Annotated in this window: 46 protein-coding genes and 2 tRNA genes (1 of these 48 running past the window's edge); 30 read left to right on the plus strand and 18 right to left on the minus strand. The window is 66.7% G+C overall.

Annotation, left to right across the window (positions count from 1 at the left end):
• Positions 1 to 15 precede the first annotated feature (15 nt).
• A tRNA-Met gene (locus tag SOM26_RS00005) sits at positions 16 to 92 on the plus strand.
• Between the two features lie 327 nt (positions 93 to 419).
• Here SOM26_RS00005 and SOM26_RS00010 read toward each other — a convergent pair.
• From SOM26_RS00010 to SOM26_RS00020, 3 genes are all read right to left on the minus strand, one after another.
• On the minus strand, positions 420 to 1,436 hold the full coding sequence (locus SOM26_RS00010) for a FecR family protein (RefSeq protein WP_320450689.1): 1,017 nt from the start codon (positions 1,434 to 1,436) through the stop codon (positions 420 to 422).
• Positions 1,429 to 1,935, minus strand: a complete 507-nt coding sequence (locus tag SOM26_RS00015) for a sigma-70 family RNA polymerase sigma factor (protein ID WP_320450690.1) — start codon at positions 1,933 to 1,935, stop codon at positions 1,429 to 1,431. Before SOM26_RS00015 ends, SOM26_RS00010 begins: the two co-directional genes overlap by 8 nt.
• A 145-nt stretch (positions 1,936 to 2,080) precedes the next feature.
• Positions 2,081 to 4,804 carry a TonB-dependent receptor gene (locus tag SOM26_RS00020; protein ID WP_320451248.1) on the minus strand — a complete coding sequence of 908 codons (2,724 nt, stop codon included), beginning with the start codon at positions 4,802 to 4,804 and terminating at the stop codon, positions 2,081 to 2,083.
• 255 nt (positions 4,805 to 5,059) lie between these two features.
• Here SOM26_RS00020 and SOM26_RS00025 point away from each other — a divergent pair, with 255 nt between their 5' ends.
• Positions 5,060 to 5,788 carry an acid phosphatase gene (locus SOM26_RS00025; protein ID WP_320450691.1) on the plus strand — a complete coding sequence of 243 codons (729 nt, stop codon included), beginning with the start codon at positions 5,060 to 5,062 and terminating at the stop codon, positions 5,786 to 5,788.
• Here the strand turns inward: SOM26_RS00025 and SOM26_RS00030 are convergent.
• From SOM26_RS00030 to SOM26_RS00040, 3 genes are all read right to left on the minus strand, one after another.
• The gene (locus tag SOM26_RS00030; RefSeq protein ID WP_320450692.1) at positions 5,766 to 8,462 is read right to left on the minus strand and encodes a TonB-dependent receptor; all 2,697 of its coding nucleotides are present in this window, start codon (positions 8,460 to 8,462) and stop codon (positions 5,766 to 5,768) included. The genes SOM26_RS00025 and SOM26_RS00030 overlap by 23 nt on opposite strands.
• A 185-nt stretch (positions 8,463 to 8,647) precedes the next feature.
• Complete coding sequence (locus SOM26_RS00035) at positions 8,648 to 9,400, minus strand: FadR/GntR family transcriptional regulator (protein ID WP_320451249.1); 753 nt, start codon at positions 9,398 to 9,400, stop codon at positions 8,648 to 8,650.
• 121 nt (positions 9,401 to 9,521) lie between these two features.
• Positions 9,522 to 11,030, minus strand: coding sequence for a glycerol-3-phosphate dehydrogenase (locus SOM26_RS00040; RefSeq protein WP_320450693.1), 1,509 nt, complete (start codon positions 11,028 to 11,030; stop codon positions 9,522 to 9,524).
• A gap of 121 nt (positions 11,031 to 11,151) precedes the next feature.
• On the opposite strand from SOM26_RS00040, the gene glpK reads away from it, so the two are divergent.
• A complete protein-coding gene (glpK, locus tag SOM26_RS00045) occupies positions 11,152 to 12,648 on the plus strand; it encodes a glycerol kinase GlpK (protein WP_320450694.1) in 1,497 nt (498 codons plus the stop codon).
• 81 nt (positions 12,649 to 12,729) lie between these two features.
• Here glpK and SOM26_RS00050 read toward each other — a convergent pair whose 3' ends face one another.
• Complete coding sequence (locus SOM26_RS00050) at positions 12,730 to 13,884, minus strand: sensor histidine kinase (protein WP_320450695.1); 1,155 nt, start codon at positions 13,882 to 13,884, stop codon at positions 12,730 to 12,732.
• Positions 13,874 to 15,208, minus strand: a complete 1,335-nt coding sequence (locus tag SOM26_RS00055; protein ID WP_320450696.1) for a sigma-54-dependent transcriptional regulator — start codon at positions 15,206 to 15,208, stop codon at positions 13,874 to 13,876. Before SOM26_RS00055 ends, SOM26_RS00050 begins: the two co-directional genes overlap by 11 nt.
• A 102-nt stretch (positions 15,209 to 15,310) precedes the next feature.
• Here SOM26_RS00055 and SOM26_RS00060 point away from each other — a divergent pair, with 102 nt between their 5' ends.
• Genes SOM26_RS00060 through SOM26_RS00080 form a run of 5 tightly spaced genes read left to right on the plus strand, consistent with a single transcriptional unit; the run spans position 15,311 to position 21,753 of the window.
• Entirely contained in the window at positions 15,311 to 16,543 is a 1,233-nt protein-coding gene (locus SOM26_RS00060) for an efflux RND transporter periplasmic adaptor subunit (RefSeq protein WP_320450697.1), read from the plus strand.
• A 12-nt stretch (positions 16,544 to 16,555) separates the two neighbouring features.
• Complete coding sequence (locus SOM26_RS00065; RefSeq protein ID WP_320450698.1) at positions 16,556 to 17,245, plus strand: ABC transporter ATP-binding protein; 690 nt, start codon at positions 16,556 to 16,558, stop codon at positions 17,243 to 17,245.
• Between the two features lie 13 nt (positions 17,246 to 17,258).
• On the plus strand, positions 17,259 to 18,026 hold the full coding sequence (locus SOM26_RS00070; protein ID WP_320450699.1) for a GIN domain-containing protein: 768 nt from the start codon (positions 17,259 to 17,261) through the stop codon (positions 18,024 to 18,026).
• Between the two features lie 24 nt (positions 18,027 to 18,050).
• Complete coding sequence (locus SOM26_RS00075) at positions 18,051 to 20,480, plus strand: ABC transporter permease (protein WP_320450700.1); 2,430 nt, start codon at positions 18,051 to 18,053, stop codon at positions 20,478 to 20,480.
• On the plus strand, positions 20,473 to 21,753 hold the full coding sequence (locus SOM26_RS00080) for a TolC family outer membrane protein (protein WP_320450701.1): 1,281 nt from the start codon (positions 20,473 to 20,475) through the stop codon (positions 21,751 to 21,753). The genes SOM26_RS00075 and SOM26_RS00080 overlap by 8 nt, the downstream gene beginning before the upstream one ends.
• 173 nt (positions 21,754 to 21,926) lie before the next feature.
• Here SOM26_RS00080 and SOM26_RS00085 read toward each other — a convergent pair whose 3' ends face one another.
• From SOM26_RS00085 to SOM26_RS00105, 5 genes are all read right to left on the minus strand, one after another.
• A complete protein-coding gene (locus SOM26_RS00085) occupies positions 21,927 to 22,313 on the minus strand; it encodes a response regulator (RefSeq protein WP_320450702.1) in 387 nt (128 codons plus the stop codon).
• On the minus strand, positions 22,306 to 25,641 hold the full coding sequence (locus SOM26_RS00090; RefSeq protein WP_414712003.1) for a CheR family methyltransferase: 3,336 nt from the start codon (positions 25,639 to 25,641) through the stop codon (positions 22,306 to 22,308). The genes SOM26_RS00085 and SOM26_RS00090 overlap by 8 nt, the downstream gene beginning before the upstream one ends.
• A 110-nt stretch (positions 25,642 to 25,751) precedes the next feature.
• A complete protein-coding gene (locus SOM26_RS00095; RefSeq protein WP_320450704.1) occupies positions 25,752 to 26,312 on the minus strand; it encodes a PAS domain-containing protein in 561 nt (186 codons plus the stop codon).
• A gap of 144 nt (positions 26,313 to 26,456) precedes the next feature.
• The gene (locus tag SOM26_RS00100; protein ID WP_320450705.1) at positions 26,457 to 28,385 is read right to left on the minus strand and encodes a M61 family metallopeptidase; all 1,929 of its coding nucleotides are present in this window, start codon (positions 28,383 to 28,385) and stop codon (positions 26,457 to 26,459) included.
• Positions 28,386 to 28,551: 166 nt separating this feature from the next.
• A tRNA-Cys gene (locus tag SOM26_RS00105) sits at positions 28,552 to 28,625 on the minus strand.
• A 424-nt stretch (positions 28,626 to 29,049) separates the two neighbouring features.
• On the opposite strand from SOM26_RS00105, the gene SOM26_RS00110 reads away from it, so the two are divergent.
• The 5 genes from SOM26_RS00110 to SOM26_RS00130 all read left to right on the plus strand — a co-directional run bounded on the left by SOM26_RS00110 (position 29,050) and on the right by SOM26_RS00130 (position 36,295).
• On the plus strand, positions 29,050 to 29,718 hold the full coding sequence (locus tag SOM26_RS00110) for a protein-L-isoaspartate O-methyltransferase family protein (protein ID WP_320450706.1): 669 nt from the start codon (positions 29,050 to 29,052) through the stop codon (positions 29,716 to 29,718).
• A 6-nt stretch (positions 29,719 to 29,724) separates the two neighbouring features.
• On the plus strand, positions 29,725 to 31,245 hold the full coding sequence (locus SOM26_RS00115; protein WP_320450707.1) for a TolC family outer membrane protein: 1,521 nt from the start codon (positions 29,725 to 29,727) through the stop codon (positions 31,243 to 31,245).
• 42 nt (positions 31,246 to 31,287) lie between these two features.
• Positions 31,288 to 31,884 carry a DUF2497 domain-containing protein gene (locus tag SOM26_RS00120; RefSeq protein ID WP_320450708.1) on the plus strand — a complete coding sequence of 199 codons (597 nt, stop codon included), beginning with the start codon at positions 31,288 to 31,290 and terminating at the stop codon, positions 31,882 to 31,884.
• Between the two features lie 73 nt (positions 31,885 to 31,957).
• Entirely contained in the window at positions 31,958 to 33,580 is a 1,623-nt protein-coding gene (locus SOM26_RS00125) for a histidine kinase famiy protein (protein WP_320450709.1), read from the plus strand.
• Positions 33,581 to 33,622: 42 nt separating this feature from the next.
• Positions 33,623 to 36,295, plus strand: a complete 2,673-nt coding sequence (locus tag SOM26_RS00130) for a valine--tRNA ligase (protein WP_320450710.1) — start codon at positions 33,623 to 33,625, stop codon at positions 36,293 to 36,295.
• A 145-nt stretch (positions 36,296 to 36,440) separates the two neighbouring features.
• On the opposite strand, the gene SOM26_RS00135 is transcribed toward SOM26_RS00130, so the two are convergent.
• Positions 36,441 to 38,213 carry a cation:proton antiporter domain-containing protein gene (locus tag SOM26_RS00135; protein WP_320450711.1) on the minus strand — a complete coding sequence of 591 codons (1,773 nt, stop codon included), beginning with the start codon at positions 38,211 to 38,213 and terminating at the stop codon, positions 36,441 to 36,443.
• A 113-nt stretch (positions 38,214 to 38,326) separates the two neighbouring features.
• Between SOM26_RS00135 and SOM26_RS00140 the strand changes: the two genes are divergently transcribed.
• Entirely contained in the window at positions 38,327 to 38,776 is a 450-nt protein-coding gene (locus tag SOM26_RS00140; RefSeq protein WP_320450712.1) for a c-type cytochrome, read from the plus strand.
• Between the two features lie 107 nt (positions 38,777 to 38,883).
• Here SOM26_RS00140 and SOM26_RS00145 read toward each other — a convergent pair whose 3' ends face one another.
• Positions 38,884 to 40,104, minus strand: coding sequence for an NADP-dependent isocitrate dehydrogenase (locus tag SOM26_RS00145; protein WP_320450713.1), 1,221 nt, complete (start codon positions 40,102 to 40,104; stop codon positions 38,884 to 38,886).
• A 153-nt stretch (positions 40,105 to 40,257) separates the two neighbouring features.
• On the opposite strand from SOM26_RS00145, the gene SOM26_RS00150 reads away from it, so the two are divergent.
• Together SOM26_RS00150 and pssA are read left to right on the plus strand one after the other, a co-directional pair.
• On the plus strand, positions 40,258 to 40,980 hold the full coding sequence (locus SOM26_RS00150) for a phosphatidylserine decarboxylase (protein ID WP_320450714.1): 723 nt from the start codon (positions 40,258 to 40,260) through the stop codon (positions 40,978 to 40,980).
• A gap of 11 nt (positions 40,981 to 40,991) precedes the next feature.
• Entirely contained in the window at positions 40,992 to 41,816 is an 825-nt protein-coding gene (gene pssA, locus SOM26_RS00155; protein ID WP_320450715.1) for a CDP-diacylglycerol--serine O-phosphatidyltransferase, read from the plus strand.
• Here pssA and SOM26_RS00160 read toward each other — a convergent pair.
• A complete protein-coding gene (locus tag SOM26_RS00160; protein WP_320450716.1) occupies positions 41,752 to 42,192 on the minus strand; it encodes a hypothetical protein in 441 nt (146 codons plus the stop codon). The genes pssA and SOM26_RS00160 overlap by 65 nt on opposite strands.
• A gap of 167 nt (positions 42,193 to 42,359) precedes the next feature.
• On the opposite strand from SOM26_RS00160, the gene rpsB reads away from it, so the two are divergent.
• From rpsB to SOM26_RS00230, 14 genes are all read left to right on the plus strand, one after another.
• Positions 42,360 to 43,169 carry a 30S ribosomal protein S2 gene (gene rpsB, locus SOM26_RS00165; RefSeq protein WP_320450717.1) on the plus strand — a complete coding sequence of 270 codons (810 nt, stop codon included), beginning with the start codon at positions 42,360 to 42,362 and terminating at the stop codon, positions 43,167 to 43,169.
• A 160-nt stretch (positions 43,170 to 43,329) separates the two neighbouring features.
• Positions 43,330 to 44,265, plus strand: coding sequence for a translation elongation factor Ts (tsf, locus tag SOM26_RS00170; protein WP_320450718.1), 936 nt, complete (start codon positions 43,330 to 43,332; stop codon positions 44,263 to 44,265).
• 454 nt (positions 44,266 to 44,719) lie between these two features.
• Positions 44,720 to 45,445, plus strand: coding sequence for a UMP kinase (gene pyrH, locus SOM26_RS00175; RefSeq protein ID WP_320450719.1), 726 nt, complete (start codon positions 44,720 to 44,722; stop codon positions 45,443 to 45,445).
• 3 nt (positions 45,446 to 45,448) lie between these two features.
• Positions 45,449 to 46,006 carry a ribosome recycling factor gene (gene frr / locus SOM26_RS00180; RefSeq protein ID WP_307097991.1) on the plus strand — a complete coding sequence of 186 codons (558 nt, stop codon included), beginning with the start codon at positions 45,449 to 45,451 and terminating at the stop codon, positions 46,004 to 46,006.
• A gap of 41 nt (positions 46,007 to 46,047) precedes the next feature.
• Positions 46,048 to 46,764, plus strand: a complete 717-nt coding sequence (locus SOM26_RS00185) for an isoprenyl transferase (RefSeq protein WP_320451250.1) — start codon at positions 46,048 to 46,050, stop codon at positions 46,762 to 46,764.
• A gap of 53 nt (positions 46,765 to 46,817) precedes the next feature.
• A complete protein-coding gene (locus SOM26_RS00190; protein ID WP_320451251.1) occupies positions 46,818 to 47,585 on the plus strand; it encodes a phosphatidate cytidylyltransferase in 768 nt (255 codons plus the stop codon).
• Complete coding sequence (gene dxr / locus SOM26_RS00195) at positions 47,585 to 48,742, plus strand: 1-deoxy-D-xylulose-5-phosphate reductoisomerase (protein WP_320450720.1); 1,158 nt, start codon at positions 47,585 to 47,587, stop codon at positions 48,740 to 48,742. Before SOM26_RS00190 ends, dxr begins: the two co-directional genes overlap by 1 nt.
• Complete coding sequence (gene rseP, locus SOM26_RS00200) at positions 48,739 to 49,875, plus strand: RIP metalloprotease RseP (RefSeq protein ID WP_320450721.1); 1,137 nt, start codon at positions 48,739 to 48,741, stop codon at positions 49,873 to 49,875. Before dxr ends, rseP begins: the two co-directional genes overlap by 4 nt.
• 70 nt (positions 49,876 to 49,945) lie before the next feature.
• Positions 49,946 to 52,681 carry an outer membrane protein assembly factor BamA gene (gene bamA, locus SOM26_RS00205; protein ID WP_414711990.1) on the plus strand — a complete coding sequence of 912 codons (2,736 nt, stop codon included), beginning with the start codon at positions 49,946 to 49,948 and terminating at the stop codon, positions 52,679 to 52,681.
• Positions 52,681 to 53,352 carry an OmpH family outer membrane protein gene (locus SOM26_RS00210; RefSeq protein WP_320450722.1) on the plus strand — a complete coding sequence of 224 codons (672 nt, stop codon included), beginning with the start codon at positions 52,681 to 52,683 and terminating at the stop codon, positions 53,350 to 53,352. The genes bamA and SOM26_RS00210 overlap by 1 nt, the downstream gene beginning before the upstream one ends.
• A gap of 31 nt (positions 53,353 to 53,383) precedes the next feature.
• Entirely contained in the window at positions 53,384 to 53,836 is a 453-nt protein-coding gene (gene fabZ / locus SOM26_RS00215; protein ID WP_320451253.1) for a 3-hydroxyacyl-ACP dehydratase FabZ, read from the plus strand.
• Positions 53,837 to 53,937: 101 nt separating this feature from the next.
• Positions 53,938 to 54,168, plus strand: coding sequence for a 50S ribosomal protein L31 (rpmE, locus tag SOM26_RS00220; protein WP_058717894.1), 231 nt, complete (start codon positions 53,938 to 53,940; stop codon positions 54,166 to 54,168).
• A 137-nt stretch (positions 54,169 to 54,305) separates the two neighbouring features.
• Positions 54,306 to 54,617, plus strand: coding sequence for a PilZ domain-containing protein (locus tag SOM26_RS00225; RefSeq protein WP_320450723.1), 312 nt, complete (start codon positions 54,306 to 54,308; stop codon positions 54,615 to 54,617).
• An 85-nt stretch (positions 54,618 to 54,702) separates the two neighbouring features.
• Positions 54,703 to 56,106 (plus strand): L-serine ammonia-lyase, encoded by a 1,404-nt coding sequence (locus tag SOM26_RS00230; RefSeq protein ID WP_414711991.1) that lies wholly within the window; start codon positions 54,703 to 54,705, stop codon positions 56,104 to 56,106.
• On the opposite strand, the gene SOM26_RS00235 is transcribed toward SOM26_RS00230, so the two are convergent.
• Both SOM26_RS00235 and SOM26_RS00240 read right to left on the minus strand, forming a co-directional pair.
• The gene (locus tag SOM26_RS00235) at positions 56,107 to 56,904 is read right to left on the minus strand and encodes a ThuA domain-containing protein (protein ID WP_320450724.1); all 798 of its coding nucleotides are present in this window, start codon (positions 56,902 to 56,904) and stop codon (positions 56,107 to 56,109) included.
• A 163-nt stretch (positions 56,905 to 57,067) separates the two neighbouring features.
• Positions 57,068 to 57,671, minus strand: partial view of a DHA2 family efflux MFS transporter permease subunit gene (locus tag SOM26_RS00240; protein WP_320450725.1) — the 3' end only. The gene runs 956 nt beyond the window's last position; only the last 604 of its 1,560 coding nucleotides appear in the window; its start codon lies beyond the right edge, outside the window; its stop codon occupies positions 57,068 to 57,070.

Genomic DNA, 57,671 nt, shown 5'->3' on the forward strand with positions numbered 1-57,671 from the left:
CAATTTCCCCCTTCTCGCGGGGTGGAGCAGCCCGGTAGCTCGTCAGGCTCATAACCTGAAGGCCGCAGGTTCAAATCCTGCCCCCGCAACCATTACGCCACATATACCATACGCCGCCCCCAGGGGCGGCGTCGGCGTTTGTGGCATATGCCACTAGCGATGCCTCGCTCGCCACCACCTCCGCCACAACCGCCGCCTCTGGGCCACCCGCCGTGCCCTGGCGGCTTGATCCCGTTACCGCAGGGTCTTTCGGCATAGTGTGCAGGCACCGATCAGCTGGTGAGCAGAGGTCGAGGATGCCCCCGACAGCGTTCCAGAGGCCATGGCCCGCGCTCTCGGTGGGATTCATAATGTCAGATCATAAGCGGCTCGACCGTAGCGCGCTGGTGCCCCAGCGCCTTAAATATGTATCGGCTGCACTATTCCGGCGATCGGGATCGCGTTCGGTTGGATGAGGCGCTTGGTCGTCCGAATTCGATGACGGGACCGTCGGTTGAAACCGGCTGATCGAACAGTGCTCCGATCAGCGTCAGGCTTTCAACCGGATGGTCCAGGCGGAAACGGCCGTTGAAGCGTTCGTCGGCTAGACCCGGGTTCAGCAGCTCGATCGGCCGCGTGCTGTATCGCCTGAGCCGCGTGATGGCATCGCCGAGACGGATGCTATCGCCGCTGAGCCAGCGGTCCTGCCACCCCTGATAGCGCTCGACGTCAAAGTCGTGGAGCGTGATCCGCCCTGCGCCGGCTTCCGCCCAGTGCCCGGCAGTGACGACCATGGCGGGCTGACCCGGCACGGTCAGGCGCACGCGGCCGCGATAGACGCGCAGCTCGCTGGTTCCTGCTCCCCGATCGACGCTGAAATTGGTGCCGAGCGCGACCATCTGCCCCTCGGGTGTCGAGACGGCGAAGGGGCGGGCGGCGTCATGGCGTACTTCGAACCGGGCGGCGCCCTGTTGCAGGGTCAGGTTGCGGGCACGGTCGGAAAAGGCGATGGCGATGTGGGAGGCCGCGTCGAGCGTCATGTCCGAGCCATCGGGCAGCGCAACCTCGCGCTGCTCGGCGGTTGCCGTGGCGTAGACGTGCGTGACGGACGACGCGCCCGGCCCGGCCAATCGCCAGACCAATGGCGTCGCGACCGTTACCGCAAGCGCCGCCGCCATGCCGACCATCACGCGGCGCGGCATCCGGGAGGGAGCCACTCGGCTCCAGGCGCGGATACGCGGGCGGGGTGGAGGAGATATCGTGGGTTTTTCGATCTGCTCGATGGCGGCGAACAAGGCCGGATCGCCGAGCAGTCGAACCATGCGCGACAGCGCCTCGCGGTGCGCGCCCGACCGATCGAGCCAGGCCCGGAGTTCGACGCGCGCGTCGGGCGATAGTGCATCCAGTCGATCGGCCCAGTCGGCAGCCTCCTCCAGGAGCAGCATGGCGTCAGTCATGACGACCCCCTCCACGGACCGGCAGGTCGTCGATGCAGCCGTCGAGGTCGACCATGGCGCGGACGAGATGCTTCTTCACCGCCTCGACGCTAAGGCCCATCTCGTCGGCGATCTGCTGGCGGGACTTGCCCTCCAGATGCCGTTCGATGAAGACCGTGCGGCGCTGGGTCGGTAGGCGGGCGAGCGCGGCCTGAAACCGGTCGAAGCGCTGGCGATAATCGAGGATCTCGTCCGACAGCGGCATGGCGCAGGCGATGTCGGGATCGACCGGGCCGCCATCCTCGGCATTCCGGCGGCCGCGGTTGTGGATGACCGAGTCCGCGACGCGAAAGGCATAGGCGAGCGGCTGTTCGATCACCTGTTTGCGCTCCTGCTCGATCACCCGCATGATCGCCTCCTGCACGATATCCTCCGCCTGTTCGGATTCCCGGATACGCCTGCGGACATAGGTCAGCAGCCGTTCGCGCCCCTCGACCGCCCAGGCGATCGGATCGCTCATTCGGTGTCGTTCAGGAAGAGCCGGTGGCATGGCATCCGGGGACAGGCCTCATCGAAAAAGATCCGCGCCGCACCCATAAGGGTACGGCGCGGTGCCACGGATACCCCGATAGCGCGGGGTATCAAGAGCGTTCATGGAAGCCGGATCAGAAGGTGACCCGGATACCGCCCAGCAAGGTCGTGCCCGAGCGGGTCACGACATAAAGCCGCCTGGTGCTGTTCGAATATTGCCGCTCGCGCTGGTTGGTCAGGTTGATGCCGTTCAGCGTCAGCTGGACGTTCTTCGTGACCGCATAATGTGCCGACATGTCCATATAGACGGTGCCCTCGAACCCGGTCACGTCCTGGTCCGGCCCAAGCGCCGTCAGCACCGGCGAGGCGCTGAAGATATAGCCGCTGCGGTAATTGGCCGAGACGCGGGCGTCGAACGCCTTGTCCTGATAGTAGAGGGTGGCGTTGGCGTTATACTTGCTCAGCCCCTCCAACGTGGTCGGAATGCTGCCCGCATAGATTTTCGAATAGTCGAGCCGCGAGTCGACATAGGTGAAGTTCACTGCCGTCCCCAGCCGGTCGAAGGGAGCAGGCAGGAACTTGAAGTCGGTCTGGCCGGACAGTTCGATGCCGAACAGGTTGGTCTTCGCCAGATTGACCGGCCGCGAATAGCTGTCGACGATCGTCGATCCGGTCACGCCCGGATAGAGATTGTCGGGCAGGCCGGTCTGCGAATAGGGCACATTGTTGACCGTCTGGTTCGAGATATAGCCGTCGAGCGTCTTGTAGAACAGCGCCCCCGCGACATAGCCGACCGAGCCGAAATAATATTCGGTCGAGATGTCGAAATCGGTCGACTTGTAGGGGCGCAGGTTCGGATTGCCGATCGACACGGTTACATTGCCATTGTCGTTCGTCACCGACCCGTTGACTGCCAGCGCGCCGAGTGCCGGGCGGTTGATGTTCTTCGACGCGGCGAAGCGGACCATCAGGCCGGGGTCCAGTTCGAAGATGAAGTTGGCGGCGGGAAGCACGCCCTCATATTCGCCGCGCACGGTGATCGGGCCGACATTGGCGGTGCCGTCCGAGGTCACGGTCGTGCGGTAATAGCGCGCACCGATATTGCCGCGGAACGGCACGCCGCCCAGGATGTGGTTCCAGTCATATTGCACGAAGGCGGCACCGGTCCGTTCCTCGACCGCGAACACGCCCAGCGGCTTGGTCAGATATTGCGACCGGTCGATGCCCAGCGTCTGGAGCATCTTGGGGAAGTTCACGATCGTCCAGTCCTGGCCGCTATAGCCGGTATAGGTCTGGGCATAGGCGCTGGGATTGGCGTTGACCTTGCCCGACACGAAACCGCTGGTCAGGATATTGTCCTGCTCGGCATAATAGCCGCTGTTCGAGAAGCGCCGCCATTCGCCGCCGACGCTGATCTTGTCGTCGGGCGATGCCTTGTACTCGAAGCTGCCCTTGACGTTGTCGAAGCCCGAATCCTGGAACGTCTGGTTCGCATACAGACGCTTGGCATGCCAGAAATTGGGGTCGGTCGTGTTGAACTTGTAGGTGTTCACCAACGAATAGGTGCCGCCGCGATAGTCGGAGATGACGTCGCCAAAGCCCTCCAGCGTGAACTTGTCGTTGACCGGCATGTCGTAGCGCGAACGCTCGACACCGCCAAGCCAGCGGAAGGTCAGGCCGTCGACCAGCTCGGCATCGCCACTGAGGACAAGCTGCTTGAAGACGTTCTTGGTGTTCTGGACGCGGGTTTCGGTCGACGCCTTGCCGCCCGACACGTCGAGATAGGTCACCTCGTTACGGTCGTTCCACTGGATCGCGTTGACCCGCGAGTTCGGATAGACCGTGCCCGCGAACGTCTCGCCGCCGCCGAGCCAGGTCGAGCTGCCGCCGCCGCGCGAGGCGAGGTGGGTTTCGAACCGGTCACCCTTGAACTGGCCGTACAGGCCGTCGAGCGTGACATGGACTTTGTCGGTAGGTGCCCACTGGACCGAGCTCGTCAGGCCGATCCGCTCCTGCTTGCTGTCCCACACCGACAGGCGGTTGCCGCGCGCGAACAGCAGGTCGCCCGAGTTGATCTTGGCCTGCTCGGCGGCGGTCAGGCCGCTGATGTTGCTGCCGTTCGCCTTGTTGCGGCGCCAGCGATAGGTGTCGAAACCCTCTTCGCGGGTGTTGCGGCGGCTATAGGCACCCGACACCAGTATGCCGAAATTGCCCCAATTCTTGGAAACGAGACCGGTCAGGCGCGGCTGGAAATCGCGGGTCAGCGAATTGGTGCCGCCCTGCGCCGACAGTGCGACCTTGGTGCCCTTGTAATCGAAGGGGCGCGCGGTGAAGAGGCCGACCGTCCCCGCCAGACCGCCTTCGGTCTGCTGCGCTTGGTACGACTTCTCGACGTCGACATGGTTGAACAGTTCGGCGGCGAACAGGTTGAAGTCGAAGGCGCGGTCGCGCGTTGTCTGGCCACGGCTGTCCTGCGGCGAGTCGACATTGCCCAGCACTTCCATGCCGTTCAGCTGGACGCGGGTGAAGTCGGGGCCCAGGCCGCGCAGGGAGATCCGGCGACCTTCGCCCGCCTCGCGGTTGATCGCGACGCCGGGCAGGCGCTGGAGCGCCTCGGCCAGGTTCAGGTCGGGAAAGGCCGCGATATCGCTGGCCGAGATCGAGTCCTTGATGATCGTCGCATCACGCTTCGAATTGCGCGCCTGGGCCAGGCTGGTGCGATAGCCTGTGACGACGACTTCGCCGCCGGTGCTGTTGGTTGCGGCGTCGTTTGCGCCTGCCGCCTGATCCTGTGCCCAAACCGGTTGCGCGACACACAGCGCGCTCGACGCCAGCAACAGCGTCCGCTTGATACCCATCACGAAAAATTCCCCCACGAAATCACATTCGCTCGCCCGAGCCATACGGGCGAATGCGGGGAAGACGGCGGCGAGCGACAAACGGGGACAAGGAAATTTGTAAAAGTTTTAAGACATTTATGGCGTTTTTATTACATCGTAACCAATGTGATGATAGCGCAGCCAATTATCGCAAGACATTGTCCCCGAAATTGGGCAGGCGGTGTCTTCAAGGGTTTCGATCGTTTCTTGGGCGGGGTCTGAATGATGGGCGGGATGATGCGGGGATGGGGGCTGGCGGCCGTCGCCGGACTGGCGATGCTGTCGCCCGGCGAGGCCAGTGCGAAGGATGTCGCGGGCTATCTGGCAGCGGGTGAGGGGGTCAATCTGGCGATCATCCTGCCAGGGCCACCCACGCCCGGATCGCCGCGCGCCCTGGCCGATGCACGCGCCTTTCGCGACAGCCGGGCGCTGCGCGGCATGGCGCGGTGGCAGCAGGCGACGGCGGACGTGTCGAGCGACCTGGGCGCGCGCTTCGCCGACGCACTGGGCTTTCGTCCGGACTGGAGCAAATTGCCGCTGACCCGCGCGATGCTGGCCCGGTTCGACGCGGACCGCTCGACGGCGATCCGCGCGGCCAAGGCGCATTGGCAATCGCCGCGACCCTTTATCGGCAGCGACCTGACCATTTGCGAGCCGCGTACGGCGGGCCTGATCGCCAATGGCGACTATCCTTCCGGCCATACCGCCAATGGCTGGAGCTTTGCGCTGATCATGGCCGAACTATTGCCCGACCGGGCGAGCGCGCTTCTGGCGCGTGGGCACGATTATGGCGACAGCCGCTGGATCTGCGGTTCGCACAGCCAGAGCGCGGTCGAGGGCGGGTATATGGCGGCCAGCGCGATCGTCGCGCGCGAACATGGCAATGCGGCCTTTCGCCGCGACATGGCGGCGGCGGCAGACGAGCTGGCACGCTACCGGACTAGCGCCGCCACTCCGCACTGAGGCTGACGACGCGACCCTGCTGCGCACGGACGGTGACGATGCCGTCCGTGCCACCCGCCCGAATCTCACCGCCCAGCGCATCGCCCTGCATCACCGCGATCCGGTCGAGCAGGTTGGTGGCGCGAAGCTGTACCGTGAGCGCGGGGCTTGCCGTCCAGCGTGCGCCGAGGCCCAGGATCGCGAAACCGGGCAGCGCCAGGCTGTTGGCGTCATCGGCGAACCGCCGCCCCATGGCCGAGACATCACCGTCGAGCGTGATGCCGGTGCCGGGCAGGGCCGCGCTGGCCGACAGGCTGGCCATCATGCGCGGTACGCGGCGGGGAATGCGTCCGCTCAGATCGGTGACGACGGGTATCCCGTCGGCCAGGCTGGTCAGCCGATAGGATTGCAGCCGGGGATCCTGGATCGTCACCGTACCGCGTAGCGTCACGCCCTGCACCGGGGCGGCGCGGGTACCGAGTTCCAGCCCGATCGTCCGGGCCGCCGCGGCATTCGTCCCGACCCGAACCGCCCCCGTCACGGGATCGAGCGACAGATCGGGCAGGGCGATATTCGGAAAACGGCTGGCGAACAGCGTCGCGTCGAAGCCGAGCCTGTCCTGCCTCCAGATCAGTCCGAGTTCCCCCTGTTCGATGGTCATCGCCCGAGCCGGATCGCCGCCGCCGACGCGGAACACGCCCGGATCGGGCAATCGCATCGCGCGCGTCATGCGGGCGAACACCCCGGTTGCCGAATTTGCCCGCCAATGGAGCGCGACCGTGGCGGCGGTGCGCGCGATGCGTTCGCGGCGGTCGTCCCATTGGCCCGATCCGATGGCGATGCGATCGTCGGCCAGCGTGGCGGGATCGCCGCCATCGCGTGTCGTCGCGCGCTCGACGACAGCCGACAGCCGGGCCCGCTCGTGGCGAAGGCCCCAGTCGATCCGCCAACGCTCGGCAATCTGCCATTCGTCGGCGGCATAGAGTGCGATCATGTGCTGGCGGCCAGTCATCGCTTCATAGGTCGATCCGGTGTTCAGCAAGCCATCGTCGGTCAGCCGCCCGAGCGCTCGGCCATCACCATCCAGCGCGGTCAGGTCCAGCCGCCGCCCCTGTTCGCGCGCTTCGAGCAGGGCCCGCGCCACCGCCCGCCGAAAGTCCCAGCGATAGCCCACGGCATAGAGCCCCAGGGTCAGGTCATGACGGCCCGCCGCCTCCAGCCGCCGGGCATAGGAAATATCGGCCAGCCCTTCGGCCAGTCGGGTATCCGCCGCGACCGGGTTGAGCGCGACGACCAGGTCGTTGTCGGGCAGCGGAGTAAAGGCCGTCCCGTCGCTCGCATGGGTCAGGGTGACGCTGGCCGTGCCGGGAAAGGCGGCGGCGAGACGCGGGGCGGCCTCGGCCAAGGCCTGCGCGGCGGGGATCGCATTGCCGGAGGAGGACAGCGCATAACGCTCGGTCCGCGATGCCCGGATATGGGCGCGCACGCTGAGGATGCCGTCCGCGACCGGCTGGGTCAGCGACAGCGACGGCACGACCATCCGGTTGCGATTATTGCGCCCGAACGGACGGTCACCCAGGGTCGCGAAACGCAGATCGGACAGCTCGGGCCCGAAAAAGCTGCCGCGTCGGGGATCGAAGCCGGGCAGGGGACGGATCTGTCCCTGCACGATCCGCATCGGAAAGGACGAGATATTGAGCGTATCGTCGGCGAGGGTATGGATCGCCAGACTCAGCGTGCCGCCACCGCCCAGGTCGTGGTCGAGCCGGGCCCGCATCTGCCCGCCGCCCAGCGTCGCGGCGATCCGCCGCACCGTCGGATCGCTGGCGATCATGCCGCCCGCGATCATGCGCCAGCCCGGCGCGATGGGTGCGGTGGCATAGCCCTCCCACCGCGCCAGTCCGTAGTCGCTGGCCGTCACCCGCACTGCGCCGCCCGGCCGGTCAACCGGTGCCCGCGTACGCAGGTTGAGGACCCCGCCCGGCGCATTGCTGGCAAAGATCGCCGACGGGCCGCCGCGGACATAATCGGCGCTCTCGATCATCAGGTCGGGGCGGACGAACTGGTCGATATCGGTCCAGGGCAAGGTGTCGTGCTGGACCGGCAGGCCGTCCACCTGAACCGCGATCCCCTGATATCCGTCGAGTGGAATGCCGCGCACCCGGATCGTGTTGGCGGCGGCACCAGCGGATGTGTCGACCCACAGGCCGGGCAACCCCGACAACAGCTCGGCCAGGCTCTGCGGCGGGCGCCGGGCCAGCGTGATCGCGTCGAGGTGCGAGGCGGAATAGCTGCGCTCCAGCTCGCCCTGGATGGTGGTGCCGCGACGGCCGGTAACGATGACGTCGGGCCCGATCACCGGGGCTGGTGGGGGAGGGGCAGCAGGGCGCGCCCTGACCGCCGGGATGGGGCGGTGCTGCGGTGTTTCGGCACGCACCACGATACCGCCCGCGATCTGGCGGCAGGACAATCCGGCGGGTCGACACCAGCGGGCAAGCGCCTGCGACAAACGCATCTGTCCGCGCAGCGCCGCCGCATCGCGACCCGCCAGATCGCCCGGCCGCGCGACCACGGCCTGGCCCGCCTGTCGCGCCAGGCGGTCGAGCCCCGACGCCACGGGACCGGCGGCAAGATCGACGGAGAGCAGGGGATCGGCTTGCGCGCCCGCCAGCACCAGCGCGAGCAGCGCCGTCATGACCACCCCCCTGGTGGACCCGAAATCATTCGCCCCCTGCCATCCCCGTCGCAACCACCGCGACCGCCTGTAGGCGGGCCGATACGCGGCAATTATGTAGGGCGCATGTCAGTGGCGCAGGGGGTCGCAGGGCAGGCTATTCCTCCCCTGTAAGCGGCAGGAAGAAAATCAATGTGGCCCGACCGTCAGATCTTCAGATGCGCGGTCCGGTCGCGCTTGGCGGCAAGGGCCTGGCGGACCTCGGCGACCGCGCGGGCTTCGCTCGCGATCAGCAGCCCTTCCAGTGCGGCGGTCAGGTGGCGCTGCATCGCGACCCGCGAGGCGACGGCGTCGCGCGTGCGCAACGCTTCCAGGATCGCGGCGTGATGCTCGACGATCGGCCGTACGTCGATTTCGAACACCTTGGCGTCGAGCAGCGCGCTCTCGGCCGAGCGTAGTCGCTGTTCCCACAGTCGGTCGATCGTCTCCAGGATCGCGCTGTTGCGCGTCGACCGGGCGATCAGCGTGTGAAAGGCCCGGTCCGCACGAAAGGCACCGCCGACGGTGTTGTTCTCTTCCTCGATCGCGTCGACCAGCGTCGCCAGTTCGTCCAGTTCCGCGTCGGTGATCTGGGTCGCGGCCAGCGCCGCCGCTTCGGGTTCGAACAGCAGCCGCGCCTCGGCCACTTCCATCGCCGACACGCCGAAATCGGGGGTTTCGCCCTGGCCCGGCAGCGCGACGACATGCGCGCCCGATCCGATGCGAACCTCGATAAACCCCTGGACCTCCAACGCGATCAGCGCTTCGCGAATGACGGGACGGCTGACCTCGAACCGGGTCGCCAGTTCGCGCTCGGCGGGCATGCGCGTGCCGACTGGATAGCGGCCGTCCTGAAGCTCGGCGATCAGCGTACGGGCGAGTTCCCGGTAGAGCCGGTCCTGGGTCGTATTGTTGTCCATCACCGCCCTTATAGGGGGCGCAACCGCGCGCTGGTCAAGCACTTGCATCGGATTGGTCGGGCGGGTTTTCGATCGGCTTTATCAGGGCGTGTTTTCGTCACGCGCCTCGACGACGTTCAGATCACGCGACGCCTTGCTCCGCCAGATAGCGGGCCAGCCGCTCGGGCGTTTGCGGGGGCACATGCAGGCCCAGCTTGCTGCGGCGATAGAGAATGTCCTCCGCCGTCCGCGCCCATTCGGCTCTTACCAGATAATCCACTTCGGCGGTGTGCAGGCCGCCGCCCAGATCCTCGCCCAGATCACCCGACGCCAGGATCCTGTCGACGCGCGTGCCATAGGCGCGGGCCAGACGCCGCAGGAGCGCGGGCGGCACCTGCCCATGGCGTACGGTCAGGTCGGCCAGGAAGCGGTCGAAGTTGGCGTCGGCAAAGTCCCCGCCGGGCAGCGTCGCACCCGCCGTCCAGGCCGGTCCCGCCGCAGGGAAGAAAGCGGCCAGTTCGCGCATCGCGTGTTCGGCCAGCTTGCGATACGTCGTGATCTTGCCGCCGAAGATGTTGAGCATCGGCGCCTGCGCCTCACCCTCCGCCCCGGTGTCGAGGTCGAGGACATAGTCGCGCGTCACTGCCGAGGCATTGGCGGCATGATCGTCGTAGAGTGGCCGGATACCGGCATAGCTCCAGACGACGTCCGACGGATCGACCTTGCGCATGAAATACCGGTTCGCGGTGTCTAGCAGATAGGTGGTTTCGGCCTGGCTGATCGACGCCTTGGCCGGGGCCTCGGTCCAGGGCTCGTCGGTGGTGCCGACCAGGGTGAAGCGGCCCTCATAGGGGATGGCGAAGACGATGCGCCGGTCGTCATTCTGGAGCATGAAGGCATGGTCGCCCTCGTAAAGCCGGGGCAGGACGATATGGCTGCCCTTGACCAGCCGCACGCCGCGATCGCGCCGGGTGCCGTGCGTCCGGCCGATGACGTCGGCGACCCAGGGTCCGGCGGCGTTGACCAGCGCGCGGGCCTGGACCTTGCGCGGCGTGCCACCCTCCGCAGCCACCGTCGCGGTCCAGCCCGCTCCCTCGCGGCGGGCGTCGATCAGCCGCGTTCGCGTCTCGATCCGCGCGCCCCGCTCCTGCGCGTCGAGCGCGTTCAGCGCGACCAGGCGGCTATCCTCGACCCAGCAATCCGAATAGACGAAAGCCTTGCCCTCTCGCGGCGAAAGCCCCGCGCCCAGCGGCGAACGCTCCAGCGCGACGGTGCGGGTGCCGGGCAATTTGTCTCGCCCACCCAGATGATCGTACAGGAACAGGCCCAGCCGAACCATCCAGGCGGGACGCGGCGACCGGGTCTGCGGCAGGACGAAGGACAGCGGCCAGATGATGTGCGGCGCCATGTTCAACAGCCGCTCACGCTCGATCAACGCCTCTCGCACCAGCCGGAACTCGCCATATTCCAGATAGCGCAGGCCGCCATGGATCAGCTTGGTCGACGCCGACGAAGTATGGCTGGCCAGATCGTCCTGCTCGACCAGCAGCACGGACAGGCCGCGCCCGGCGGCATCGCGCGCGATCCCTGCGCCGTTGATGCCGCCGCCGACGATCAGCAGGTCGACCCTATCCGTGCCATGGTCCGTCATGCGGCCTCGCCCTGGTTTCGAACACGGTCCCTGATATACCGATTACCGACAAAGCGACATGACCGACGTTCATCGGAAACCGTGTGACGTCGCAGAACGAAGGCTGAGAGAGGCGAGAAGGATGGCGTCGCACATTCTGGTGATCGATCAGGGGACCACCTCGACACGCAGCATCGTCTTCGATGGGCACGCCCGCCGGGTCGCCATCGCCCAGGCCGAATGCGCGCAGCACTATCCCGCGCTCGGCTGGGTCGAACATGACCCGGAGGATATCTGGCGCGACGCGCTGGCCACCGCGCGCAAGGCGATCGGCGAAAGCCGCGTCGTCCCGGCCGAGATCGCCGCGATCGGCATCACCAACCAGCGTGAGACGGTCGTCGTCTGGGACCGCGCCACCGGCGAGCCGATCCACCGCGCGATCGTGTGGCAGGACCGACGCGGCACCAGGCTGTGCCAGACGCTAAAGGCCGATGGTGCCAAGGATCTGGTGCGGGAGCGGACCGGCCTGTTGATCGACCCCTATTTCTCCGCGACCAAGCTCGCCTGGCTGCTCGACCATGTCGAGGGTGCGCGGGGGCGCGCCGAGCGGGGTGAACTGGCGTTCGGGACGATCGACAGCTTCCTGCTCTGGCGACTGACCGGCGGCGCGGTGCATGCCACCGACATCACCAATGCCAGCCGCACCATGTTGTTCGATATCCATCGCGGCATTTGGGACGAGGAACTGTGCCGGTTGCTGCGCGTGCCGATGGCGATGCTGCCGGAGGTGCACGACAATGCCCATGTCTTCGGCACGACCGTGCCCGATCTGCTGGGGGCGGCGATCCCGATCGCGGGGATGGCGGGCGACCAGCAAGCGGCGTTGTTCGGCCAGGCCTGTTTCCGGCACGGCATGGCCAAGTCGACCTATGGCACCGGCTGCTTCATGCTGCTCAACACCGGCGAGACGGCGGTCGTATCGAAGCATCGGTTGCTGACCACGCCCGCGTATCGCCTGAACGGCAAGACGACCTATGCGCTGGAGGGTTCGATCTTCGTGGCAGGCGCGGCGGTGAAGTGGCTGCGCGACGGGCTGGGCGTCATCACCCATGCCAGCCAGACGGACGACTTGGCGACGCAGGTGCCCGACAGTCATGGCGTCTATATGGTCCCCGCATTCGTCGGCATGGGCGCGCCCTATTGGGAGCCGGATGCGCGCGGCGCCATCCATGGCCTGACGCTGGGGGCGAGCGCGGCGCATCTGGCGCGTGCGGCGCTGGAGGCGGTCGCCTATCAGACGATGGACCTGGCTCAGGCGATGAAGGCCGATGCTGGCGAGGGGCCCGCGATCCTGCGTGTCGATGGCGGCATGGCGGCCAATGACTGGCTGTGCCGCTTCCTTGCCAACATGATCCAGACGCCGGTCGAACGGCCCGCCGACCTGGAGACGACGGCGCGCGGCGCGGCGTTCCATGCCGGGCTGGCGACGGGCGTGTGGTCGGGCCTCGACGCGCTGGAACGGCTCTGGTCGCGTGAGGAATGTTTCGAGCCGTCGATGACCGATGAAGCGCGTGCCCCGTTGGTCGCCGGGTGGCGGGACGCGGTGGCGCGGACGCTCGCCAAGCCGGGCGCGGTCTAGGCGTAATAGGGGCGATGCCGGTCCCGGCGGTGACGCGCGGCATCGGCGCTGTCCGTGCAGGGAACTGCCTTTTTACGACCGTCAAACTCCTCCCCTGATAGTAGAGGAAAGGACCAGCTCGAACGTCGTAACCGCGACGGGCAACAGCGTCAGCTCGCCGCCATGCGCCTGGGCGATCCGGCGGGCCAGGGTCAGGCCGATGCCCGAACCTTCCGGCTTGGTGGTGTGGAAGGGGCGGAAGATCCGGGCCCGTTCGGGCGCGGCGACACCCCGTCCGCTGTCCGACACCCGCACGATCAGCCGGTCCGCTTCCGCCGTCACGGCGAGCGTCACCGCCGGGGCGACCGTCCCGACCAGCGCCGCCTCGGCTGCATTGTGGAGGAGCGCCCAGAGCGCCTGCGTCATCTGATCCCGGTCGCACCAGCCAGCAGTCCCATCGGGCATTTCGATCGACAGCGCTACTTGGTCGCCGAAACGTTCGGCGAACAGGCGCGACAGATCGTCGACCATCTCGCCCATATCCACGGCCGTTCGCACCGGGTCGGGCAGCCGGGCGAGCATCCGATAGGCGCGAGTGAAACGTTCCAGCCCCTCGATCCGCCGGGCCAGCGTGGCGAGGATCGCGGGCAGGCGGGCATCGCCGCGTTCCGCCGCCACCTGTGCGCTGTCAGCCAGCGACACGATCGGCGAGAGGCCGTTGAGCAGTTCGTGGCCCAGAATGTCGATCATCTCGTTATCGGCATGAACCTCGGCAGCGCGGCGTTCCGCCTCGACATCGACCAGCATGACCAGCGCCTGGCCGCCGCCCGCGACCCGCTCGATCCGCCAGCTTCTCCCCTCATGCCGCAGCCGGGTCTCGCGCGGGTCGACCAGTGCGGGCGGCGTCGGGCTCAGCCGGTCGTCGGTGGCAAACAATGTCCGTCCGGCCCGGTTGAGCGCCCGTGCGGCGGTGCCGTCCATCCGCAGCAGCGGCAGGGGTATCTGGTCGAACAGGGCCGAAAGCGGCGGCCCTTCGACGGGCCGCGCCGCTTCTTCCCGGCCTTGTCCGGCCGTCAGGCCGCGCAGGGTTGCCCAGCAGCCCGCAACCACCAGCCAGGCGGCACACAGCACCAGTCCGGCGATACTTGCCAACATGCCCCCTTGCCAGGCCAGCACCAGCAGCGCGCCGATCCCGGTCAGCGCGGTCCCGGAAACGGCGGCGGCGGCGACCCGGCGGGTCGCAGGGTCAAAGGCCATGGCGCGCCATCCGCCGATACAGCGCACCACGGCTGAGCCCCAGTGCCTGTGCGGCCTGGGTGACGTTGTGGTGGTGCTCTGCCAGCGCGGCCTCGATCATGCCGCGCTCGCTCTGGTCCAGGTCGAAGCTGGCGCGGCCCGGTGCCGCGTTTTGCAGGATGGCGGCGGTCGGCACGGCTGGGGCGAGCAACGCGGCGTCGATCACACCGTCCTCGCCCAGCAGCAGCGCGCGTTCGATCGCGGCGGCCAGCCCGCGTATCTCGTCGGGCCAGATCGCATCGGCGAACAGCGCCTCGGCGGCGGGCGTGAAGCGGGGCAGGGGGCGGCCATGCCGCTGGGCCGCGAGCCGGGCAAAATGCCTTGCGAGCAGCGGCACGTCCCGGCGGCGGGCGGCCAGCGGCGGGGCGGCGATCTCGACCGTGGCGATCCGCCGGGCCAGCGCCGGGGCGATCGCGCGTGCATCGTCGGCGATGGCGATGAAGCGACCCGGGCGCAACCGGTCGAGCAACCGCGCCTGGGTCATCTCGTCCAGTCGGTCGGGATGACGCAACAGCCAGGTGGTGCCCGCGCCGCCCTGATCCAGTCGGTCCCAGGCTTGCGGGTCGCGCAGATCGATCCGCATCATCGGCGTCTCCGCCCCCGCCCCCGCCGCCGCCGAAGCCGCGTGGACGGCGGCGGCGATCAGGCTGCGCCCGGCACCCGAAGGACCCGTCACGACGACGCCCGCCATGGTGGGGCCGATCCGGCGGACCACCATGCGCACCTGCTCGATCGCGTCGCTGTCGCCGAGCAGTCGGGCGGGCTCCGTCATGCTATTCCCCATGACAGGGGTCGCGAAGATATCGGGTTTGGCCGGGCGGCGGCGGGCGGCCAGTTCGATCTTGGCGATCAGCTCGGCATTGCGCCATGGCTTCATCACGAAGTCGCGCGCGCCCGCCTGCATCGCGGTGACCGCCAGCCGGATACCGCTATGCGCGGTGATGACGACGATGCACGCACCCGGATCGTCGGCCAGCAACCGGTCGAGCACGACCAGTCCCTCCGCCCCGTCGGTGCGCCCGGCGGTATAGTTCAGGTCGAGCAGGATCGCGTCGTATCGCCGGGTCGCCAGCATGGAAAAGCCGTCCTCCGGCCCCTGCGCCACGTCCAGCCTGTGCCCGGCCAGGTCGATGGCCAGGACGAGCGATTCGGCGATGCGCGGATTGTCGTCGATCAGCAGGATCGCCAGCGGGCTTGACCGGTCGTCCGACCGTCCATTTCCGGACGGTGCGTCCGGACGTGAACGGTCGGATTGGGCCGCGTTGCTGGAAAAGGGCGTATTCATGGGGGTTTAGGTTTTCCCGCCGTCTTGGGTGACACTCCACCCATGATGACCGAACAACCCGTACACGCAAGCGCTTCGCCGGGGGCAGGCCCCGGGGCAGGAATGGACCGCAGGATCGCGCGCAAGTCGACGCCGTGGTGGCGCCGTCGCCCGGTCGTGATCGCCGCCTTGCTGGCGATCGCCGCCGTCGCGATCTGGCGCATCCTGCCTGCCGCCGGATCGACCGACATCGCGGCCGCCAATGTCGAGACGGGCGAGGTCACGCGCGCGGCGTTCGACGATTATCTGCCGGTCCGCGCCACCGTCACGCCGCGTGTCACCACGCTGGTCGGCGTGTTGTCGGGCGGACAGGTCGAGCGGCTGCTGGTCCAGGACGGCGAGATGGTCGCCGAGGGGCAGCCGCTCGCCACGCTGGCCAACCCGCAGCTGAAGCTCGACGTGCTGACCCGCGAGGCGCAGATCGCCAGCCAGCTGGGCGGCGTCGCCAGCGAAGGACTGGGGATCGAGCGCAACTCGCTCGACCGCGCAGGCCAGGTGGCGCAGGCGGAGTATGACCTGATCAAGGCGCGCCGCGACCTGGGCATCCGTCGCCAGCTGCACGACCAGGGCTTCCTGTCGGATGCGGGCGTCCGCAGTTTCGAGGAAGAGGCCGCCTATCAGGAAAAGCGCTTGGCCCAACTGAAGTCGGGCCGCGCCACCGAGGTGCGGATCACCGCGACCCAGGCGGCGCGGCTGGCCGATACGCAGACGCGACTGGCGGGCAACATGGCGGCAGTGCGGGCAGGCCTGGAGGGCCTGACCATCCGCGCGCCGTCGGGCGGGCGTCTGACCAACTTCGTCATCCAGCCTGGCCAGACGCTGAAGCCCGGCGATCCGGCGGGGCAGGTGGACAGCGAGGGTTCGTGGAAGCTCGTGGCGCAGGTCGACGAATATTATCTCGGCCGCGTGGCGCCGGGGCAGACCGCGACCACAACGGACGGCGCCAAGCTGACCGTGTCGAAGGTCCTGCCCGCGGTGAAGGATGGCCGCTTCCAGGTCGAGCTGACCTTTGTCCGTGCGCCCGCCGGGCTCAATCGCGGGCAGACGATCGACATCCGTATCACCCTGGGCGCCGCGAGCCGCGCGGTGGTGGCGCCGGTCGGCGGCTGGCTGGAGGCGGGCGGTAGTTCGGCCTTCGTCCTCGACCCCGATGGCGCCCATGCCCGCCGCCGCCAGGTCCGCATCGGCCGCCGCAATCCCGAACAGGTCGAGATCCTGTCCGGCCTCAATCCCGGCGAACGCATCGTCATCAGCAACACATCGTCCGTGAAGGGCGATATCCTGAACATCCGATAAGGGGGAGCATCCATGATCCGACTGGAAAATATTCAACGCCGCTACGTCTCCGACGAGGTCGAGACGACCGCGCTGCACGACATCGACCTGCATGTCGCGGAGGGCGAGTTCCTGGCCATCATGGGCCCGTCGGGCTGCGGCAAGTCGACTTTGCTCAACACGCTGGGCACGGTCGATCGGCCGACGGGGGGACGCTATCTGTTCGGCGACCGCGACCTGGCGGCGCTCGACGAAAAGGCGCTGGCCCGGTTCCGCGCCGACACGCTGGGCTTCGTGTTCCAGAGCTTCAACCTGATCGACGAGCTGACCATCGAGGAGAATGTCGCGCTGGGCCTCGCCTATCGCAGCGATGCGGGCGCCAAGGAAGGGGGGCGCCGCGGCCGGGTGGCGGCGGCGATGGACCGGGTCGGCATCGCCCACCGCGCGCGCCACTTTCCCCACCAGCTGTCGGGTGGCCAGCAACAGCGCGCCGCCATCGCCCGCGCCATCGTCGGCGATCCCAAGCTGATCCTGGCGGACGAGCCGACCGGCAACCTCGACACCGCCAATGGCGAGCAGGTGATGAACATCCTGACCGGTCTGAACGACGCGGGCGCCACGATCATCATGGTCACCCACTCGCCCAGCCATGCTGACCTCGCCAAGCGCCGAATCGACATGCTCGACGGCCGTATCGTCGCCAGCGCCATGCGCGCGATCTGAAAAGGACATTTCCATGATGAAGATGATCTCCACCATAGCCCTTTTGTCGATCGCCGCCGCGGCGCCCGCACAGGATGCCGCACCGGGCAATGCCCCGACCTCGCGTGGTTTCGCCATGCATGGCTTCGACCGGATCGAACTGAGCGGCTGCGACATCGTCACCGTCGCGATCGGGTCCGGCTATGCCGTGACGGCGCAGGGGCGGGCGGCGAATATCGACAATCTGCGGATCGATATGACCGGCTCCACCTTGCGCATCCGCCGCCGGAACGACAGCTGCAACGGCCATGACCGGCGGGTGGCGATCGCCGTGACCCTGCCGTCGCTCAAGGCGGTGGACGTCAGCGGCGCGGTGGGAATGAACCTGCCCGCACTCGATGCCCGCGCCTTTGCAATCGACGCCAGCGGGGCGAGCGTGCTTCGGCTTGCGGGTCTGCGTAGCGCAGCGGCCAGCTTCGACCTGTCCGGCGCCAGCCGGGCGACCATTGGCAATCTGCAGGCCGACCGGGTGAGCATCGGCTCTTCGGGGGCCAGCAACCTGCGTGTCGAGGGTACGGCACGGGAACTTACCATCGACGCCAGTGGCGTCGGCGAGGTGGATGCGCGCAACCTGTCCGCGCCCGCCGTGACGATCGGGGCCAGCGGCACCGCCAAGGTCCACGCGGGCAACGCGCAAACGGCGCAGGTCAGCGCGAGCGGCATGGCCAACGTCACGGTCGAGGGCAATCCGCACTGCACCGTGTCCAAGAGCGGGCTCGCCCGCATCGCCTGCGGTCGATGACCGCGTGATCGGGGGGACGCAACCATGAACCGCTTCGCGCTACTGTCGCTCTATCGCTCGCTTGTGCGCCACAAGCTGTTCGCCGCGCTCAACATCGGGGGGCTGGCGGTGGGCATCGCCGTCTTCCTCGTGCTGGGCCTCTATGTCCGGTTCGAGACCAGCTATGAGAAGTGGCTGCCGGATCATCAGAATGTCTACATCGTTCAGACCAACTGGACATTGCCGGAAAGCCCAGCGAACGGGGCCTATCCCTATACGATGGGCGGCCTGCTCGATCAGCTGCGCGAAGACTTTCCGGGGACCGTCGGCACGCGCATTCGTGGCGGCGAGAAGTGGGGCACGGTGTTGCGTGACGGACGGGCGACGCCGGAAGATGTCGCTCAGGTCGATGCAAACTTTTTTCGGGTCATGCCGCTGCCCATGGTGCGCGGCGATGCGATGACCGCGCTTGCGCAACCGGGGAACGCGGTCATCGACGAGGCGACGGCGCGGAAATATTTCGGCGACCGCAACCCGATCGGCCAGCCGCTGACGATCGCGACCGATAATCCGGTCAACTACCGCGTCACGGGCGTTTTCAAGACGCTGCCGACGAACACGGACTTCAAGCTGTCGATCCTGATACCGCTGCCGCGCACGCCACCGTCCCAAAATTGGTTCCATTGGGGCAGCACGTCGCTCCAGACCCTCCTACGCTTCGACAACCCTGCCGCCGCTCGGGCCTTTGCGGGCAAGCTGACGGCGTTCGTGGATCGACGCGGTACGGAGTTGGCGGCCCCCGGCGAGAAACCCTCCGCGGTGCAGCAACTCCGATTGCTGCCGTTGACTCGCCTGCATCTCGAGCCGGAGGGCCAGGATAGCGAAAGCCGGAAGACGACGGTCGTGACGCTCGGGCTGGTCGGACTGCTCACGCTGATGATCGCGATCGTCAATTACGTGAACCTGGCAACCGCCCGTGCAGGGCTGCGCGCCCGTGAAGTCGCGATGCGCAAGGTGCTGGGCGCTAACCGTATCGCGCTGATCCGTCAGTTTCTGGGCGAAGCGATCCTGACCGTGGCGGTCGCCTGCATGGGCGGTCTGATCGTCGCCGAGCTTGGCTTGCCGCTCGTCAATGCTGCGGGTGGTCTGTCGTTGACCATTCCCTATATGGTGGTCGTCCCGGGGCTAGCGCTGTTGACGGTCGTTGTCGGTATCGTTGCCGGTGCTTATCCGGCCATGCTCCTATCGCGCTTCCCAGCCGCCGCCGTCCTCGCCTCTGCACGCTCGCCGGGCGGCGGGCGTACGGGTACGCGGGTGCGCGAGGCGTTGGTCGTCGTTCAGTTCGGCCTGGCCATCGCCTTCATGATCGGCACCGCCGTGCTGCTCGCGCAGACGCGGTATATCCGGCATACCGATCTGGGGTTTCAGCGCGAAGGCTTGCTGGTAGTCCGTTCGATGACCGACTCGCTGGTCGAACCGTCGCGCAAGCCTGCGCTCCTGTCGGCATTACGAAACCTGCCCAATGTTCGCGACGTTACCTTCTCGAACGCAGCGGTAGGCGGCAGCGGCGAAAGCAACAGCGATAATGTGCCGCTGCCGGGCGTTGCCGGCACCGGGCCGTCGCTCGCCTGGGTCATCGTCGGTCCGCGCTTTTTCGAGACCCATGGCGCGCGCCTCGTCGCGGGGCGCTTGTTCGACGATGCGCATGGTGGCGACGATGCGTTCAAGCAGGACAAGGCCAAGGGCCTCAACATTGTTGTCAATCGCCGCGCTCTTTCCAGTCTGCGTTTCCGCTCGCCGCAGGAGGCGATCGGCAAGACCGTAGGTGGTGATCGGCCGCGTACGATCATCGGCGTCGTCGACGATCTACGCTTCGACTCCCCCCGTACCCCGCGAGCACCGACCTACTATGTTTATTATCCGCAGATCGAGAAGGTCGGCACGACCGTCGTGACGATCCGTTTCTCAGGCGATCCTCGCGTCATGAACGCGGCTGTCCGAAACCTGTGGCAGCGCATGGCACCGACCGTCCCGTATAGTGGCGAGACCGCCGACACCCGGCTGGCCGAATTCTATCAGGCCGACGATCGCGCCACCCGCCTGTTCGGCATTGGTGCCGGCCTGGCCGTCCTGATCGGGTGCGTCGGGCTGTGGGGCTTGGCATCCTTCAACACGCAGCGGCGCGTGAAGGAAATCGGCATTCGCAAGACGCTGGGCGCCTCGGCCACCGATATCGTCAGGCTGCTGGTCGGGCAGTTCCTGCGGCCGGTGCTGATCGCCAATCTGGTCGCTTGGCCGCTCGCCTTCGTCGCGATGCAGACGTGGCTGGCGGGGTTCGAGGATCGGATAACCCTGTCGCCGCTCTATTTCGCGGCGGCGACGGCGCTGGCGCTGACCATCGCGGTGCTGACTGTGCTGGGCCAGTCGCTCAAGGCCAGCCGGGCCGCCCCCGCCTGGGCGCTGCGTCATGATTAAGCGGGCGGGGTGGTTACTCCTGGGGGCGGCGCTTGTCGTGGCCGCCCCCGCCTCGGCGGAAACTCTGCGCGAGGCGATCGCGGCGGCGTGGGAGGACAATCCCGAACTCGCCGCCGCCCGTGCCAGGCAGGATGCCCTGGCCGAGACGCCTAACCAGGCGCGCGCCGCCGGGCGGCTGACGGCCGGGGCGACCGGTACGGCGGGCTATGACCGGTTGGGTTCCGACAATACCGGCGTGCGCACGGGGGCGAGTTCGGTGCTGGGCGGGGTGACGGCGACGTTGCCGATCTGGACTGGCGGGCGCGTCGCGTCGGCGGTGCGCGCGACGGGGGGCGATGTCGCCGCCGGGGGCGAGGCCTTGCGCGATATCGAGGCCGATGTGCTGGAGCGCGTGGTCGGTGCCTATGCCGATTTGCTCTATACGCAGCAGGCGGTCGAGGTCGCGCGGGTCGGCATCGCGCGGCTCGACAGCCAGGTGGCGGAGGCGAAGTCGCGTTACGGCCTGGGCCAGGCGACGAAGACCGACGTGGCCCAGTTGGAGGCACAGCGGGCCAGCGTCGTCTCCAACCTGGTCGATGCCGAAGGTGCCGTTGCGGCGGCGGCGGCCGCTTACCGGGCGATCGTCGGGCGCGAGGCGGGCGCACTGGAGCCGACGATCGCCGCCCCCACCGCCTTGCCGCGCACGCTCGCCGATGCGCGCGAGGCGGCGGAGGCGGGCCATCCGCTGCTGCTGGCCCAGCGGCGGCGGGTGGAGGCGGCCGTCGCGCGGATCGACCAGGCGCGGGCCGAGCGGGCGCCCGCCATCGATCTGGGCGGCGGCTATGGGCGCGGCGTGCAATGGGCAGGTGGCGGCGCGAACGGTTTCGACAGCGCGGCCAATGCCGGCCTGTCGCTGCGTGTCCCGCTGCTTACCGGCGGGCTGGTCGCATCGCGCGTGCGGCAGGCCGAGGCGAATGCACGGGCCGAGCGGTTCACGGTGGATGCGGCGGCGCGCGGTGTGGTGCGGGCGGCCGATACCGCCTGGGCCTCGCTTATCGCCGCCCAAGGCCGGTTCAAGGCGAGCTCGGAGGGGCTGCGCGCCGCCGACCTGGCGCTGAAGGGCGTGCGCGCGGAATATGGCTTCGGCCTGCGCTCGACGATCGACATATTGGTCGCCGACCAAAGCTATCGCGCGGCGCAGCTGGCAGTGGCGCGGGCGCAGGTCGATGTCTTGATCGCCCAGGCTGCGCTGTTACGCGCGACGGGGCGGATGGGGCCGGGGGCGTTCGATTGATTGGGCGCGCGATGGCGGGAGTTGACCTCGGTGATGCATCTTTTCCCTCCCACCTGCGGGACGGGAGCGCGAGAAGAAAATCCGGACCTCTCAACGACACCTTTCCCCTCCCGCAAGCGGGAGGGGTTGGGGGAGGGCAGGGTGTCTCACCGAGAACAACCCCACCAAAGAAATTACCCTGCCGCCCGGTCCCCTTCCGCCGGACCTGAAACCGCCATCGACAAGGTACGGCGAAGCAGCGAGGGCGAGCAGGGCTTGCCGCATACCGCGGCCCCCGGATAGCGCGATTGCAGCGCCTGTTCGTCGGCATGGCCCGAATGGAAGATCAGCGGGACGCCCGCCTCGCGCAGACGCTCCGCCGCGGGGAACACCTCTCCGTCGCGCAGGCGCACGTCCAGGATCGCGCAGGCCAGTTCGGGCTTGGCGCTGTCGAGATGCGCCAGCACCTCCTCGACGCTGACATAGGGGCCATCGACCTGATAGCCGCCATCCTCGATGATCGACTGCAAATCCAATGCGACGAAGAATTCGTCCTCGACCAGCAAAATCGTCTTAGTCATGGGACAAAATGCTCTCCGGCAAAGATAGGCTGAGCAGGAAACGCCCTTCGACGCATTTCCGCTCCAGTTCCGCACCCAGTTGGCGTGATGATGTCTGGACGAGCAGCGTGCCGAAGCCCTGGCCCGCCTCCGTATCCGGTAAAGTCCCGCCGCTTTCGACCCAGTCGAGCCGCACCTTGCCCCCGGCCAGCGTCCAGTTCACCGACAGCGTACCGGACGGCTGCGCCAGCGCGCCATATTTGACCGAATTCGTCGCCCATTCGTGCAGGATCAGCGCAAGCGGCGACAGGCACCGTCGGTCGACCAGCAACGAGGGACCGTCCATCGCGATCGCCGACTGGCCCTGATATGGGGCGATCGTGGCCTGGACGAGCGAGCCCAGCTCGATCGCCTGCTGCTCGCCCGCGGGCGAGGCCAGCGAGTGCGCGCGGCCCAGCGTCGCAATCCGCTCGCGCACGTCGTCGGCCATCACGGTCACGTCGTCATGCGAACGCGCCGCTGCCGAGACGATGCCGGAGATGATCGCGAACAGGTTCTTCACCCGGTGGTTCATCTCGCGCAGCATCAGTTCGCGCGTCTCGGCGATGGCATATTCCGCGGTGACGTCGATCGACACGCCGACCATGCGATGCGGCGCGGTCGTGGTGACGACCCGGCCGGATCCCTTGATCCAGCGTTCCTTGCCGCCCAGGTCCAGGCGGAAGGTCATCTCGAAATCGCCCCGGCCCGCCATGGCCTCGGCCAGCGCCAGTTCGACGCCCGGCCGCTCCTCCGGCAGGATGCGGTCGAACACCTGGGCAACGCGTCCCGCATCCTCCTGATCGGCAAAGCCGAACAGCTGGCGACCGGTTTCGTCGAGGATGATCTCGCCGGTGCCCGCGCGATATTCCCAGACGCCGATGCCGCCTGCCTTGATCGCCAGGTCCAGGCGTTCGCGTTCGGCGGCCAGTTCGCGCTCCAGGCTGAGCGCATCGGTGATATCGGTCAGGACCAGCGTCGCGCCGTCGATGCCGTCACCTTGCGTGCGATAGGGCAGGATGCGCAGCGACAAGGTGCGTTCGCCGTCGCGCGTCATCACCCGCTGCTGCGTGGCGGGGCCGCCCGCCGCGACATCGGCCGCACCGCCCAGATAATCGGTATTGGACAGCCGGGTCGACACGTCGGCCAGCAATCGCCCCCTGTCGCTGGGCTGCAGCGGGAAGATCGACCGTGCCGCCTCGGTATAGCTGCGGATGCGCAGATTGCGGTCGAGCACGACGACGGCAAGATCGGTCGATTCGAAGAAATTGCGCAGGTCGGCATTGGCGATGGTCAGCTGGTCGACCTTGGTCTTCAGCTCGTCGTTGACCGTCGACAGTTCCTCGTTCGTCGATTGAAGCTCCTCGTTCATCGACATCATTTCTTCGTTGGAGCTTTTCAGCTCCTCGTTCGCCGTCTCCAGCTCCTCGACGGTCGAGCGCAGCCGGTGGCGGGTCAGCCGGAGTTCGTCCTCCAGCGCCTCGATATGATCTTCGCCCGGCTCCAGGTCGGCCAGATCGCTCGCCTCGACCGGGCTGAACGGCGCGCTGTCGCGGAACAGGAACAGCAGCGAGCCGTCGGCCATCGGGTCGCACACGACCTCGACCTTCTGGATGCCGAATTCGGTGGTCACCGATACGTCGCGCGCCGCGATCCGCTTGCGCGCGTCGCGGGCCTGGCGAAGCATCGGGCCAAACACCTCGCGCAGGCCGGGCCGGGCCAGCGTGACCGCGCTCGACCCGCCGGCGCGGGTCACGGGGAAGTTGAAGTACCGGCTCAGCTTGCCGAACGCCGCCAGGATGCCGCCGTCCTGGTCCACCACCATGCTGGGCGGGGCATAGCGATCGACGATCCGGCGCATCGCCGGGACCTCGTCGCCGGTGGGGACCGCGCCGTCACGCTCGCCCCGCTCGCCACGTCGGCGCAGCGTCGGGCTCGCGCGACCGGGCAGGTCGATGGGGTAGGAGGGCGATCCCGGCGTCCGCTCGAACAGGCGGGCATGGCCGTCGATCGCAGGAAAGAGATGATCGAACCGCCCGACGCTTTCCGACGGGCCCAGGAACAAATAGCCGCCGGGGCGCAGCGCATAGTGGAGCAGCGGCAGGACCGACTGCTGCAACCGGTCGTCGAAATAGATCAGCAGGTTGCGGCACGACACCAGGTCGATCCGCGAAAAGGGCGGATCCTTGACCAGGCTGTGGTTGGAAAAGCGGATCATGTCGCGGATCTGGGCCGAGATGGTGAACCGCTCGGCATGCGGTATGGTATAGCGTTCGCGCAGCGCCGCCGGAATGTCGGCCAGTGCCGAGGCCGGATAGCTGCCGTCGCGCGCGATCTGCAGCATCTGTTCGTCGATATCGGTCGCGAAGATCTGCACCGCCAGCGGCTGCCCGCTTTCGCGCGCCGCCTCCGCGAACAGCATGGCGATGCTGTACGCTTCCTCGCCGCTGGAGCAGCCGGGAATCCAGATACGGATATCCTCGTCCGGGTCGCGGGCACGGGTCAGCGGCAGGATCGCCTTGGTCCGAAGCGTCTCGAACAGCTCGGTGTCGCGGAAGAAGCGCGTGACGTTGATCAGCAGGTCGCGGAACAGCGCCTCGCATTCGTCGGCGTCGCTCTTGATCCGGGCCAGATAGGCCGCACCGGTGTCGATACCCAGCACATGCATCCGCCGTTCGACCCGGCGGACCAGCGTGGTGCGCTTATAGCCCGAAAAGTCATGGCCGACCGCGTTGCGCAGGACGCGGCAAAGGTCGTCGATGTGATCTGCGACGACCTCCGCCTCCTGCTCCTTCGGATCACCCGCCCGGCGCGAAAAGAAGGTGTGGAGACAGTCGAGAATCTCGCTGGGCGGCTTGACGAAATCGACGAGGCCCGTGCCGACCGCCGACAACGGCATGCCGTCATAGCGCGCCGTCTCGGGCTTCTGGACGACGCCGACGCCGCCATTTTCCTTGATCGCGCGCAGGCCCGTCGTGCCGTCCGCCCCAGTGCCCGACAGGATGACGCAGGCGGCGTTCGCCTGCTGGTCGCTGGCCAGCGACAGGAAGAAATCGTCGATCGGACGGCGCAGGCCGCGCGGCTGGATGAAGTCGGTCAGCTCCAGCACGCCGCCGCGAATGGCCAGGCCCCGGCCGGGGGGAATGATATAGACGCGGTCGGCCTCGATCCGTTCCGACCCCTCGCACTGGCGGACCTCCAAATTGGTATGGCGGTCCAGCAACTGGGCGAGCATCGATTCGTGATTGGGGTCCAGATGCTGGACCACCACAAAGGCCATGCCGGTCGGCGCGCGCGCGGGCGTCAGCATTTCGCGCAACGCTTCCAGCCCACCGGCCGAGGCGCCGATGCCGACGGCGGGCACCGATGCGCCGCCGCCATCCACTATCGTATCGGCCTGGGGCAGGTTCGTTTCGGCGCTCACGGAAAGGCCGCTCTGTCGAGGTCCGACAGGGTCAGCTTTGCCTGGGCGATGGTGGCGGCGGTGTTGGCGATGGCTGTCAGCGATCCTTCGAGCACCATGCCGCTTTCGGCCAGGATCGGGGTCAGCTTGCCCAGCGTGCGGCCGAGCTCGGCGTCATACGCGGTCAACCGCTCGGGCTGCGACCGGCTGACGTCGAATTGTGATGCGAAGATATAGGGCATGTCGCCGCCCAGCATACGCAGTTTCGACATGTACAGCAGGTTGACGAAGGGCGAGCCGTCCTTCCGGAAGTTGATGAGCATGGTGCGCACGTTGAGCTGCCGGTCGTTGGCCAGGAATTCCCGAATGCGATCGCGCGCTTCGACATTGTCGGCGTCGCGTTGCAGCATCCGACAGTTATGCCCGACCATATCTTCGCTAGTGTAACCGGTAAGCTGACGGAAACCATGATTGATGAAGATCAGGGGATTGTCACCCCGTGCATCGGCCAGTGCCAACGCGATCGGGGACTGGTCCAGATAGGTGGCCAGATGGCCCGGAATTTCATTGTGGTTCACGAAAAAGCTGGCTCCTCGACGCGCATTCGCATGGCGTCATCGCCGCTGCAAGAGCCGCGATCCATGATGTCCCCCGAGATCATGAAGGTGGCAAACCGATCAGTATGACGCAATGTTCCCATTCCGCACCTTCGGTCGCCATCCTCACCGCAGGCCGGTGACGATGGGCGAGGGGGCGGGCACCGGCTTGGCGCCCAGCCATGCCTGGCGGAACCGGGTCTGATCGGGGGTCAGCGGCTGGCCCAGGCGCTCGTTCGTCACGATTTCCATCGTCGGATCGGCGATGAAGATCAGCGTGCCACGACGCTCACCCCCGCGCTGTCGATAGACGATGGGCAGGCGGTCGCCCGGTGCATGGCTTGCAAGCAGCGCGGTCCAGGCCTCGGGCGTGGTCAGGCTGCGCCCGTCGACGCTGACGATCTGGTCCCCCTTGTCGAGCCCCGCCTCATAAAGCGGCGATCCCGGCGTCGTCGGCCGGGCCAGCGTCAGGCCGGTATCGCCCGCGACCGGTGCGGCCCCCGCCCACGCGGCACCGGGGTGGGCAGCGCGCAGGGTCAGCCCGGCCTGCGCGAGCAGCGGTGCGAAGTCGGGCAGGCCGCTGGCGGTGACGCTGCGCGCGAAGAAACGGTCGGCAAAGCCCTGGTCTCCGGTCACTTGCGCCAAAGCGGTGCGCAGGTCGTCGGGGCGATAGGGCCGCTCGGGTCGCCCATGATTGCGCCACAGCTGGCGCATGTAATCGTCGAGCGAAAGCTGCGGGAAGCGCTGGCGTAATTCCAGGTCGAGCGCGAGTGCGATGACCGCGCCGTACGGATAATAGGAGGTGAAGATGTTGGGGTTCGTCGGGTCGATCGACTGCGCCGCGTCGACGAAGGGCGCGCGCAGGCTCATCTCCTGCGGTCCGCCATAATGGCGGGCCGGCGTGTTGATCAGGCCGTTCAGCGTCCCCGACAGCTGCGCGACATAGTCGTCGAGCGGCATCTCGCCCGCACGAACGACCGCCAGCGGCCCATAATATTGGGTGAAACCCTCCGCCAGCCACAGCGAGGGCGTGGCGTTGGCGCGGGTGAAGTCGAACGGCTCCAGCTCGGCAGGCCGGATGCGCTCGACATTCCAGCTGTGGAAGAATTCGTGGCTCAGCGTCTGGATCTGCGAGAAATTCGCAGCGGCCAGCGAGCGTGCCTGACTGATGACGGTGGAGTTGCGATGCTCCATGCCGTCGCCGCTGATCTGCGGCATGTAATCGGCCAGGAAGGTGTAGGTGCCGTGGTCATAGGCGGGCGTCTCGCCGAAGATGGCGATCTGCTGCGCCACCACCTTCTGCGCCATCGCGGCGAAGCGATCGAGATCGGCGGCGCTGCCGTCATGATGGACGGTCAGGCGGATGCCGTAGGACTTCGGCCCGCTGGTCACCGTCCAGCTGCGCGCGTCCCAGGCGGACAGCTCGACCGGGCTGTCCATGAAATATTGCAGGTCGCGCGCGGTGAAGACGTCCGCCTCGGCGGTCGGCGCAAGCTGGGTCGCGATCTTCCAGCCCGGCGCGGGGTGGAAACGCACCCGCACCGGCCGCGCGTCCTGGCCCACCGCCCATAGGAACGTTGCCGGGATATTTAGCCGCGCATGGGTGGGGTCGATCTGCGCATAGGTGCCGTCACCCCGATCGCCGAACAAGGTGTAGCGGATGGTCACGATGCCCTGATGCGCGGGCACCGTCCAGCCATAGGGGTCGGTGCGCTGGACCGGCAGCGGACGGCCGGCGCCGTCAACGGCGGACACCGAATAGACGTTCTTGGCGAACTCGTGCAGCGCATAACGGCCGGGCGACGAGCGTGCCATCTGGAAACGGACCGGACCGGTGGGCAGGTCGCGATAGGTCACGCTGACCTGTGCCTCATGATGCTCTGCGCGGGGGAAAGCGATGTCGTACTCGACCGCCGAGGGTGTCGCGTCGCGGGGCGTGCGTGCCGTCGTGCGGGGCGCGGACAAGGTGCCTTGCGCCAGCACGGGCTGCATCGCCGTGCCAGCCATCGCCAACGCCGTCATCATCGCCAGAACCCGCATTCCCGATCCCTTCACGCCCATCGATAGGCGGACTTAGGCATGGAGCAACGGCATGGTCCACCGCTTTTCGTGTCGGTCGCTGGCGATGGGGAGGGCGCGCGCGAATCACGAGCTGGCACATTGCAGCAGCCGGTCCCGGCTGGCGTGAGGTGGCCTATGGCCCTGATATGTCCAGAAAATCTGGAGGCGCGACCGGGAATCGAACCCGGGTGCAAGGATTTGCAGTCCTCTGCGTCACCACTCCGCCATCGCGCCTCGATGTGTGGGAGGCGGGCATTTCTGCGGTTTTCATCGTGGTGTCAACAGGCAGTGCGCAGTCGGTTTGAAAAAGTACCCGGAATTTCCGCGTCAGGCTTGCCGCCCGGCATTTCGGCGGATGACGTTCGGCAAAAGCAATCGGCGGCTGATTACATACTCCTATCGACACTTGACATATTGCGCCTCCATCCTGGTGTAAGTCGCAGCGATGGGGTCGGCATGGCTCATGGTCTGATCATGTTCCCATCGCTGCCCCTTCGTGCGTTCCCCACACGATAACTGCGCCCGATTAACAGTCGAGTGCTCGTTGGCGCTACCTGTCGTCCACGCCGCTTGGCGTCGGGGGCTGGCCGCGATAGAAGCGGCGGGAACCAATTTAGTGTATTGCGCAACTAAAACGGTTGTGCGACAGGGATGGGCCATGATGACGACCAGCAATGACTCCTCGAATTTCGACGCAATGCGCCACGCCATGGTGGTCAGCCAGCTGCGTACGACCGCGGTCAACGACCAGCGCGTCGTCGCCGCGATGGCGCGGGTGCCGCGCGAAGTCTTCACGCCCGAGGCACTGCGCGCCGTGGCGTACCGGGACGGCACGCTGGACCTGGGCCATGGCCGTGCGATCAACCTGCCGATGGCGACCGGCCGCCTGCTGACCGAGGCTTATCTGGAGGCGGGTGACCGTGTCCTGCTGATCGGTGCGGCCACCGGCTACACCGCCGCGCTGCTGGTCGACATCGTCGCCAGTGTCGTCGCGGTCGAGGAGCAGGCCGAATTCGCCGCCGCCGCCCGCACCGCGCTGTCGGGCGAGGGCAAGATCGAAGTGGTCGAGGCACCGCTGAACGCGGGTCATCCCGCCGGTGCGCCCTATGACGTGCTGATCATCGACGGCGCGGTCGAGGAACTGCCCGCCGCCCTGATCGAGCAGGTCAAGGTCGGCGGCCGCATCGTGACCGGTCTGGTTGAGAACGGCGTCACCCGTCTGGCGAGCGGTCGCCGGACCGAGGGCGGCCACGGCGTGCGCGCCTTTGCCGATGCCGAATGCGCCATCCTGCCGGGCTTTGCCCGTCCTCGCGCCTTTCAATTCTGAGGGACCATGCGCCTGCACCTGACTTCTGGCCTGACTTCCGGCGTCGCGATCGGCGCGGCCCTTCTGCTCGCCGGCACGGCTTCGGCCGAAACGCTGCGAGAAGCCATGGTGCGGGCGTACCAGTCCAATCCGACGATCACCGGTCAGCGCGCCGCCCAGCGCGCGACCGACGAGAATGTCCCGATCGCGCGTTCCAACGGGCTGCCGTCGTTGCAGTCCACCGGCCAGATCATCGATAATATCGTCGTGGCGAACAACAACTTCCTCAACCCGGAACGCGTCGGCACGGGCCAGGTGCAGTTGTCGGTGCCGCTCTATCAGGGCGGGGCGGTCAAGAATGCGGTGCGCGCCGCCGAGACGCGGGTCGATGCGGGCCGCGCGCAGCTGCGCGGGGTGGAGGCCAATCTCTTCACCAACGTCGTCGCCGCCTATATGAACGTCATCCGTGACGAGGCGATCGTCAATCTCAATACGCGCAACGTCAACGTGCTGGACACGAACCTGCGCGCCTCGCGCGATCGGTTCCAGGTCGGCGACCTGACCCGGACCGACGTCGCCCAGTCCGAGGCGCGTCTGGCCCAGGCGCGCGCGCAGCTTCAGTCGGCGCAGGCCAATCTGATCTCCAGCCGCGAGAACTACATCAACATCGTCGGCATTGCGCCTGTGGGCCTGGAGCAGCCGCCCGCGCTGCCGACGCTGCCCGCCTCGCCCAATGCGGCGGTGGGCGTCGCGCTGGACCAGAATCCGCAGCTGATCGCCGCGCGCCGCTCGGCGGACGCGACCCGCTATGACATCAACGTCGCGCGCGCCAACCGGCTGCCCCGCCTGGCGGCGGTGTCGAGCGGCAATTATTTCAATTATCTGGGGTCGCTGAACGTCCCCAACGTGCCCGCATCGGGTGTCAACGCGACGGTCGGCGTGCAGGTTTCGATGCCGCTGTTCCAGGGCGGTCGTCCGGCGGCGCAGGTGCGTCAGGCGGAGGCCTTGCGTGGCCAGGCGCTCGAGAACGCCACCGCGACCGAGCGACAGGTGGTGGCGCAGGTCCGCTCCGCCTATGCCGTGTGGCAATCCTCGCAGGAGGTGATCCTGTCGGCCGAATCAGCGGTGCGCGCCAATTCGCTGTCGCTGGAGGGTGTGCGGGCCGAGAACAGCGTCGGCACCCGCACCGTGCTCGACATCCTGAACGCCGAGCAGGAACTGCTGAACAGCCAGGTGACGCTGGTGACCGCCCGGCGCGACGCATATGTCGCGGGCTTCGCGCTGATCGCGGCGATGGGCAATGCCGAGGCGCGCGACCTGGGGCTGGACGGCGGTTCGCTCTATGATCCGGTCGCCAACTACAAGCGCGTTCGCAACAGGATCAGCGATTGGGGCGGCGATGGAGAGCCCGCGCCGGTCGCCAGCACCACCGCCGGAACCCCGGCCCAGACGGCGGCGATCACCCGTCCGCTCGACGCCGATGTGAACGCTCCTGTTGACAGGAGCCCCGCATTAACCACAGGTGCAACGGCACCAAGTCGGCAATAAGGCCGACGGGGGCCTTGGGGGGCTTCAATGGGGATTGCGGTCATGGGTGAGATCAGCGCCGAGCCGTCGATGGAGGAAATTCTCTCCTCGATCAAAAGGATCATTGCCGAAGAGGGCGAGGTGCCCGCGCGGCAGCGTCGCCAGCCGCGTCCGGTGCCGTCGCCGGTGATGGACGACGATTCGGCCGAGGTGCTGGAACTCAGCGATCCGATGCCGCTGCGCATGAAGGTCGAGGCTGCCGCCGCGCGTGCCGCCGAATCGGCGATGCGTGCCGTGGTCGATCCCGTGCCTGCGCCGGCACCCGAGCCGGTGGCGCATGTCGCCCGGCCCGCGCCCACTCCCGCACCGGCCCCCGCCGCGCCGCCCGCTCCGTCGTTCGACCATGCCGCCATGGGCGATGACGACGAGGCCGAGGAGGCGATCGTGTCCCCGCGTGCGGCCGAGGCCAGCCGTGGTTCCCTGGAGGCGCTCAGCCGTATGATGGTCAAGCCCGAACCCACCAGCGACGGCACTCTCGAAGGGCTGGTGCGCGACATGCTCCGCCCCATGCTGCGCGACTGGCTCGACACCCATCTGCCCGAGATGGTCGAGGCAATGGTCGCGCGTGAGATCGCCCGGATCACCCGCGAAGGTCGCTAATCTGTCCGCCGGCTTTTCCACCCGCATCGCGATGCGATGCGGAACCGGCGGCACGCGTCCGGGTTCGTTGACCATGAACCCGACACCTGAGACGCCCGATCTGCCGAAATCGACGCGTTCGCACGTGTCGTCGCCTCCGATCGCCGATGCGCGTCAGCCGCATTCGGGTCAGTCGGACATATTTTTCGCGGCCGTAAAGACGACGCGGATGCCGATGATCGTGACCGATCCCCGGCAACCCGACAATCCAATCGTCTTCTGCAACGAAGCCTTCAGCTTCATGACCGGCTATTCCGAGGAGGAAATCCTCGGCACCAATTGCCGTTTTCTCCAGGGCCCCGAAACCGATCGCGACGTGGTGGCGCAGGTGCGGGCGGCGATCGCGCGACGCGACGAGATCGCGGTCGAACTGCTCAACTATCGCAAGAATGGCTCGACCTTCTGGAACGCGCTGTTCGTCTCGCCGGTCTATGACGATGCGGGCGAGCTCGTCTATTTCTTCAGCAGCCAGCTCGACATTTCGCGCCGCCGCGAGGCCGAGGATGCGCTGCACGAGGCGCAGAAGATGGAGGCGGTCGGCAAGCTGACCGGCGGCATCGCTCATGATTTCAACAATCTGCTCCAGGTCATCATCGGCTATGCCGATATCCTTGAGGCGCGGGTCGACCAGGCCGACCGAAGCGGACGCCGCGCGGTCGAGGCGATCGGCGCGGCGGCGGCCCGCGGTGCCACGCTGACCCAGCAGTTGCTCGCCTTTGCGCGCAAGCAGGAACTGCGCGACCGGTTGCTCAACTTCAACCAGCTGATCGAGGATTTCCGCCCGATCCTGAACCGTACGGCGGGCGACGGTATCGCGCTTCGCCAGCGGCTGGAGGAGAATCTCTGGAACTGCCGGATCGACCCGGTCCAGGCCGAGATGGCATTGCTCAACATCGTCACCAATGCGCGCGAGGCGCTGGCCCGCGACGGGCGGCAGGGTGAGATCACATTGTCCACCCGCAACATGATCCACAACGCCGACAGTGCCGAGGGGCCCGCCAGTCTGGAGCCCGGTGAATATGTCGTCGTGCGCGTGGCCGACAACGGCCCCGGCATCGATCCGCAAATTGCCGACAAGGTCTTCGACCCCTTTTTCACGACGAAGGAAATGGGGAAGGGGGCGGGCTTGGGCCTCGCCATGGTCTATGGCTTCATGCGCCAGTCGGGTGGATTGGCGGCGGTCGAGCAGGACGTCGATGGGGCGGCCATCGCGCTGTACTTCCCCCGCGCCGCAGGCGTCACCGAGCGCCGCAGTGCCCCGGTTCTCCCTGCACGCAGCGGCGGGGTCGAGCGGGTGCTGATGGTCGAGGATCAGGACGATGTCGGCGATCTGGGCAAATCGATGCTCGAGGACCTGGGCTATGATGTCGTCCTGACGCGCAGCGCGCGCGAGGCGCTCGACTGTCTGGCCAAGGACAGCGATTTCGCGCTGCTCTTCACCGATATCCTGATGCCCGGCGGCATGAACGGCGTTGCCCTGGCGCAGGTCGTGCGGCGCGACTATCCGAATTTGTCGGTGTTGCTGACCACCGGCTTTGCCGACGAGGCGATCGACGAGGGCGCGCGCTCGTACGAGTTGATCCGCAAGCCCTATCGCCGCGCCGATCTGAACGAACGCATTCGCGCGGTGCTCGATCGGCCCGGGGCCCGCACCTGATAGCATCTGGCGTCCGGCGACGCGGGTGATTAAGGCAGCGGCATGACTGAGCTGCCCAAGACGTTCGACCCCGCCGCAATCGAAGCCCGCTGGTATGGCCATTGGGAGGGAAAGGGCCTGTTCCGCCCCGACCGCCCGAATGCCGAACCCTGGACGATCGTCAACCCGCCGCCCAACGTCACCGGCAACCTGCATATCGGCCATGCGCTGGACAACACGTTGCAGGACATCCTGGTCCGCCATGCCCGCCTGAAGGGCAAGGATGCGCTGTGGGTGGTCGGCACCGACCATGCGGGCATCGCGACCCAGATGGTCGTCGAGCGCCAGATAAACGCGAAGGGGCAGAAGCGCACCGACTTCACCCGCGACCAGTTCCTGGAAAAGGTCTGGACGTGGAAGGCGGAGAGCGGCGGCCAGATCACCGGCCAGTTGCGCCGCCTGGGCTGCTCGATGGACTGGGCGAACGAGCGGTTCACCATGGACGAGGGTTTCAGCAAGGCGGTGCTGAAGGTCTTTGTCGACCTGTACGCCCAAGGCCTGCTCTACCGCGACAAGCGGCTGGTCAACTGGGACGCCGGGCTGGGCACCGCGATCAGCGACCTGGAGGTCGAGACGCGTGAAGTGAAGGGCAACTTCTGGCGCCTGCGCTATCCGCTGGCAGACGAATCGGGCTTCATCGAGGTCGCGACGACCCGGCCCGAGACGATGCTCGCCGACATGGCGGTTGCGGTCCATCCGGACGACGCGCGCTACACCGCGCTGATCGGCAAGCAGGTGCGGCTGCCCATCACCGGCCGACTGATCCCGATCGTCGCCGACGAACATGCCGATCCCGAACTGGGTTCGGGCGCGGTCAAGATCACGCCCGGCCACGACTTCAACGATTTCGAGGTCGGCCGCCGCGCGGGCATCGAAGCGCGCGACATGCTCAACATGCTCGATGCCAAGGCGTGCATCGTTCAGACCGCCGACGGGCTGATCCCCGACGCGTTCCTCGGCCTGTCGAGCGCCGACGCGCGCAAGGCGGTGGTCGCGCGGCTGAAGGACGAGGGCGTGCTGATCCCGCATGTCGACAAGGACGGCGAAGAACACGACGCCGAGCCGCGCACGATCCAGACGCCGTTCGGCGATCGCTCCGGCGTGGTGATCGAGCCCTGGCTGACCGACCAATGGTATGTCGACGCCAAGACGCTGGCCCAGCCTGCGATTCAGGCAGTGCGCTCGGGCGACATCAAGATCGTGCCGCAGGCATGGGAGAAGACCTTCTTCAACTGGATGGAAAACATCCAGCCCTGGTGCGTCAGCCGCCAGCTCTGGTGGGGCCACCAGATCCCGGCGTGGTTCGCCGAGGATGGTCGCGTGTTCGTCGCCGAAAGCGAGGAGGAAGCACAGGCGCAAGCGGGCGAGGGCGTCACCCTGACCCGCGACCCGGACGTGCTCGATACGTGGTTCTCCTCCGCGCTTTGGCCCTTCGCGACGCTCGGTTGGCCCGACAATGGCGACAAGACGCTGGCGGGGCGCTACCCCAATGACGTGCTCATTTCCGGCTTCGACATCCTGTTCTTCTGGGATGCGCGGATGATGATGCAGGGCATACACTTCATGGAAGATGTGCCCTTCAAGACATTGTATCTCCACGGTCTTGTCCGCGCCGCCGATGGCTCGAAAATGTCGAAGTCAAAGGGTAATACGGTCGATCCGCTGGGTCTGATCGACCAGTATGGCGCCGACGCGCTGCGCTTCTTCATGGCCGCGATGGAGAGCCAGGGCCGCGACATCAAGATGGATGAACGCCGTGTCGAGGGCTATCGCAACTTCGCGACCAAGCTCTGGAACGCGGCGCGCTTCGCCCAGGCGAACGGCATCGGCGCATCCGCGACGCTGGAAGCTCCGAACGCGACCCTCGCGGTCAACAAGTGGATCATCGCCGAGACGGTGAAGACGGTGCAGGCGGTCGACCTGGCGCTGGCCGACTACCGTTTCGACGGCGCGGCGAACGCGATCTACCAGTTCGTCTGGAGCCGTTTCTGCGACTGGTATCTCGAACTGATCAAGCCGGTCCTCCAGGGCGGCGAAGCGGGTGGCGAAGAGACGCGCGCGGTCGCTGGCTGGGTGCTCGACCAGATACTGGTCCTGCTCCACCCGTTCATGCCCTTCATCACCGAGGAACTGTGGCACGCGATGGGTGCGCGCGATCATGACCTGATCGTGGCGCACTGGCCGATGGCCGACGCCCGTGCGCTCGACCCGGAGGCGGAGCGTGAGATCGACTGGCTGATCCGTCTGGTCAGCGAAATCCGCGCCGCGCGCACCGAGCTCAACGTGCCGCCGGGCGCGCGCCTGCCGATGTATGTGCGCGAAGCCCATGTCGACACCCAGGAACGGCTGGTGCGTCAGGCCGCGGCACTCGCGCGTCTCGCTCGGGTCGAGGCCGCCGTCGGTGAAGCCGCGGGCGGTGCCGCGCAGGTTGTGGTGGACGAAGCGACCTTCGTCCTCCCGCTGGAAGGCGTGATCGACCTCGACGCCGAACGTCAGCGCCTGACCAAGGCGATTGCGGCGGTCGAGAAGGAGCGCGACGCGCTGGGCGGGCGGCTGGGCAATGCCAGCTTCGTCGAACGTGCCAAGCCGGAAGCGGTGGAAAAGGCCCGCGCCGACCATGCCGACAAGATGGCCGAAGCCGCGCGCCTTCACGCCGCACTCGGCCGCTTGGGCTGACCCCCAGTTCCTCCTCATCGCAAGATGGGGAGGGGGACCGCGGCCGTAGGCCGTGGTGGAGGGGCGAGGGGCGTATGCCCCTCCACCATCGCTTCGCGATGGTCCCCCTCCCCAAGCCGAGCTTGGGGAGGAATAGAGGCTACATCTATTCCCCCAAGCGCTTGAGCCGTCGTATCCTGGGCTCGCGCTGCAATTTCGCCTCGCGCCGAATCACCTGGCGCAGTTCATCGCGCTTCTCATGGATCGACGCGATCACCGGCCCCATCGCGACGCCCAGATCGACCAGTACCGCCTCCGACAGTTGCAGCGAGCTCTCCAGCGTCTCGGGCACCGCCTCGCTGACACCAGCCCGGTACAGCTCCGTCGCATGGGCCATGTCGCGGGCGCGCGCGATGATCGGCAGGTCCGGCGCTGCGTCGCGGATGCGGCGCGCCAATCTTACGGTCAGCACCGGATCATCCATCGTCAGAATCAGCGCTCGTGCGGCGGGCAGGTTCAGCCGGTCGACCAGTTCGGCCCGCGAAACGTCACCAAACAGGACCGGATAGCCCGCCCGCCGCGCCTCGCTGACCGAATCGATATCGGCCTCGACCGCGACATAGCGCTGGCCATGGATGGTCAGCATGTCGGCGATCATCTTGCCGACGCGGCCAAAGCCGATCACCACGGTGCGTCCGGTGTCGCCATCCGCCTCGGGCTCGGGCGGCAGGTCGCCGGATTTCGCCTCGATCCGGCGCGACATGACCCGGCCTGCCTTGGCGAGCAGCGGCGTGATGGTCAGGCCGATCGCCGTCACCGTCTGCCAGAAGCTGGCGGTCGAGGGCAGGATCAGTTGCGCCTGCGCCGCCGTTCCGAGGACGATCAGCGTCGTTTCGGACGGGCTGCCCATCAACAGGCCCGTTTCCGCCGCTACCCCGCGGCGGGCATGGGCGACACGCAGCAGCAGATAGGTAACGATCGCCTTCACCGCGACCACGCCGACCACCGCCAGCAACAGCATGTCCCAGTTCTTGGCGATCAGACGCAGGTCCAGGCTCATGCCTACGGTGATCAGGAACACGCCGAGCGCGAGGCCCTTGAAGGGTGCGGTCATCACCTCGACCTCCGAATGATATTCGGTTTCGGCGATCAGCAGTCCGGCGAGCAGCGCGCCGACGATCGGCGACAGCCCGGCGGCGGTGGTCGCGACGCTGGCGACGATGACCACCAGCAGCGAGGCGGCAAGGAACAGCTCGGGGCTCTTGGTGCGGGCGGCCTGGGCGAACAGGCGGGGCAGGACGAACTTGCCGCCCAGATACATGACGACCACGGTCAGGCCGCCGCGCAGGGCCACACCCGCTATGCCAACCCAGCCCTCGTCGCTGGCGGTTGGTGCCATGGCGCCTAGTGCGAAGATGATCGGGACCAGCGCGAGGTCCTCGAACAACAGCATCGCGAACGCCCCGCGTCCGACCGGACTGGTCGTGCCGACGAGCGGCAGCACCAGCGCGGTCGAGGACAGGGTCAATGCAAGGCCCAGTCCGATCGCGCCTGCCCAGCCTTGGCCCAGCAAGTGAAGCGCGGTGCCGATCAATACCGCCGAGCCGATCAATTCCGCCGCGCCGGTGCCGAAGACCAGCCTGCGCATCGCCCAAAGCCTGCGAAAAGATAGCTCCAGGCCGATGGAAAACAGCAATAATATGATACCGAACTCGGCAAAGGGTTCGATTGATTCCGGGTTGGAGATGGTCAGGTAATAGAGCCAGGGTGCATGGGGCACGAGCGATCCCAGCCCCGCTGGCCCGACCAGAAGGCCGACCAGGATGAACCCGATCACCGGGCTGACCCGAAAGCGCGCAAAGGCCGGAATGACGATCCCCGCCGACCCGAGGATCACAAGGGCGTCGGAAAAGCCCTGATTGTCTAACCGAAGTGCCATGGCGACAGACTAGCCCGGCTTTGCCGCGCTTGTCAGGTCGTTAATCGGACGAAACGGATATGGGGCGATTCGTCCAATGGGGTGGGGCGCGGCGGCGGCGTTAGGGCGATGCGATGAAATCGTCTCGTCTCAGCATCGCGTTTGCGCTCTTGTCATGTGTCGTGCTCACCGCCTGTGGAGACGGCGACCGGGCCGAACGGTTGAAGGCGGCGGGCCCCAATCCCTCGCTTGATGCGCTCATGCGGGTGGCCGATGCAAATGCGGGCGCAAACACCTTCGGCCAATGCCTGGCATGTCACACCATCGGCAAGGGGGAACTCGACCGGGCGGGGCCCAACCTGCACGGCATCATGGGCAAGCCGGTCGCGGGCGGCAGTGCTCGCTATGGCTATACCGCGGCGCTGGACCGCGTCGGCGGGCGGTGGGACCGGGCGACGATGGACCGGTGGCTGACCTCGCCGCAACGCTTCGCACCGGGCACGAAGATGACGTTTCCCGGACTGGCCGACCCGCTCGCACGTGCGGACGTGATCGCCTATCTGGAGCGGGAAGGGCGGGAATAGCCGTCTCCGCCGATCGGTGAGGACGGGGTCTGCGTTTCAGCTAGGCAAAAGAAAAAGGGCCCGGAAGCAATGCCTCCGAGCCCTTTCCTCGCATCAGGCTGTAGAAATTACTGCCAGTTGCCCATTGCGGTTTCGAGGTTGACGCGGATCGCCTCGAAGAACTGCTCGGTGGTCATCCAGGGCTGGTCCGGGCCGATCAGGATCGCGAGATCCTTGGTCATCTGGCCGTTCTCGACGGTCTGGATGCAGACCTTTTCCAGCGTCTCGGCAAAGCGCACGACGTCGGGCGTGTTGTCGAACTTGCCGCGATACTTCAGGCCGCCGGTCCAGGCGAAGATCGACGCGATCGGGTTGGTCGAGGTCGCCTTGCCCTGCTGGTGCTGGCGATAGTGGCGGGTCACGGTGCCGTGCGCCGCTTCCGCCTCGATCGTCTTGCCGTCCGGGGTCATCAGGACCGAGGTCATCAGGCCCAGCGAGCCGAAGCCCTGCGCAACCGTGTCCGACTGCACGTCACCGTCATAGTTCTTGCAGGCCCAGACGAACTCGCCATGCCACTTCAACGCCGAGGCGACCATGTCGTCGATCAGGCGGTGCTGATACTCGATGCCCGCCGCCTTGAACTGGTCGGCGAATTCCGCGTCGAACACTTCCTGGAAGATGTCCTTGAAGCGACCATCATAGGCCTTCAGGATGGTGTTCTTGGTCGACAGATAGACCGGCCAGCCGCGGTTCAGGCCATAGTTCATCGAGGCGCGTGCGAAGTCGCGGATCGAATCGTCGAGATTGTACATGCCCATGGCGACGCCCGCCGCGGGGAAGTTGAACACCTCCTCCTCGATCGACTCGCCATTCTCGCCTTCCCACTTCAGGGTCAGCTTGCCCTTGCCCGGCACCTTGAAGTCGGTCGCCTTATACTGGTCGCCGAATGCATGGCGGCCGACGACGATCGGGTGGGTCCAGCCGGGGACGAGGCGGGGCACGTTCTTGATCACGATCGGCTCGCGGAACACCACGCCGCCCAGGATGTTGCGGATCGTGCCGTTGGGCGACTTCCACATCTTCTTCAGGCCGAATTCCTCGACGCGCTGCTCGTCGGGGGTGATGGTCGCGCACTTGATCGCGACGCCATACTTCTGGGTGGCGTGGGCGCTGTCTATCGTCACCTGGTCGCCGGTCGCGTCGCGATTCTCGACCGACAGGTCGTAATAGGCCAGCTCGATGTCGAGATACGGCTTGATCAGGCGTTCGCGAATCCATTCCCAGATGATCCGGGTCATTTCGTCGCCGTCGATCTCCACGACGGGGGTGTTCACCTTGATCTTCGCCATATGCGCATCCTTCAGATTAGGCAGGTTTGGCCTGCGTCTAGGGGAGGGGGCGCGGCGGATCAACCACCGCTTGGGCCGTGCCTGATGATCGCGAAAGGGCCGGGACGAACCGAAAAGATTGTGCGATGGCCGGTGGACAGGTAGACAGGTCCGATGCCTTCGCTTGAAAAGCCCCCCGTCGCGACCACCACCGTCAAGTGGCGCTTTCCCGCCGTCCATCCCGAAGGGCGCAAATATGTGCTGATCGGGGCGGGCCTGACCCTGCTCGCGACGCTTATCACCAAGGTGCTGTTCTGGCCGTTCGTCGGCCTGTGCATCTGGATCGCCGCCTTCTTCCGCGATCCCATCCGCACCACGCCGCAGGGTGACGACCTGATCGTCGCGCCCGCCGACGGCCTGGTCACCATGATCCAGCGCGTTCCGATCCCGCGCGAGCTGGTCGGCGAACTGGGCGATGCGCCGCTCGTCCGCGTGTCGATCTTCATGTCGGTGTTCGACGTGCACATCAATCGCACGCCGGTGGCAGGCGTCATCCGCCAGGTCGTCTATATCTCGGGCAAGTTCCTGAATGCCGATCTCGACAAGGCGTCGGACGAGAATGAGCGCCAGCATTTCGTGGTCGAGGGACGCGACGGTCGCAAGATCGGCTTCACCCAGATCGCAGGGCTCGTCGCGCGTCGCATCGTCGGTTTCGTGAAGCCCGGGGACATGGTCGCCGCCGGGCAGCGTGTCGGCCTGATCCGCTTCGGCAGCCGCGTCGATGTGTATCTGCCCGATGACGTCATGCCGCAGGTCTGCCTCGGCCAGCGTTCGGTTGCGGGCGAGACGGTGCTGGGTCGCGTCGGCGGCAAGCCGATGACCGGCATCGCGCAATAAGCCGCGATCCCATGGCCCTGTCCCCCCGTTTCGCGCGGCGTCGTGCCGATGGCGAGCCGCCCCGCGGTCTTCCCCTGCGCGCGATCGCGCCCAATGCGGTCACCGCATTGGCGCTCGTCTCCGGGCTGACGGGGGTAAAGTTCGCCATTGCCGGGTCCTGGGAAGCCGCCGTTACCATGATCATGGTCGCCGCGGTGCTCGATGGTCTGGACGGGCGCATCGCGCGGCTGCTGCGTGGCGAAAGCCGGTTCGGGGCGGAACTCGATTCGCTGTCGGACGCCATTTCGTTCGGTGTGGCGCCCGCATTGATCCTCTATCTCTGGTCGCTGGAAAACCTGCCGCGCATCGGGTGGATCTGCGCGGTGCTGCAAGCGGTCTTCTGCGCGATGCGGCTGGCACGGTTCAATTCGCAACTCGATGTCACCGATCAGCCGCGCAAGACCGCCGGGTTCTTTACCGGCGTTCCGGCTCCTGCGGGAGCGGGGCTTGCCATGCTGCCGCTGTATCTCTGGTTCTGGACGGGTGAGCAACTTTTCGCATCGCCCTATCTGGTCGCACCCTGGGTCGCCTTCGTCGCACTGCTGATGGTTTCGAGCGTCGCGACCCTGTCCTGGACCTCGTTCCGACTGCGCCGCCATGTGCGGTTCGAAGCGCTGGCGATCATCGTCGTCGTCGGCGTCGCCCTGATCTCCGCACCCTGGCATGCGCTGACCGCGCTATGCCTCGTCTATCTGGCGAGCATCCCGTTCACGATGCTCGCCTATGCCAGGCTCAAGCGGCCACGCGGCGCCGCGACAGCGGCGAAAGGGCTGGCGAGCCCGCCGCCCAACGCCTGACCGCGATACGCCGTTCGGCGACGACCAAGGTCGCCAGCGGCGTGAAGGCTGGTTCGACATGGCCCGTAGCCAGATGCAGGATTCGACGCCATTGCGGCGCGATCATCACCGCAATGGTCGCGATCGCCGCGACCAAGGCACCCGTGAAAACCAGAACACTGACCACGATCATCATGATGTCCGCCTCCTGCCTAACCATCTGGCCGGGCATATTAACCCGACCGTAACCATCCGATTTTCCATCCAGTTCCGTCATCAACATCGCGACAGCACGACCAATCGTACCAATTTCAGGATGTTGCGATGCCGTTATGCGACGATCAACCGGAATTCCTTGTTGTGATCTCTCTATGTTCCAATCATGTTCCGCCGTCAAGAGCGGCCGGAACAGATGTGAACATCATTGCCCGCTTGCACTGGGTCGCCGACTGGGCTAAGGGCGCGCCCCTCAACACCGCATGGGAAGCATCATATTCTGGTGCGCATGGGCTTTGCCCGCCGCGTCATCCGCTTCCCAGAGGACTAACCGGAAGGAATTACATTATGGCGGCACCTGTCGTCACCATGCAGCAGCTGGTCGAAACCGGCGCGCACTTCGGCCACCAGACCCACCGCTGGAACCCGAAGATGAAGCCCTACATCTTTGGCGACCGCAACGGCGTCCACATCCTCGACCTGTCGCAGACCGTGCCGCTGTTCGCGCGCGCTCTGGAATTCATCAGCTCGACCGTCGCTGGCGGTGGCAAGGTCCTGTTCGTCGGCACCAAGCGCCAGGCGCAGGAGCCCGTCGCCGACGCCGCGCGTCGTGCTGGCCAGCACTTCGTCAACCATCGCTGGCTAGGCGGCATGCTCACCAACTGGAAGACGATCTCGAACTCGATCAAGCGCCTCAAGACCCTCGAGGAGCAGCTGTCGGGCGACACGCATGGCCTGACCAAGAAGGAAGTGCTGAACCTGACCCGCGAGCGCGACAAGCTCGAGCTGTCGCTGGGCGGCATCCGCGACATGGGCGGCATCCCGGACGTCATGTTCGTGATCGACGCCAACAAGGAAGAGCTGGCGATCAAGGAAGCCAACACGCTGGGCATCCCCGTCGTCGCCATCCTCGACTCGAACGTCTCGCCCGACGGCATCGCCTTCCCGGTTCCGGCGAATGACGACGCCAGCCGCGCGATCCGTCTGTACTGCGAAGCCGTGGCGATCGCCGCGACCCGTGGTAACAACGAGCAGCAGCGCCGCAGCGGCACCGACTTCGGTGCGATGGCCGAGCCGCCCGTCGAGGAAGCGCTGACCGTCGCCCCGACCGAGGCCGGTGAGCAGGCCGTCGAGGCCGAGCGCCAGATCGACGCGTAATCGCGTGGAACATGCCCCGCGATGCGGGCGGGGCGATCATCGGCCGGGCGGGCACTGCCTCCGGCCGATGACATCGGCTTGACATGCAAGCCGTGCTAAGGGCCGCCTCCGATGGGGCGGCCCTACCCGCATCCCCCTTTTCAGACAGAGGATTGAGACAATGGCCGATATCACCGCAGCGATGGTCAAGGACCTGCGCGAAAAGAGCGGCGCGGGCATGATGGACTGCAAGAAGGCGCTCAACGAAGCCGCTGGCGACATGGACGCCGCGCTGGATTGGCTGCGCACGAAGGGCCTGGCGGCCGCGCAGAAGAAGTCGAGCCGTACCGCAGCCGAAGGCCTGGTCGGCGTCGCCACCAACGGCACCGTGGGCGCTGCCGTCGAAGTGAACTCGGAAACCGACTTCGTCGCCAAGAACGACCAGTTCCAGGCGTTCGTGAAGGACGTGACCGCGATCGCGCTGAAGACCAGCGATGACGTGGAAGCGCTGAAGGCGGAAGCGATGCCGCAGGGCGGCACCGTCGCCGAAGTGCTGACCAACAACGTCGCCACGATCGGTGAGAACCAGTCGCTGCGTCGCGCCAAGCGCCTCGAAGTGTCGAAGGGCGCGGTCGTGTCCTACGTCCACAACCAGCAGGCGCCGGGCCTGGGCAAGATCGGCGTGCTCGTCGCGCTGGAATCGGATGCCTCGGACGAGGTTCTGCAGAAGCTGGGTCGCGACCTGGCCATGCACGTCGCCGCCGCATTCCCGAAGGCGCTGAACGAGGCCGATCTGGACGAGGCCGAGATCGAGCGTGAGCGCGCGATCGCGACCGAAAAGGCCGCCGAATCGGGCAAGCCCGCCGACATCATCGCCAAGATGGTCGAAGGCGGCATCGCCAAGTACCGCAAGGAGCACGCGCTGGTCAGCCAGCTGTTCGTGATGGACGGCAAGACCAAGATCAGCGACGTGGTGGCCAAGGCTGCCAAGGACGCCGGTGCCGAGATCAAGCTGGTGGACTATGTCCGCTTCCAGCTGGGCGAGGGCATCGAGAAGGAAGCGTCGGACTTCGCCGCCGAAGTCGCTGCCGCTTCGGGCGTTCCGCAGAAGGCGTAATTCCGGCATCGTCCCGTGATGGGACGGTCAGGTGAAAGGGGAGCGGCTGCCGCAGGGTGGCCGCTCCTTTTTTGTTTCCGGTGCCTCCGGGGTGTGACCTGATTTCTCACCTTCGTCCGCCCCGAGCGATGCGGAAGGGTGAACGGGCGTAAAGTGGCCTGTCCGATCCTCCCCAAGCTGGGCTTGGGGAGGCGCGCGCGGCCGCAGGACATGGTCGAGGGGGCCCGCCTGGCCCCTCCGTCATGGCACGCGCGACGGTCCCTCTTTCCGAGCAAGCGCAGGAAAGAACGGCGTTTGATTGCGCCGCTTGTCCTGAGCAGCGATCGGACCGCCCGGGCCGCGTGGACTGGGAACCGTCCCACGAAAATCCCCGCGACCCACCGCTCCATGGTTGCCCGCCGCCCGGTCGCCGCCTAAGGTCCGCGCCACTTTCATGGCCAAGACACGAGAAACGATGACCACCCCGCCTTTCAAACGTATCCTTCTGAAACTGTCGGGTGAGGTCCTTATGGGGGAGGGTGGCCTGGCCATCTCGCCCGACATCACCGCGCGCGTGGCGCAGGAAATCGCCGATGTCCGTGCCCAGGGCTATGAGCTGTGCATCGTCGTCGGCGGCGGCAATATCTTCCGTGGACTGTCGGCGGCGGCCAAGGGGATCGAGCGGGCGACCGCCGACTATATGGGCATGCTGGCGACCGTCATGAACGCGCTGGCCGTCCAGAATGCCCTGGAGCAGATCGGCGTCGACACCCGCGTCCAGTCGGCGATTCCGATGTCGAGCGTGTGCGAGCCCTTTGTCCGACGCCGCGCGATGCGGCATCTGGAAAAGGGGCGCGTGGTGATCTTCGCCGCCGGTGTCGGTTCGCCCTTCTTCACCACCGACAGCGGTGCCGCGCTGCGCGCCGCCGAGATGAAGTGCGACGCGCTGTTCAAGGGCACGAGCGTCGACGGCGTGTACGATGCCGATCCCAAGAAGGTCGCGACCGCCACCCGCTACGACACGGTCAGCTATTCCACCGTCCTGTCCGACGACCTGAAGGTCATGGACGCCTCGGCCATTGCGCTGTGCCGCGACAACAATATCCCGATCGTCGTTTTCAACATCCGCGAACATGGCAATTTCGGTGCCGTGCTGTCGGGCCAGGGTGTGTCGACGATCGTCCAGAATACAGGAGCTTAAATCATGCCAGCCTATGACAAGTCCGACCTCGAGCGCCGCATGCAGGGCGCGGTCGAATCGCTGAAGCACGACCTGAACGGCCTGCGCACCGGTCGCGCGTCGACCGCGCTGCTCGATCCGGTGACGGTCGAGGTCTATGGCAGCCACATGCCGCTGAACCAAGTCGCGACCGTCTCTGCGCCGGAGCCGCGTATGTTGTCGGTCCAGGTGTGGGACAAGTCGAACGTCTCGTCGGTGGAAAAGGCGATCCGATCGGCGGGTCTGGGCCTGAACCCGATCAATGACGGCCAGACGCTGCGCCTGCCGATCCCCGACCTGACCGAGGAGCGCCGCAAGGAACTCGCCAAGCTGGCCAACAAATATGCCGAGGGCGCGCGCATCGCGGTGCGCAACGTGCGTCGCGACGGCATGGACAGCCTGAAGACCGACGAGAAGAAGGGCGTGTTCGGCGAGGACGAACGCAAGCGTCACGAGACCGAGGTCCAGAAGCTGACCGACGCCACCGTCGCCGAGCTGGATGCGGCAGCGGCGGCCAAGGAAAAGGAAATCCTGGGCAAGTGAGTCCTCCGGCCGCCTCGGCCCAGACGGCTCTGGGGTCGCTGGTGGCCGTGCCCGATACGGGTGCGGTCCCGCGTCACGTCGCGATCATCATGGACGGCAATGGCCGCTGGGCCAAACGCCGTCTGCTGCCCCGCTTCGCCGGTCACAAGGCCGGGGTGGATGCCGTGCGCCGTATCGCGCGCGCGGCACGGGCGCAGGGGATCGAGGCGCTGACGCTCTACGCCTTTTCCTCGGAAAACTGGCGGCGGCCCGAAACAGAGATCAGCGACCTGATGGGTCTGTTGCGCATCTTCCTGCGCAAGGACCTGGCCGAACTGGTGTCGGACAATGTCCGGCTGCGGGTAATCGGTGACTATCATCGTTTTCCGACCGATCTGGTCGCGATGATCGACGACGCGGTCGCGCGGACGTCGGCCAATACCGGCCCGATCCTGGCGATCGCGCTGAACTATGGCGCGCAGGCCGAGTTGGTCGAGGCCGCCAGGCGGTTGGCACTGAAGGTCGCGGGCGGCGAAATCGATGCGCATGCGATCACGCCCGAGGCGATCGAGGGCGAATTGCAGACGAACGGCCTGCCGCCGCTCGACCTGGTCATCCGCACGTCGGGTGAACAGCGCCTGTCGAATTTCCTGTTGTGGCAGGCGGCCTATGCCGAATTGCTATTCGTCGATACGCTCTGGCCCGATTTCGACGAAGCCGCGCTTGCCGATGCGGTGGCCGAGTTTGGCCGACGACACCGGCGTTTCGGCGGCCTGTGACCGATCCTGAAATCCCGCCGACCGGGACGCCCGATGCGGCCCCGGTCAAGAGCATGTCCAACCTGACCAAGCGGGTGCTGGCCAGCATCGTCATGATCGCGGTCGCCAGCCTGTGTCTGGCGCTGGGTGGCCTGGCATTCTGGTTGCTCGCGGTCGTCGTCGGGCTGTTCATGATGGCCGAATGGTCGGACCTGTTGAAGGTGGACCGTTCGCGCAAGCGGCTGGCGCAATTCGCGCTCTCGGTGCCGCTGGCGATCATGGCGCCCGGTCTTGCCGCCGGGCCCGGCTTTTTTGCACTGGGCCTGATCGCGGCGACATTCTTCTTCCTGACCATCGTGTCGCGCCGCCCGGAATTCGGCGTCGGTGCATTGTATGTCGGCCTGCCGGTCTTTTCGCTGCTGGCGATTCGCCTGCATGACGATGGCCTGGCCCTGTCACTCTGGGCGATGGCGCTGGTCTGGGCCTGTGACAGCGGCGCGTTCTTCGTCGGGCGCCAGTTCGGCGGCCCCAAGCTCGCGCCTTCGATCAGCCCGGCCAAGACGTGGTCGGGCCTGATCGGCGGGGTGGGGGCGGCGACGCTGCTCGCGCTCGTCATGCGCTGGGCGCATGGCCTGCCGCTGCATCTTGTGGTCGCCACGCCGTTCCTGGCGGTGCTAGCGCAAGGCGGCGACCTGTTTGAGAGCGCGCTGAAGCGGCGCGCGGGCGTCAAGGACAGCGGTAACGTGCTGCCTGGCCATGGCGGCGTGATGGACCGGCTGGACGGCATCGTACCCGTCGCGCCCATCGCCGCCCTTCTGATCCTGTTGCCGGACCTGTTCTGATGCGGAGCGTGACGATTTTGGGGGCGACCGGTTCGGTCGGCAGCTCGACGCTGGACCTGATCGAGCGGGAGCCCGAGCGCTACCGTATCCGTGCGCTGACCGCGAATTGCGACGTCGGCAAGCTGGCGGCGGCGGCCCGGCGGACTCGCGCCGAATGGGCGGTGGTGGCCGACGAAAGCTGCCTGCCCGCATTGCGCGAGGCGCTGGCCGGGACGGACACCCAGGTGGCGGGCGGTCGTGCCGCGATCATCGAGGCCGCCGCCATGCCCGCCGACTGGACGATGGGCGCGATCGTGGGTTGCGCCGGGCTGGAGCCTGCCATGGCCGCAATCGCCAATGGCGGCACGGTGGTGCTGGCCAACAAGGAGCCGCTCGTCTCGGCGGGCGAGGTGGTGCTGGCGGCAGCGGCGAAGGCGGGGGCGACGCTGCTTCCTGCCGATAGCGAGCACAACGCCATCTATCAGTGCTTCGATTTTCAGCGGCCCGAGCGGGTGCGCCGGATCGTCCTGACCGCCAGCGGCGGCCCGTTCCGCGAGTGGACGACCGAGGACATGCGCCGCGTCACCCCCGAACAGGCGGTGGCGCACCCCAACTGGTCGATGGGCGCGAAGATCTCGGTCGACTCCGCCACGATGATGAACAAGGGCCTCGAACTGATCGAGGCGGCGCGGCTGTTCCCCGTGCCAGCCGACCGGATCGAGATCGTGCTTCATCCGCAATCGGTGATCCATTCGGCCGTCGATTATATCGACGGGTCGATGCTGGCCCAGCTGGGGCCGTCCGATATGCGGGTGCCGATCGCGCATTGCCTGGCCTGGCCGGACCGTATGGCGACCCCGATGGCGCCGCTGGACCTGGTCGCGCTGGGGCGGATGGACTTTGCCGTGCCCGACCCGGTGCGCTTTCCCGCACTGCGGCTGGCGCGTGCGGCGCTGGAGGCAGGCGGTGCGGCTCCGGCCATCCTGAACGCCGCAAATGAAGTCGCCGTCGCGGCGTTTCTGGCGCGGCGTATCGGCTTCCTCGAAATTGCCGCAATCGTCGAGGATATTCTCCATCGCTACGACCCGGCCCCGCCGGAAACGCTCGACGCAGTGATCGCCGTCGATGCGCGCACGCGGGAACTGGCGGCCGAGCGTGTTGAGGATTGCATCGTTTGAGCCAAGCCCCCGGCCTGTTGTTGACCATCCTGGCCTTTGTTCTTGCCATCGGCCCGCTCGTGTTCGTGCACGAGATGGGGCATTACCTCGCCGGGCGGCTGTTCGGCGTGAAGGCCGATACTTTCGCGATCGGGTTCGGGCGCGAGATTTTCGGGTTCACCGACAAGCGCGATACACGGTGGAAGATCGGCTGGCTGCCGCTGGGCGGCTATGTGAAGTTCGCGGGCGACATGAACCCGGCCAGCCAGGCGGATGCCGCCTGGCTCTCGCTGCCGCCCGAGGAGCGCGCGCGGACGTTTCAGGCCAAGCCCGTGTGGCAGCGTGCGATCATCGTCGCGGCTGGCCCGGCGATCAATTTCGTCGCCGCCATCCTGATCCTGGCGGGCTTTGCTTATGCTTATGGCGAGATGGTGGTGCCGCCGGTCGTCGGACAGGTGGCACCGGGCAGCGCGGCCGCCGCGTCGAGCTTGCGCGCCGGGGACCGGGTGACGGCAATCGACGGCCGCGCCGTCACCGATTTCGCCGACATCGCCCGCTATGTGCAGATCCGCGCTGGCGAGCGGGTGACGATCGAAGCGACACGCGACGGCCGGGCGTTCACGACCGATGCCACCATCGGCACCGATGTACAGCGCGACCGGTTCGGCAACGAGTACCGGGTCGGCCGCCTAGGCCTGCGCGGTGCAGGCACGGTCGACATGCGGCCGGTCAGCCTGCTTCGCGCGCCCGTCGTGGCGGTGGAACGGACGGGCGAGATCGTCCGCATGATGGTCGAGACGCTGGGCCAGGTCATTACCGGGCGACGCTCCGCCAAGGAACTGGGCGGGCCGCTTTCGATCGCCAAGGTATCGGGCGAGCAGATCTCGCTGGGCCTCGACGCCTTCGTTTTCTTTATCGCGCTGGTGTCCATCAATCTAGGGTTCATCAACCTGTTGCCAGTGCCGATGCTGGATGGCGGTCATCTTTTCTTCTATGCGATCGAAGCGGTGCGACGACGCCCCCTGGAGCCGGCGGCTCAGGAGTGGGCGTTTCGTGGCGGTCTGGTCGCGATCCTGGCCCTGATGCTGTTCGTAACGTTCAACGATCTCGGCAATTTCGGGCTATGGAAAAATATCGCTGGCTTGATCGGGTGACGCCGATGGGGCAGGGCGCGAGGACGACAGGGGTCGGTTCGACTTTTCTGGGGTGGGTTTTGTGACAGCGATGACGGGTATGAAGACGGTGCGCGCAGGCGCCATGTTGCTGGCGGGCACGATGCTGTCGGGTGTTCCCGTCATGGCGCAGACCGCGCCGGGTACGGGGCCGGGCGCACCCGCGGCAGGCGCCGCGCCGGTTCAGGCGGTGGCGCCTGCGCCGGTCCGCACGATCAAGACGCTGCGCGTCGAGGGTGCTCAGCGTATTGAGCCCGAGACGGTGCTCTCCTATACCAAGCTGCGGGTCGGCATTCCCTACACGCCGGAAACGCTGGACCAGGCGCTGAAGGATCTTCAGGCGTCCGAACTGTTCGCGGACTTCTCGATCACTGGCGTCGAAAGCGGCGACATCGTGCTGCGCGTGCGCGAGAACCCGATCATCAACCGGGTCATCCTTGAGGGCAACAAGCGCCTGAAGGAAGACAAGATCAAGAAGGAGATCAAGCTCGCGCCGCGGCAGATCTTCACCCGGACCGCGGTTCGCCAGGACGTCGCGCGCATCGTCGAGCTGTATCGCCGCCAGGGCCGTTTCGGCGCGGTGGTCGAGCCCAAGATGGTCAATCTCGACCAGAACCGCGTCGACGTGGTGTTCGAGATCAGCGAGGGGCCGAAGTCCAAGGTTCGCCAGATCAACATCCTAGGCAACGAGAAGTTCTCCGACGACGAATTGCGCGGTGCGATGTACACCAAGCAGTCGCGCTGGTTCCGCTTCCTGTCGTCGGCCACCAGCTACGACCAGGATCGTCTGGCCGCCGACCAGCAGAAGCTGCGTCTGTTCTACCTGACGAACGGCTATGCCGATTTCCGCGTGACCAGCGCGGTCGCCGAGCTGACGCCGGACAAGAAGGACTTCATCATCACGTACGTGGTGGAGGAAGGCCCCCGCTACAAGTTCGGTGACGTCAAGGTCGACAGCCAGATCCGCGACTTCGACAATGCCAAGCTGGCCCAGTCGCTGCCCATGAAGAAGGGCGACTGGTACAATGCCAAGCAGGTCGAGGACTCGATCGACAGCCTCAGCCAGACGGCGGGCCTGTTCGGTTATGCCTTCACGAACGTCGAACCCGATTTCCAGCGCGACAAGGAAGCGCTGACGATGTCGATCACGTTCAACATCGCCGAGGCCAAGCGCACCTATGTCGAGCGGATCGACATCAACGGCAACACGCAGACGCAGGACAAGGTCGTCCGCCGCGAAATCCGCGTGGCCGAGGGCGACGCCTTCAACAGCTTCCAGGTCCGCCGCAGCCAGGATCGCATCAACTCGCTCGGCTATTTCCAGGAAAAGCTGGAGATCAAGCAGAACCCCGGTTCGACGCCCGACCGCATCGTCCTGGAAACCAATGTCGAGGAACAGTCGACCGGCTCGCTGCAGCTGTCGGCGGGTTACTCGTCGCTGGAACGCTTCATCATCCAGGCGAACATCACTCAGCGCAACTTCCGCGGCAAGGGCCAGGAACTGCGCGCGGGTGTGAACTATTCGGCCTATTCGAAGTCGATCGAACTCGGCTTTACAGAGCCTTATGTGTTCGACAAGAACATCGCGCTGGGCGTCGACGTGTTCCGCCGCGACTTCAACTCGTTCAACTATCTGGGCACCACCCGCCAGACGACCTACAGCCAGGTGTCGACCGGCTTCCAGGTTCGCGCGGGCGTGCCGCTGACCGAATATTGGTCGCTGTCGGGTCGCTATGGCCTGACCTATGACGAGGTCGGCCTGGCGTCGTCCTTCTTCAACGCGGACGGCACCTGCAACTTCCAGCAGGCGGGCCGCTATCTGTGCGACTCGATCGGCAATCGCTGGACCTCGTCGGTCGGCTACTCGCTGATCTTCGACAGCCTCAACAGCCGCCTGCGCCCGACCGCTGGCCAGCAATTCTCGTTCAGCCAGGACTTTGCGGGTCTGGGCGGCGACGTGAAGTATATCCGCACCCGCGCACAGGCGGCCAAGTTCAAGGGGCTCGGCAAGGGCTTCGTGTTCTCGCTGCAGGGCGAGGGCGGCTATATCCACTCGCTGGAGAGCAGCCGTGGACCGGGCATCGATCCGGTCCGCATCGTCGATCGCTTCTATCTGGGCGAGCCGCAGTTCCGCGGCTTCGACATTCGCGGCGTCGGCCCCCGCGTGCTGCGTATCCCGTATGTCATCGGTGCGGACGGTAGCCAGTCGCGCCAGACCGATCGCGACCAGATCGTCGACGACGCGCTGGGTGGCCGCGCTTACTATCTCGCCCGCGCCGAGCTGGAACTGCCATTGGGTTCGGGTGCGCGTGAAATGGGCCTGCGGCCCAGCATCTACGTCCAGGCGGGTAGCCTGTGGGGCATCACCCGTCCGCTGCCGTCGCTCAACTTCCCGCAGGCGCGCGATGCCAGCGGCAACCTGCTGTTCAACAAGGACGGCTCGCCGACGCTGGCGCCTGCGCTGGCCGTGGATGGCCAGGGTCGCCAGCTGTATGTCGTGCCGACCGGGGCGGACAATGCGGGTCAGTTCACGACCTGCGCCGTCGGCTTCTCGGCGACGTCGGGCGGCGCCTGCTCGGGCACCAGCGCGAACACGGTGGCCCAGAATACCAGCTATGCGGTCGAGCAATTCTATGGCGGCACGTGGCGGCCGCGCGTTTCGATCGGTGTCGGTGTGAACTGGAATTCACCATTCGGACCGCTGCGCATCGACCTTGCCAAGGCATTGGTCACGCAGCCGGGCGACGACCCCAAGCTCATCACTTTCAACGTAGGGACGCAGTTCTGATGAAGACGATTTCCAAGCTCCTCCTCGCGGCGGCCCTCGTCGCGCCCGCCGCGACCGTCGCGACCAGCGCCAGCGCGCAGGTGAACGGCGTTGCCGTCGCCGACCCGCAGGGTGCGATCGCCGGTTCGCGCGCCTGGACCGCCGCCCGCCAGCAGATCGAGACGACCTACAAGGCCCAGCTCGATCAGGCCGAAGCCCGCCGCGCCGCGATCGGCCGCGAGCTGGAGCCGCTGGTCCAGGCGTTCCAGACCGCCCGTTCGGCCCCCAATGCCAACGAAGCGGCGCTGCGCACCCAGGCCCAGTCGATCCAGACCCGTCAGCAGGCTGGTGAGCAGGAGCTCGCCCGTCTGACCCAGCCCGCCGCGCGCGCGCAGGGTTACGCCATCGAGCAGATCCAGGCCCGTCTGGGCGAAGCGGTGCAGAACGCCGTTCGCGCCAAGAATGTCAGCCTGCTGGTCAGCCCGCAGGCAGTGCTGTTCATGCAGCCGACCGCCGACATCACCTCGGCCGTGACGGCCGAGCTCGACAAGCTGGTCCCGACCGTCAGCATCACGCCGCCCGCCAACTGGCAACCCGGCCAGCAGGGCCAGCAGGGTGCCGCCGCCGGTGCCGCGCCTGCCGCCGCCCCCGCCGCGACCGCCCCGGCGCGTCGCCAGAGCAGCGGCCGGTAATTCGTCCGTGAGCGAGTCGGAAAAGACCACCATGGGCCCGCTCGACATCGGGCGGGTCATGGCGGCCCTGCCGCATCGTTACCCGATGCTGCTGGTCGATCGTGTCGAGGAAATCGTCCTCGACACGTCGATCCGCGCGGTAAAGGCGGTGACGATCAACGAGGGCTTCTTCCAGGGCCATTTCCCCGGCCGTCCGATCATGCCGGGCGTGCTGATCGTCGAGGCGCTGGCGCAGGCCGCCGGTGTCCTGGCGGTAGAAAGCCTGGGCCTCGCGGGGTCGGGCAAGCTCGTCTATTTCATGGCGATCGACGGGGCCAAGTTCCGCAAGCCCGTGGAACCCGGTGTTCTCCTCCATCTGGAGGTGACGTTCGTGCAGAAGCGCTCGAGCGTCTGCAAGTTCGCCGGTGTCGCCAAGATCGACGGGGTGACCGTGGCCGAGGCGAACTTCACCGCGATGATCGCCGATCCGCCCAAGGCCGCCTGATCCGGCCGAGTCGCGATTTTGACTAAGGGGGCGCGGTCCGCTATGGGCCGCGCTTCCCGTTTTCAGGCTGGTCGGAACCAGCCATATTCCGGAGCACTATCATGAAGACCGATACGCACCCCGACTATCACATGATCAAGGTCCAGATGACCGACGGCACCGTGTTCGAAACCCGCTCCACCTGGGGCAAGGAAGGCGACACTATGCAGCTGGACATCGATCCGCTGGCGCACCCGGCCTGGACCGGCGGCCGTGGCTCGCTGCTGGACACCGGCGGTCAGGTCGCGCGCTTCAACAAGCGTTTCGGCGGTGGTCTGACGCTCCGCAAGTAATCGATTCGCCCTATCGGCGCGTTGACATGGGTCCGGTGCTTCCCTCGGGGAGTGCCGGACCTCTTGCGTTCGGGGGCGGCGAAAATTTTCGAAACGCGGTTTGCGCTCTATTAACCAGCGACGCGTAGTATTGCCGCATGTTCGCCGCTGAATTTGAACCCGCCCATCCGGATACCCGCCGCTCGCCGCGTGCGACAACGGTCCTGGATGCCGACCTGGACCGTGGCGGGCTCGCCCGCGCGCTATGCCGGGTGCTGGACATCTCGGTTCAGGGGGCGAGGCTCCAGACCTATACGTCGCTCAGCCGGGGATCGCGGATCCTGTTGCGCCTGCCGCAGGTGGGGGAGGTAGCCGCCGACGTCGTCTGGGCGACCGACTTCGCGGCGGGCTGCCAGTTCCAGACGCCGCTGGCGCCCGAGGCGTTCGAGATTCTGGCACCGCTGACCTGATTCGCCGCGCCCGGCACAAGGCCGGGCTGGTCAGTTCCCGATCGTTGCGCTACGCAGTGGCAAAGTCGTAACAATCGGAACTATCTTGACCCTGCCAGTCACTCCCGCGATCACGCTGCCCCGTGGCGAGGACAGTGTCGCCGCCGTCAGCGTCACCGAGCTGTTCACGATCGGCATCGGCCCGTCCAGCTCGCATACCGTCGGCCCGATGCGCGCGGCCAAGGCCTTTGCGACCGAGATGCTCGACACCGGGCTGATGCCGGTGCGGGTGCAGGCGGAATTGTTCGGCTCGCTGTCGCTGACCGGGCGCGGGCATCATAGCGACCGCGCGGTCCTGCTCGGCCTGGCGGGGGAGACGCCCGAGACGGTCGACCCCGATGCGATCGAGGTGCTTCTGGCCGATATCACCGGCACGGGGCGGATCACGCTCGACGGACGCCACGCCATCCCCTTCGATCATGAGGCGGATTTGCTGTTCCGGCCGGGTTTCCTGCCCGCGCACCCCAACGGCATGGTCTTCACGGCTTTCCTGGCGGACGGCAGCGCGGTCATCCGCCGTTTCTATTCGATCGGCGGCGGCGCGATCCGGATGGAGGGGGGCGAGCCGACGCGGACCAACCGGCGGCTGGCGCATCCCTTCGCCTCCGGTGCCGAACTGCTCGAGCGGACCGAGGAAACCGGACTGTCGATCGCCCAGATCGTCCGCGCCAACGAAGCGGCATGGCGCGAAGACAGCGAAACCGATGGTTTCCTCGACCGGGTGCGCGATGCCATTTGCGCGGCGATCGAACGCGGCTGTGCGGCATCGGGCATCCTGCCGGGCGGGTTGAAGGTTCAGCGGCGCGCGCAGGCGATCAAGCAGAAGCTGCTCGACCGGGGCCCGCGCACCGACCCCAGCTTGGTCTTCGAATGGGTCAGCCTGTGGGCGCTGGCGGTCAATGAGGAGAATGCGGCCGGTGGGCGCGTCGTCACCGCGCCGACCAACGGGGCGGCGGGCGTCATCCCGGCGGTGCTGCGTTATTACGAAGCCTTCGTCCACGGTGCGACGCGCGACGGCGTCCGCACGCTGCTGCTGACCGCGGCGGCGGTGGGGATGCTCTACAAGAAACGCGCGTCGATCTCGGCGGCCGAAATGGGGTGCCAGGGTGAGGTCGGCGTCGCCTGTTCGATGGCGGCGGCGGGGCTGGCGGCGGCCTTGGGCGGCAGCGCGGCACAGGTCGAGAATGCGGCCGAGATCGGCATGGAGCATAATCTGGGCCTGACCTGCGACCCGATCGGCGGACTGGTCCAGATCCCGTGTATCGAACGCAACACGATGGGCGCGATCAAGGCGATCAACGCCGCCTATCTGGCGCTGCACGGCGACGGCAAGCACATCGTCAGCCTGGACCAGGTGATCGAAACGATGCGCCAGACCGGCGAGGACATGAAATCCCAATATAAGGAAACCAGCCTCGGCGGCCTTGCGGTCAACGTCGTCGAGTGCTGATCACCGCGCCGCGGCCCAGCGGATCGCGTTGGTCAGGATGCGGCGATAAGCGGGATCGTCATAAAGCTGCGGCTCGTGCCCCAGTGCCGAATAGAAGACATGCCCCTTGGCGCGCGGGTTGATCCACATGATCGGGTGGGTGCCCATGCGTAGGCTGTCGCCGGGACGATAGCTCGCCTCGTCCAGCTGGGCGAGGACGGTCATGCCCTTTGCGGCGGGATTGCCATCAAAGCTGTACCATTCGTCGCGCGGGATCCAGGGTGTCTTGACGCCCCCCATGACGGGATGGCGCGGCTGGACGATCTCGACGCGGGCGGGCTGGATATGGTCGGCACCATTGGGGTGGCCGGTAAAGGTCGTGCCGATGATGGTGTCGACATACCAGGGCGCGGTATGGCTGTTATCGCCCGCCGCATGCAGCGCGACGATGCCGCCGCCGCGCGCAACAAAACGGGCCAGCGCGGCCTGCTGATCCGCGGTCATGAACTCGCCGCTGGCGCTATTCAGTACGACGACCGAGAAATGCGAAAGCTGGTCGTCGTTGAAGACGGCGGCATTCTCCGTCGTGAAGCTGGGACGCTTAAGACCCGTGGCGATGTCGGCCAGCACCGCGTTGGAATGCGGGATATGCTCGAAATGCCGCCAGCCATTGGTCTTCGAGACGATCAGGACACCGTGCTTCAGGCCAGCGGGCAGGGTGGGGGCGACGGTATCGACCACCTTGGCCGGCAGATGCGGATCGGACGGCACTTGCGCCACCGCGACCAGCGCCATCATCATCAGCGTTTTCAGCATCATCGCTCTCCCTTTTCGGGGAGCGTAGCAAATCCTCCCCGGTACGGGGAGGGGGACCATGCGCCGCGTGGTGGAGGGGGCTTTCCGCGTAGGACATTCCTCGTGGAAGCCCCCCTCCGTCAGGGCTTTGCCCTGCCACCTCCCCTTGCAGGGGAGGAAATTTGCATCAATCCGCTGCGATCGGGCCGTCATGCGGCTTGGGACGCCGGGTGAACCAGGTCAGCGCGGCCAGTACGACGCACAGCCCGGCCGACACGTAGAAGATGTCGGTCGAGGCCAGCAGATAAGCCTGACCCACCATTTGCCGTGTGACGGCGGCGGCGGCCTGGGTGTCGGTCAGGCCCAGATGGTTCAGGCCGGTCTTCGCCATCTGCCACACCGGGCCCTGGCCGATCGCTTCGGACAAATGAGCCTGGTGCATCGCTTCGCGCCGGTCCCACATGGTCGTGGTCAGCGATGCGGCGAAACTGCCTGCCGTGATGCGCGCGAAGTTGGAGATGCCCGTCGCCGAGGGGATACGCGCTTGCGGCACGCCGTCCAGCGCGATGGTCAACATGGCGAGGAAGAAGGTGCTCATCGCGATTCCCTGCACCATCAGGGGCAGGACGAAATCGCTGAAGCTCGCCTGGGTGTTGAGCCCCGATCGCATCCAATAGGATACGCCGAATGCGACGAAGGCGATGGTCGCCATGATCCGGGCATCGACCTTGCCCGACAGGCGCGCGACGATCGGGGTGAGCACGACCGCCACCGCGCCACTGGGCGCTGCG

The organism is Sphingomonas sp. CFBP8993, assembly GCF_034044895.1.
Taxonomy (GTDB): domain Bacteria; phylum Pseudomonadota; class Alphaproteobacteria; order Sphingomonadales; family Sphingomonadaceae; genus Sphingomonas.

Excerpts from the sequence above, each read along its gene's own strand:
- SOM26_RS00010 (WP_320450689.1), bottom strand. The coding sequence starts at position 1,436 with ATGACTGACGCCATGCTGCTCCTGGAGGAGGCTGCCGACTGGGCCGAT.
- SOM26_RS00015 (WP_320450690.1), bottom strand. The coding sequence starts at position 1,935 with ATGAGCGATCCGATCGCCTGGGCGGTCGAGGGGCGCGAACGGCTGCTG.
- SOM26_RS00020 (WP_320451248.1), bottom strand. The coding sequence starts at position 4,804 with ATGGGTATCAAGCGGACGCTGTTGCTGGCGTCGAGCGCGCTGTGTGTC.
- SOM26_RS00025 (WP_320450691.1), top strand. The coding sequence starts at position 5,060 with ATGATGCGGGGATGGGGGCTGGCGGCCGTCGCCGGACTGGCGATGCTG.
- SOM26_RS00030 (WP_320450692.1), bottom strand. The coding sequence starts at position 8,462 with ATGACGGCGCTGCTCGCGCTGGTGCTGGCGGGCGCGCAAGCCGATCCC.
- SOM26_RS00035 (WP_320451249.1), bottom strand. The coding sequence starts at position 9,400 with ATGGACAACAATACGACCCAGGACCGGCTCTACCGGGAACTCGCCCGT.
- SOM26_RS00040 (WP_320450693.1), bottom strand. The coding sequence starts at position 11,030 with ATGACGGACCATGGCACGGATAGGGTCGACCTGCTGATCGTCGGCGGC.
- glpK (WP_320450694.1), top strand. The coding sequence starts at position 11,152 with ATGGCGTCGCACATTCTGGTGATCGATCAGGGGACCACCTCGACACGC.
- SOM26_RS00050 (WP_320450695.1), bottom strand. The coding sequence starts at position 13,884 with ATGGCCTTTGACCCTGCGACCCGCCGGGTCGCCGCCGCCGCCGTTTCC.
- SOM26_RS00055 (WP_320450696.1), bottom strand. The coding sequence starts at position 15,208 with ATGAATACGCCCTTTTCCAGCAACGCGGCCCAATCCGACCGTTCACGT.
- SOM26_RS00060 (WP_320450697.1), top strand. The coding sequence starts at position 15,311 with ATGGACCGCAGGATCGCGCGCAAGTCGACGCCGTGGTGGCGCCGTCGC.
- SOM26_RS00065 (WP_320450698.1), top strand. The coding sequence starts at position 16,556 with ATGATCCGACTGGAAAATATTCAACGCCGCTACGTCTCCGACGAGGTC.
- SOM26_RS00070 (WP_320450699.1), top strand. The coding sequence starts at position 17,259 with ATGATGAAGATGATCTCCACCATAGCCCTTTTGTCGATCGCCGCCGCG.
- SOM26_RS00075 (WP_320450700.1), top strand. The coding sequence starts at position 18,051 with ATGAACCGCTTCGCGCTACTGTCGCTCTATCGCTCGCTTGTGCGCCAC.
- SOM26_RS00080 (WP_320450701.1), top strand. The coding sequence starts at position 20,473 with ATGATTAAGCGGGCGGGGTGGTTACTCCTGGGGGCGGCGCTTGTCGTG.
- SOM26_RS00085 (WP_320450702.1), bottom strand. The coding sequence starts at position 22,313 with ATGACTAAGACGATTTTGCTGGTCGAGGACGAATTCTTCGTCGCATTG.
- SOM26_RS00090 (WP_414712003.1), bottom strand. The coding sequence starts at position 25,641 with ATGCTGACGCCCGCGCGCGCGCCGACCGGCATGGCCTTTGTGGTGGTC.
- SOM26_RS00110 (WP_320450706.1), top strand. The coding sequence starts at position 29,050 with ATGATGACGACCAGCAATGACTCCTCGAATTTCGACGCAATGCGCCAC.
- SOM26_RS00115 (WP_320450707.1), top strand. The coding sequence starts at position 29,725 with ATGCGCCTGCACCTGACTTCTGGCCTGACTTCCGGCGTCGCGATCGGC.
- SOM26_RS00120 (WP_320450708.1), top strand. The coding sequence starts at position 31,288 with ATGGGTGAGATCAGCGCCGAGCCGTCGATGGAGGAAATTCTCTCCTCG.
- SOM26_RS00125 (WP_320450709.1), top strand. The coding sequence starts at position 31,958 with ATGAACCCGACACCTGAGACGCCCGATCTGCCGAAATCGACGCGTTCG.
- SOM26_RS00130 (WP_320450710.1), top strand. The coding sequence starts at position 33,623 with ATGACTGAGCTGCCCAAGACGTTCGACCCCGCCGCAATCGAAGCCCGC.
- SOM26_RS00135 (WP_320450711.1), bottom strand. The coding sequence starts at position 38,213 with ATGGCACTTCGGTTAGACAATCAGGGCTTTTCCGACGCCCTTGTGATC.
- SOM26_RS00140 (WP_320450712.1), top strand. The coding sequence starts at position 38,327 with ATGAAATCGTCTCGTCTCAGCATCGCGTTTGCGCTCTTGTCATGTGTC.
- SOM26_RS00145 (WP_320450713.1), bottom strand. The coding sequence starts at position 40,104 with ATGGCGAAGATCAAGGTGAACACCCCCGTCGTGGAGATCGACGGCGAC.
- SOM26_RS00150 (WP_320450714.1), top strand. The coding sequence starts at position 40,258 with ATGCCTTCGCTTGAAAAGCCCCCCGTCGCGACCACCACCGTCAAGTGG.
- pssA (WP_320450715.1), top strand. The coding sequence starts at position 40,992 with ATGGCCCTGTCCCCCCGTTTCGCGCGGCGTCGTGCCGATGGCGAGCCG.
- rpsB (WP_320450717.1), top strand. The coding sequence starts at position 42,360 with ATGGCGGCACCTGTCGTCACCATGCAGCAGCTGGTCGAAACCGGCGCG.
- tsf (WP_320450718.1), top strand. The coding sequence starts at position 43,330 with ATGGCCGATATCACCGCAGCGATGGTCAAGGACCTGCGCGAAAAGAGC.
- pyrH (WP_320450719.1), top strand. The coding sequence starts at position 44,720 with ATGACCACCCCGCCTTTCAAACGTATCCTTCTGAAACTGTCGGGTGAG.
- frr (WP_307097991.1), top strand. The coding sequence starts at position 45,449 with ATGCCAGCCTATGACAAGTCCGACCTCGAGCGCCGCATGCAGGGCGCG.
- SOM26_RS00190 (WP_320451251.1), top strand. The coding sequence starts at position 46,818 with ATGTCCAACCTGACCAAGCGGGTGCTGGCCAGCATCGTCATGATCGCG.
- dxr (WP_320450720.1), top strand. The coding sequence starts at position 47,585 with ATGCGGAGCGTGACGATTTTGGGGGCGACCGGTTCGGTCGGCAGCTCG.
- bamA (WP_414711990.1), top strand. The coding sequence starts at position 49,946 with ATGACGGGTATGAAGACGGTGCGCGCAGGCGCCATGTTGCTGGCGGGC.
- SOM26_RS00210 (WP_320450722.1), top strand. The coding sequence starts at position 52,681 with ATGAAGACGATTTCCAAGCTCCTCCTCGCGGCGGCCCTCGTCGCGCCC.
- fabZ (WP_320451253.1), top strand. The coding sequence starts at position 53,384 with ATGGGCCCGCTCGACATCGGGCGGGTCATGGCGGCCCTGCCGCATCGT.
- rpmE (WP_058717894.1), top strand. The coding sequence starts at position 53,938 with ATGAAGACCGATACGCACCCCGACTATCACATGATCAAGGTCCAGATG.
- SOM26_RS00225 (WP_320450723.1), top strand. The coding sequence starts at position 54,306 with ATGTTCGCCGCTGAATTTGAACCCGCCCATCCGGATACCCGCCGCTCG.
- SOM26_RS00235 (WP_320450724.1), bottom strand. The coding sequence starts at position 56,904 with ATGATGCTGAAAACGCTGATGATGATGGCGCTGGTCGCGGTGGCGCAA.